A 57,671-nucleotide genomic window follows, 5' to 3' on the forward strand; every position below is an offset into this window, starting at 1 on the left:
GACTATATCCATGGGGTTATTAAAGCGACCAGCGTCAATCACGGTGGACGCAGCAACGGCTACACGGTACCGAATCCTAGGGCGCAAGCAGCCGTGATCGTAGATGCTTTGGCCAAGGCAAAGGTTCATCCTGAGGATATCGGCTACCTGGAAGCTCATGGCGCGGGTACTCCGCTAGGTGATCCTATTGAGATTCAGGGACTTACCCAGGCCTTTGAAAAGCATACAAACAAGAAGCAATATTGTGCGATAGGCTCCGTGAAGTCCAATATCGGTCATCTGGAAGCGGCTGCAGGTTTAGCTGGTCTGACGAAGGTTCTTTTGCAACTTAAGCATAAGAAGCTAGTGCCCACTCTTCATGCGGAAGAGTTAAACCCGGACATAAAATTTGATCAAACACCGTTTATCGTCCAACGCACCCTTGCTTCCTGGGAGCCTGTTGCCAAGGAGCTTGAAGACGGCAAAGTAGTTCAATTACCTCGTTTAGCGGGGATTAGCGCCTTCGGAGCTGGTGGAGCCAACGGACATGTCATAGTTGAAGAACATTTAAACGATCATATTCAGCAGTTTGACCGCTTAACAGAGGAGTGCGAGTTGTTTGTCTTCTCGGGGAACGATGCCTCTTCGCTACAACGGACAGTAGATGCATTTTATGCTGCATTTGCCGCACCGAAGGATGATGTGAATGAGACTCACGTCAACGATGCTCGCCTCGATCAGGCAAAACAGGATTTACTGCATATATTAGGTGAATTGTTTCATACCCCGCAGGAGCTGTTATGTGAGGACTACTGTATCGGGGATTACGTGGCCGACTACTATGATCGGGTCAGGCTGTTTCAAAAGCTGCTTGATCAAGGCTATTCAGAATTGAAACCTGAACACGAGTTGGAGCGAATGACCATTCGTGATCTGATTTTGACATTGGCCCGTTCGGTAAGGGGGAACAGGGAGTCCGAAATAAGCCTTCCGTATCGTCTAAGCGATGTGGCGTATACGCTGCAGACAGGCCGAGAGCCCCTCAAGGAACGGCTGGCTATACTGGCCCATTCCGGTTCAGATTTGATTTCCAAGTTGGGAATGTGGCTTAAGCAACCTGAGGTTCTAGTACATCCTGAGGTATACTGCACTCTTGGTGTTGCATACTTAGCATCCAATCAAGTTCAACGAGAAACGCCAACAAGCCAACGAGACTTGCAGCTTACTAATTCTGATTTACATCAGCTAGCGCAGGCTTGGATCGCCAGACACCCGATTGACTGGAGCAGCCTAAAGAGGAAGGATGCTGTGCGAAAGGTGCCGCTTCCAGGTTATGCGTTCCACCCAGAACGCTACTGGGTAAAGCATCCAGCAAAATCGACCTCTGTTGGGACAGAACAACACCTGCTACATCCATTAATTGGGCGTAATGTTTCTACGTTGGAACAAACGTTATTTTCAACCATATTTACCGGTCAAGAATTCTTTTTGAATGATCACATTCTACTGGATAGTAAAGTACTTCCGGGCATGGCGTATCTGGAAGCAGCAAGATATGCCGCATCGCAGGCAGCCGGTAGTTCCGTTACTAGTATTCGGAATATGATGTGGAGCCGAGTATTTAAGCTTGAATCAACTCCAATAACGATGTTGGCTGAGCTGTCGCAAGACGTCAAGGGCATATTATGCGAATTTAGCTCAGGTGATCCAAACCAGCGTACGATTCATGGCTCTTGCCTGATTTCTACGGGAGCCGCAGAGGCTGTGCCTGCACAATCTATCGAGCAGCTGCAATCCAGGATGAGTGGTTATTTAGACGGAACAGACATGTATCGTTATTATCAAGCAGGAGGACTTGATTACGGGCCTGCTTTCCGAATGGTTCAGTCGGTGCGATATAACGACAAAGAAGCATTGGCAAGCCTGAGCTTACCAGCTTCGCTAGAAAGCAGCTTCGATGAATTTGTCTTCCATCCATCCATGCTGGACGCGGCATTTCAGGGTGGAATCTGCATTCAATCGGACGATGAGCTGTCTCAGACGCGCACGCATATCCCTTTCTTTTTGGAGGAAGCGATTGTGTATCAACGGCTGGAACGCGAATGCTATGCCCACATTACTCTGGCGCCACGTGGCGGTCAGGAAGCAAATGCGGATACAAGCATACGTAAACTGAACTGCCGATTGTTGTCCAAAGGCGGCGACGTTCTTGTGGAACTGAAAGGATTTACGGCACGTGCGGCTCAGTTGGAGCAGCCCGGGAATCACCTAAATAACGCAAAACCATCCGTTCCTTCAACACAGAATACACCGTCATCTGTGAGTTACTATAGACCGGTCTGGGAGCTTGCGCCTATTGCAAATAACCAAAACGCAGCTAAGGAATCGGATGTTATCGTTGTATTTGACTCTACCGTAAACCGGCTGGAGCAATTGATGAGAAAAGCAGCCCCGGCCCGAGTTGTGCTGGTAGTAGAGGGAGAAGAGTATGCTCGTACAGGAGACCACAGTTACTCTTTAAGGTTAAATCAGCCTGGGGACTACATACAGCTCCTAAGTAATTTGGCAGAGCGCGGAACGATTCCAACGCATATCATTATGGCTTGGACAGCTCGGAAAGCAGCCCCTCTGGAAGATATGTTCCTTAGCGGGGAGATCCGTGATAGGGTTCATTCCGAGTTGAATTATAGCGCAATAGCAATGCTCCACTTGCTTACGGCATGGAAAAAGGTGTTGGATAAGAAACAAGTGGCGCTGCTTGCCTGTGAACCGATCACCGATGGGCTGGAGCGGGTGTTATCGAGCACAGTTCGCGGATTTGCCCATTCGCTGAAGCTTCATCTGCCAACGGTTCATATGAAGTCCGTTCAACTGCCAATCCTGATGATTGAAGAGCAGCCGGAACGACTAATTAGCGAATTGTATGAAACGCAAGGGAGCAAGCAAATTAAGCTTCTTACGGACTCGAACGAACGCTACGAACGCCGATATCTGGCAATGGATATGCCCACCCCGGAAAGCTCGCTTCTTCGAACGGGGGGGACCTATTTGATTACTGGAGGGATGGGCGGAATCGGGAAAATCGTCGCTCGTCATCTTGTGCGAAACTACAAAGCCAATGTTGTCCTGCTCGGAAGGTCGCCGTTAAATGAGGAACACCGCGCCTTTCTGAAGGACTTGCAAAGCAGTGGTTGCAAGGCCAGCTATTTCTCTTGCGATTTAACAAACGAAATCGAATTGCAGAGCGCACAGCAGCAGTGGATGCAAGAATTCGGTTCGATTGAGGGGGTCATTCATGCTGCGGGCATCATGAGTCAAAAGGATTTTCTTAACAAAACAGAAGATGAACTGCATTCGATTATGGATCCGAAGATCGCAGGAACGATTGCATTAGACCGAGTCACGCAAAAGGAGCCGCTACGCTTCTTTCTTTCGTTCTCTTCCACCGCATCCATGTTGGGGGATTACGGAAGATGTGATTACTCCGCCGCCAACAATGCTCTGGACGAATTTACCGCGTTTAGAGAAATGCGGCGTATGAAGGGTTTAGCTTCAGGTGCCAGTTATGTAATTAACTGGCCGGTCTGGGAGGACGGCGGGATGCATCTCGGAAGCCGAATATCGGAAAGTCAAATGCTGCAAGCCCAAGGTCTGCAATATTTGACAACAAGGGATGCGCTGGATGCGATGGAAGCTATACTGAGTCAAGCAAGCAGTCAGGTGTCTGTGTTTTCTGGCGATCCAGATAGAATTCGCATGTGGTTATCGACAGCTGTCGATGTTGAAGCAACAGCTAAAACAACGGGTGCCCAAAATGCAACACAGGCTAAACCGACTGCTGATGAAGTTCAATCAGTCGGAATGAATTCCTCCGAAACCATTAGCTATCCTGACATTGTAGAGCGGGTTAAGGCTTTAATATCTCAGATGGTGCAGGTGGAGAAGAGTAGGCTGGATGCCGATGAGAAGCTAGATGCTTATGGATTTAATTCCGTGACCATTACGGAACTATGCAGCATCATTAACGACGAGTTCGATCTTGATTTGAACCCGACAATTTTCTTCGAATATTCTACTATTGGTTCGCTATCCGGATATATTGGAAGGCTAAGCAAAGCGGAGGCAGAAGTAGAAGTTGATATTCACGTCTGCTCTACGGACGAAGAATCAGCCGAAGCTGAAACCTTGAAGATTACTCAGAATATCTTCTTGGTTGAGAAGCAGATGATCGATTCGAACGATGCGCTGACAAGGTATATGCAGCAATGTACTCAATGGTATCAGGATGATGAGTTCCAGTTGCCGGAGAATATGCTGACGCTTGCTCCGGAAGAGATCGTCGATCCGCCAAGCAAGCAGTCACTTCTGCATTTTATGGTGAAAATTGGAGATTTAAGGGTCGAGCTCTTATCGATCGGCAAGGGTCCGAAGTTATTGATTATTCCCGGATTCGGTATATCCGGCATGAGCTTAATCCATCAGCTCACTGATATGGCACAGCACTTTCAATTGCTAATTATTCACTTGCCAGGTTCAGGATTAAGTGACGGAATGCCTGATTTACTCTATCCTCCTACAGTAGCGGGGACGATCAAGGATGTGCTGGATGCAGTTAATGTGAATGACTCTATTCATGTTATGGCCTTCTCTTTCGGCGGGCTGATTGCACAAGAGCTGGTCAAGCAATATCCACAGCGATTCCGTACGTTGACCTTAGGCTGCAGCTTTACACGTACCGATTCGGCAGATACTTCAGAGCAATCATTGGAAGAGAAATTCAGGTCTGATTTCAGCCATATGGAAAATGCAGATCAATATTATGAACTTTACTTAGCGAGCAAATGCGTGAATAAGTCATCGTTTGATTACTTGCCTAAAGCGAGCTTAACGACTTATACCACCATTCCGGGCATTCGTGACATTTCACTTCCTACTTTAGTGATTTCAGGACAGCTCGATGCCGTAGTCGATTGTGAAGAATCGGAAATCATTGCTGAGCATATCCCTCGATCAGTGCATGTTCGATTCCCTCAAGGAGGCCATTGTGTGAACATAACGAACCCGTCCGAATTTAATCGAATTGTTCAATTATTCATTGAGCATGACGGCCTGGTTCCTCTTCGGAAGTGGAACGAGTTACAGGAAATTCATGAAATTAATATTTGCAGAAATTTCGAGATTAACAATCAAATCTCAAGCGAGGGTTCAGTCGGATGATAAGTAGTTTGTCTGATGCGACGGTATGGAAACTATATTTGACACGAGGGAAACAGGTCTATAAGGCAGCTCTTGGCTTCTAATCGAAAAATCACGAAGATTTCCCCCTCAGCGAGCTCGTCCTTCATCCCTCGGAGCTGGATCATTTGCATAGGATGACCTATGAAAAAAGACAGCAAAGCTACCTACTCGGAAGGTATGCGGCCAAAGCAGCGATTCACGTACTTGAGCCTTCATTTGCCATGCGGGATATTCTTATCTCGCATGGTGTATTTCAACAACCGATTGCGAATCATCACCTTGCACATCAAATTTATATCTCGATCTCACACCGTAAAGAACTTGCGACGGCTGTAGCGTTTGAAGAGGCTCATCCGATGGGGGCGATCAGAAATTTATTTAGAAGTAAACGAAGTTAACCCTTCTTAAGGATGGGCGGAAAGGAATGAAAGCGGCTTGAGGTTTAGAAGCGTGCCCTCGTACGAGTTGCATGTATTAAAGGTTGCAAACGGTTTTTTTAGTAATTACATATATATGATCGTTGACCGGAAAACAAGGTACGCCGCGATCATTGACCCTGCCTGGGAGTGGGAAAAGATCACCTCCTGGATAATAGACAAGCGTGCGAAAATTCAAGCCGTCTTGTTAACCCATACGCATTACGATCATATTCATCTGGTGGAATCAGTGATTCAAGCTTTTGATGCACAGGTTTACGTATCGAGGCAGGAAGTCGAAGCTTATCAATTTTCGAGTCAAAATCTCCAACTGTTAGAAGCTTGGGATCATATTCGTATCGGCGATACAAAGATAGAGGTTTTACTCACACCAGGCCATACCGCAGGTAGCGTATGCTTTCTTTTACAGGACGCGCTTATTTCCGGCGATACCTTATTTGCTGAAGGTTGTGGTATGTGTAACTTCCCTGGCGGAGATGCGGAGCAGATGTTTAATAGCTTGCAGATGCTTAAGCGTTTGGTGCCTCCTTATGTGAGGGTTTATCCGGGACACTCTTATGGCGAGGAGCCTGGGCAATTTTTCGAAGCTGTCATGGAACGCAATATTTATTTGCAATTGGACAAGAAGGAGCATTTTATTTCGTTTCGGATGCGTAAGAACCAAGTATTTAGAAATCCGCAATAGGAGGAGTACTACTGTGAGAGCGTATGTTTTTCCCGGACAAGGTTCACAGGTAAAAGGAATGGGCCGTGGCTTATTTCAACGCTATCGGGAGTTGACCGCTCGGGCCGATGAAATACTAGGCTATTCATTAGAAAAGCTATGTATAGAGGATCAAGGAGGTCGCCTTAACCAAACTCAATATACACAGCCTGCATTGTATGCAGTGAGTGTTCTAAGCTACTTGCAGCAAATTGAGCAGGCTGGTAAGGAACCAGATGCGGTAGCAGGACATAGCCTTGGGGAGTATGCAGCATTGTATGCTTCCGGGGCCTTTGACTTTGAAACCGGACTGAAACTCGTCATGTACCGAGGAAATCTAATGTCAAAGATTAATGGCGGCGGTATGGCGGCCATTATCGGTCTGACAAGTGAGCAGGTGCAGCAGGTTCTTGACGACCGCTATCTATCCGCTATTGATATTGCCAACTACAATGCCCCTCGGCAAATTGTCATCTCAGGGCCTAAGGAGGCGATTGAACAGGCGCGGATTTATTTTGAAGCGGCTGGCGCTTCAATGTACGTTATCATACAGGTGAGTGGCGCCTTTCACTCCAGGTACATGGAGCAGTGCCAAGTACAATTTTCTCGATATTTAGAAGAATTCAACTTTAATCGCTTAAGAATACCCGTAATTGCCAATTTAACCGGGCTGCCCTATGTCCAGAAAGACTTAAAGTCAAACCTAGTTGGACAGTTGACCGCTCCGGTTCAATGGACGGATTCGATTCGCTTTTTGCTTGCAAATGAGGCTCAATTGGAAGAAGTTGGCCCCGGGAATGTATTAACCCGTTTAATTCAGAACATTACAAGGGAAGCTGAACCCATGGATTTGACCGGGAAGATCGGGCTGTTGAGCGCTGTTGATTCATTCCCTGAACCAGTGTCATGCGTAAGTGCCGACCCGCCCGAATATAGGCAATATGTCCATCATGAGCCAAGACAATTTACTGCGACCATGCTTGGCTGCGAGCAGTTCAAGCAAGATTACAATGTCAAGTATGCCTATGTGACTGGAGCGATGTACAGAGGAATTGCTTCAAAAGAACTTGTCATTCGCATGGGAAAGGCAGGTATGCTTAGTTTCTTTGGTGCTGGTGGCCTTTCTATTCAAACCGTAGAATCCGAGATTCAGTGTATTCAGCGGGAATTGGATACAGAGCAGCCTTACGGGATGAATATGCTCCATCATCCGCATCATCCTGAGAAGGAAGAAGAACTAGTGGAACTGTATCTTAAATATGGGATACGCAATATTGAAGCGGCGGCATTTATGGGGGTCACTCCGTCACTAATCAAGTACCGAGCACGTGGTTTAAAGCGGCGGGAGGATGGAAGCATAGAAATTTCCAACCGTATAATGGCTAAGCTATCACGACCTGAGGTTGCCGAGGCCTTTTTGAAGCCCGCCGACGAGAAGCTCGTACATCGGCTAGTGGAGGAAGGGCAAATAACTCCCAACCAAGCGGATTTATTGCGCTATATTCCAATGGCTGATGATATTTGCGTAGAATGCGATTCCGGCGGTCATACGGATATGGGCGTAGCTTACGTGTTGTTTCCAGCTCTAAGAAATCTAAAAGAAGAAATGCAAAAGAAATACAACTATTCTAAAAAAATTAGAGTAGGGACTGCGGGAGGAATCGGTACCCCCGAGGCGGCGGCAGCTGCTTTTATGATGGGGGCTGATTTTATCCTCACAGGCTCCATTAACCAATGCACGGTTGAAGCGGGAACAAGCGATTTGGTGAAGCAGATGTTAAACGGAATGAATGTACAGGATACCGACTATGCTCCGGCGGGGGATATGTTTGAATTGGGCGCTAAGGTACAGGTTCTGAAGAAAGGGGTGTTTTTCCCCGTACGGGCCAACAAACTGCATGATATTTATAAGTTTATTGCTTCTGTGGATGTTTTGGACGATCATTTAAGGAAACAACTTGAAGAGAAGTATTTCAAACGAAGTCTAGATCAAGTTTATGAGGATGTAAAGAAACATTCCCCTCTTGCTGAGATCGAGAAGGCTGAGCGCAATCCTAAACATAAAATGGTTCTCATGTTCAAATCATACTTTGCAAGCAGTACGAAGGCAGCTTTGTCAGGCGCTGAAACAGAAAAGGTCAATTACCAAATTCATTGTGGCCCCGCGCTTGGTGCGTTTAATCAATGGATGAAGGGAACACCCTGGGAGCATTGGGAAAATCGGCATGTCGATGAAATAGGCGAACTGATTATGGAGGAAACTACGCAGTTATTGAGAGAGAGGCTATCTGAATGGTTCTTGTAATTTCGCTAGCAAACAGCAACAGCTACCTGACAAAATGTATTTAAAAAAAGTTCTCCAGTGCTATTGTTGTTAAGTAGAAATAGTAAAAATAGAAATTAAAATTAATATTAATCTAATTAATCATTAATTTGATTAATATTAATTAGCTCTAGTGTAATAGTAATCAGCGATATCAACAAAGATTAAGAACGGGCCAAAAATTCAAAATAGAAGAAGTAATGTACAAAGCGCTTTCCCTCTTTGGGTTAGCGCTTTTTTTTTCTTAAAAAGTCAATGGTTATCCTTTAACTCGTTTACAAGGGTTCGTTTCCGAGCTCTAAAGTTTTGTCTTCATAAACTTGCAGGGTCGCCCTTCACTAACTACGGCTACTGGAGAATAATTGGTTTTATCGTAGGGATCCCAAGGAGCGCTAAGAAAGATTCCACTGGAGAGGATCGGTATAAACAGTATGACGAGAAGATTCGTGAGGAGCATCGTTTTTTGCTGGTACTTTGGATATAGCTGGCAGGGTCGTCGTAAACGAAAAACAAAACGGATGCAATAACAAATAAATATAAACGGACACAAAACAATAAAATTATATGTATTTTTGTTGACTTTTATGGTAATTTAGCTTTAGGATGTGATAAACCTCACTTTTTTAAGGAGCTTGGTTTGAATGAACAACTATATTGCCGTTGATATCGGCGCGTCGAGTGGACGGCTTGTGAAGGGAACGCTGCACAAGGACAGTGAGCAAATCCAATTGCAAGAAATTCATCGCTTCAGCAATTCCTTTACCGAGAAAAAGGAGCACCATTACTGGGACGTAGATTATTTGTTCATGGAAATCGTAAAAGGTTTGCAGAAGGCTAAAAAGGAGGGGGTGGATGCCTGTACGCTGGGTATTGATACATGGGCAGTCGATTATGTACTGCTTGACGAGAATGAAAAGCGCATTCACGAAGTGTACGCTTACCGGGATGGCAGGACAAAGGGGGCACCTGATGAGCTGCATCAAAAGATCAGCAGATCAGAGGTTTATAGCAAGACCGGGATTCAAGAGCAGCCTTTCAATACGCTTTATCAGCTATATGTGCATGACAGCAATCAGCTCTCACAGGCAGACAAAATCGTGTTGGTGCCGGATTATCTTTACTATCGGTTGAGCGGTAAACTCATGAATGAAGTAACAAATGCATCTACGATGCAGCTCTTAAATCTGGATGCTAGAGAGTTTGATGAGGAGCTGCTAGAACTGCTAGATTTGCGCCGGGGTCAGTTTGCCGAATTAACCGAGCCCGGCGTGAAGCTTGGCAGGATTTTGCCTGAGCTGCAGCGTAAGTATGGTCTGCCTGACTGCGAGCTTATCGTTATTCCGACACATGACACGGCTTCGGCGGTCGCGGGGGTTCCAGTACAGACGAGCAGCCCCTGGGCGTATATCAGCAGCGGGACATGGTCTTTACTCGGAGTAGAGCGGCTATCTCCACTGAACACGTCCGAGGCTATGGATGCGAATTACACCAACGAATGGGGCGCATACGGCACATATCGTTTTCTTAAGAACATTATGGGGCTCTGGATGATCCAGGAGGTGCGCAGAGAAACGCAGGAGGACATCAGCTTTGCCGAGCTTGTAGAACTAGCCTTACGGGAAGAGTCTTTTCGGTATTTGGTTCACTGCAATGATAACCGATTCTTAAACCCTTCAAGCATGAGCCGGGAGATTCAAAATTACTGCCTGGAGACAGGGCAGCCGTCCCCGGATTCGGCTGGCAAGCTGGCCCGCTGCATCTTCGACAGTTTAGCGCTGACGTATAAGGACAGCATCCTGGAGCTGCAAAAATTGACGGATCAGTCCATCGAAACGCTGCATATCGTCGGCGGGGGCGCTAATAATGAGCTTCTTTGCCAGCTTACTGCGGATGTTGCTCAGGTGGAGGTGCTAGCCGGGCCAACCGAAGCTACGGCCCTCGGAAATATCGTCGTCCAGATCATCGGCTCGGGGCAGCTGAACGGACTGGAAGAGGCTCGGCGATTTGTCGGCAATTCTTTTCACATAAAGAAGTACAAACCTCAGCTCATCCAAGGCATTGACGACATTGCTTCGCGCTGGGAACAAATCAAAGCAAAAGCAAACCAATCGATATAAAAATAACATTCGGAGGTAATTGTTATGGTACAAAATTTATGGGAATCATCCAAGGCATCCCATCTTCAAGGAGGTCTAGATCAGCTTGTATACCGCTCGAACCTAATCGGATCGGATCGCCGGGTTTGCAACTGGGGAGGCGGCAATACTTCCAGCAAAACCATCATTCAAGATTTTAGAGGCCGGGATATTGAGGTCATGTACGTCAAAGGAAGCGGTTCGGATCTGGCTACAATGAAGCAAGGAAATTTTACCGGCCTGCGCATGGAAGACATCCAGCCGCTGTTCGAGCGTGAGGAAATGTCCGACGAGGATATGGTTGCCTATTTAGCAAATTGCATGGTGGATGCGAAGCATCCGCGAGCTTCCATAGAGACGCTGCTGCATGCGTTCTTGCCGTTTAATCACGTTGACCATACGCATCCGGATGCCATTATCAGTTTGTGCTGCGCGGACAACGGGAAAGAAATCGCTAAGGAAATTTTCGGGGATCGCTTCGTTTGGGTGCCTTATATCAGACCTGGATTCACCTTATCCAAAATGATTGCCCAAGGCGTACTCGATAATCCGCAAGTGGAGCTGGTGCTCATGGAGAAGCATGGGCTGGTTACTTGGGGAAATACATCCGAAGCCTGCTACGCCAAGACGATCGAAATCATTAATGAAGCCGAACACTATATTGAGGCTCACGTAAATGAGACAGCCTTGTTCGGCGGCATGCTCCATCAGCCGCTCCCTAGCGAAGAACGGAAGAGCATCGTCGCGAAATTAATGCCTTCGATTCGGGGGGCGGTGAGCGACGGCAAGAAAATGATTCTCACCTTTGACGATGAGGAGGATGTGTTAACCTTCGTTGGGGGCAAGAATTCGGCTCAGCTCTCCCAGGTTGGGGCAGCCTGCCCGGATCACCTTGTACACACGAAGGTTGTTCCACTCTTCATCGATTGGACGCCGGATGCCAGTGACATCGAAGGACTCCGCGGGAAATTAATCGAAGGGATTGCCGACTACAAGCAGCAGTACAAAGCTTATTTTGATCGCAACAAAAATGAAGGCGACGTCATGTTCGAAGCCGCACCACGCGTCATTCTCATTCCTGGCATCGGCATGATCAACACGGGGAAAAGCTGGAGCAATTCCAAGGTGAGTGCGGCTCTCTATCATCGGGCTATTGCGGTTATGCGCGGGGCAACGGCGCTCGGTCAATTCGTCTCGCTCAGCGAGAACGAATCGTACAACGTGGAATACTGGCCGCTGGAGCTGTATAAGCTTTCCCTGGCTCCTGCAGAAGCTGAATTTTCGCGCAAAGTCGCTTTTATTACGGGTGGGGCAGGCGGAATCGGCAGTGCGACGGCACGTCGTCTCGTGAGCGAAGGAGCACATGTGGTGCTGGCGGATTTGAATCTGGAGGGAGCGCAGCAGGTTGCCGCTGAAATTAATAAGAAGTACGGAGAACATATCGCTTTGGCTGTTAAAATGGATGTGACGAACGAGGATATGGTTCGCGCCGCATACGAGCAAGCCGCCTTACATTATGGAGGCGTAGACGTTATCGTTAACAATGCGGGGCTGGCGACGTCTAGTCCCTTTGAGGAGACCTCGCTCCAGGAATGGAATCTGAACATGAATGTGCTTGGGACGGGATACTTCCTTGTGGCTAGAGAAGCCTTTAAGCTGATGAAGGAGCAGGCGCTTGGCGGCAGCATGGTGTTTGTAGGCTCGAAAAACTCTGTATACGCAGGAAAAAACGCGGCGGCCTACAGCTCGGTGAAGGCGCTGGAAGCGCATTTGGCTCGCTGCATTGCGGCTGAAGGAGGGGAGTTGGGAATCCGCGTGAATACGATTTTACCGGATGCGATCCTTCAAGGCTCGGCGATCTGGAATTCAAACTGGCGTAATGAACGCGCGGCGGCTTACGGGATTGAGCCCGATCAGCTGGAGGAGCACTATCGTAAGCGTACGACGCTGCTTGTTAATATATATCCGCACGACGTAGCGGAGGGAATAGCCTTCTTCGCTTCCTCCAAAGCGGAGAAGACAACCGGCTGCATGCTGACGATCGACGGCGGCGTTCCTGCTGCGTTTACCCGCTAATCATTAAAAAAGGAATTTGCAAGTAAATAGCATTGCAAGTAAATAGCATGCGAATTGCATAAAGAGGAGGGCTTGTCTATGTCAGATAAAGCGTATATGTTATTTGAAGAGCAGCAGAAGCAGCGAGGAATTGATTTGGAGCATGTGAAGGCAAAACTGACGCAGCTCAAGATCGAGACACCATCATGGGGCTACGGGGATTCGGGAACGCGCTTTAAAGTATTCCAAAAGGTTGGCGTTCCGCGGAACCCCTTTGAGAAGTTCGAAGATGCCGCGGTGGTTCATCGTTTGACCGGACTATGTCCCTCCGTGGCGATTCATATCCCTTGGGATCATGTCGATGATTACGGGAAGCTGAGATCGCATGCCGAAAGCCTTGGCCTATCCATCGGAGCGGTCAATCCGAATTTATTCCAGGATGATGATTATATGCTGGGCAGCGTGACGAACAGTGATCCGTCCATTCGCCGTAAGGCGACGAATCATCTGCTCGAATGCGTAGATATTGCTAAAGAGACGGGCTCGCGCGATTTAAGCCTTTGGTTTGCGGACGGCACGAACTACCCGGGCCAAGGCGATATTCGCAAACGCAAGCATTGGATGCTGGAGGCCTTGACTGAGATGTATCGGGCAATGACGCCGGAGATGCGTATGCTGATTGAATATAAAGCGTTTGAGCCGGCGTTTTATCATACGGATATTGCCGATTGGGGCATGGCCTACAATTATGCGCAGAAGCTCGGCCCGCAAGCCGAGGTGCTCGTTGATACGGGTCATCATCTGCCCGGAGCCAATATCGAGCATATCGTCGCATATCTGATCGACGAGAAGCGGCTCGGCGGTTTTCATTTTAATAGCTATAAATATGCGGATGACGATTTAATCGTGGGTTCGATGAATCCTTATGAATTATTTCTCATTTTCTATCAAATCGTGCTTGCTGCAAACGACGCCGACGAATCGATCCGCGGCACAGTGGAGAAGATCGCCTTCATGATCGACCAATCCCATAACATCGAGCAGAAAATCCCGGCCATGATTCGCTCTGTGCTGAATGTACAGACCCAATATGCCAAAGCACTGCTGATCAATCACGAAGAGGTTGCGCAAGCCGCGGAGCGCGGGGATGTACTGGGTGCAGAAGATGCGGTGCGGCGAGCGTTCGAGTTCGATATTACCCCGCTGCTGCAAGCCGTGCGCGAGGAGGAAGGGCTGCCGATTGATCCGATGAAGGCTTATCAAGCTTCCAGTTATGGAACTGAGATTTTAGCCCGGGGGAAAGGCGGGGCAAGCTGGTAATAAGTTGTCTTCTAATAGAAAGTTCTAGAATCATGCGACTAATAGAGATAGTCGATAAAGAGACGAAGAGATGGAGTGAAGCAGGAAATGCTGGTAGCAGAACGCTATGAATTTATCGTACAGATGATCAATGAAAAGGGAAGCATGCGCGTGTCCGAGCTTAGCGAGTTATGCCGCGTGACTGAGGAGACGATCCGCCGCGATCTCGATCGCTTGGAGCAAGCGGGCCGAATTCGCCGCTCTCATGGCGGGGCTGTGACCATCAAGCCCAAGGGAGATGCGCCAGAAATTCCGTATGCGGAGCGTGAAATTATGCATCCCGAGCAGAAAATGCGGATTGCGGCTGAAGCTGTCAAGCGGATTCAGCCGCAAGAGCGCATCCTGCTGGATGCGAGTACAACGGCCTGGTATATGGCGTCCAAGCTTCCCGACATTCCGCTTACCGTGCTGACCAATTCAATACGCGTCGCTACAGAGCTTAGCAATAAGGAGAAAATTGAAGTGATCTCCACAGGCGGTCTGCTGGCGAGTCGATCCTTATCGTTCGTGGGCCCGCTCGCTGAGCGCTCGCTTGAATCCTACTTTGTAGATAAAATGTTCCTTTCCTGCAAAGGGGTTCATCTTGAGCGTGGGGTCAGTGAGTCCAATGAACTGCAAGCACGCATTAAGCAAAAGATGGTGGCGATCGCAGATCAAGTGATTCTGCTAGCCGATGCCAGCAAATTCGGACAACAGAGCTTCACCCATGTCATGAGCCTCGAACAGGTGAGTGCGATCATTACGGATGATGGCATTGCGGAAGAGACGCTGGCTGCCTTATCTGACCGATCCATTTCCGTAACGGTTGTTTGATAGCTGTTATTGATATTCAGTCCGCTCCAGGAAGAGAGGTTTGCCATGAAAGTATCCTTATTTATTACTTGCTTGAGCGATGTCATATATCCGCAGGTCGGTGAAGCGATCGTTCGCATACTTGCGCGGTACGGGGTACAGGTTGATTTTCCCAAAACGCAAACATGCTGCGGCCAGCCTTCCTATAATAGCGGCTATTGGGAGGAAACGCGAACTGCCGCCCGGACATTGCTGCTGGCTTTTGAAGACAGCGATTTCGTTGTATCTCCGTCGGGCTCCTGCACCTACATGATTCATCATTACAGCGAGCTGTTTAAAGATGAACCGGAATGGCTGGGCAAAGCGCAGCGTCTGCAGGAGAAGACATACGAGTTTACGCAGTTCCTTGTTCAAGTACTGGGGATCACCGATGTCGGCGCCAGTTTCCCGCATAAGGTCACTTATCATCCTTCGTGCCACGGCAGCAGGCTGCTCGGGGTAAAGGAAGAACCCATGCAGCTCCTCAGCAATGTGAAGGATTTGCAGTTCGTGCCGCTTCCATTTGCCGAGGATTGCTGTGGGTTCGGGGGCATGTTCGCGATCAAGATGTCGGACATCTCCGGCGCTATGGTCACCGAGAAGGTCGATCACGTGAAGGAGAGCGAGGCAGAGGTGCTAGTCGGGCTGGATATGGCGTGTCTGATGAACATTGCTGGGAACTTACGTTATCGCAATGAGCCGGTTCGGGTAATGCATTTGGCCGAGCTACTCTATGAAGGGATGCGGGTGACATGAGTGCGATGAATCCGATGGCTGTCGATGTGAAAGCGAGAGCTGAATTGGCCTTGAACGATGACTTTCTGCGCAAGGCGGTGCGTTTTACGACGGAGCGGCTAAGAAACGGCAAGCTGAATGCCGCCGAAGAGCTGAACAACTGGGAGGCGTGGCGCGAGAGAGGCCGTGAAATCCGCCTGCATACGATAGCCCACTTGGACTATTATTTGAATTTATTCGTAGAAAACGCCCGGTCGAACGGGGTGCATATCCACTTTGCGGACAACGCTGCCGAGGCCGTGGATATTTCCTTGAGGATCGCAAAGCGCAAGCAGGCGAACACCGTCGTGAAATCAAAATCAATGGTCACGGAGGAGCTCCACTTAAACGAGGCGTTAGCGGGGGAAGGCATCGAAGCCATCGAGACGGATCTGGGCGAATATATTATTCAGCTGGCGGGAGAAGGACCTTCCCATATCGTTATTCCGGCCATTCATAAGAACCGATATCAGATTGCTGAGCTGCTATCCAAAGAAGCCGGTGAGCCTTTGGCAGCCGACACGACGGTGCTTGCGGGATTCGTGCGCAAGAAGCTTCGCGAAAAGTTTTTGGAAGCCGATATCGGCATTACCGGATGCAACTTTGCGATTGCCGAGACGGGCTCCATGGTGCTCTTCGAGAATGAAGGCAATGCGCGCATGGTGTCTACGGTGCCAAAGACGCAAATTACGTTTATGGGCATGGAACGGATTATCCCTTCCTTCGCGGATTTGGAAGTGATGGCTACCTTGCTGCCTCGCTCGGCTACCGGACAGAAGCTGACGATGTATATGTCAGGCATAACGGGGCCGCGCAAGCCGCAGGATGCGGATGGCCCCGATGAAATGCATATTATTATCGTCGATAACGGGCGTTCCTTGCAGCTTGGCGATCCTGAATTTCAGGAGCTGCTCAACTGTATTCGCTGTGGCGCTTGCCTTAATGCCTGCCCCGTATATCGGCATATTGGCGGCCATGCTTACGGCGGCACGTACAGCGGTCCGATTGGCGCTGTTCTGACTCCCGCCCTCAATGGCAACGTCAACGAGTGGAACGACATTGCTAGTGCATCAAGCTTATGCGGGGCTTGCTATGAAGCCTGTCCCGTCAAAATCCCCTTGCATGACATGCTTGTCTCCTTACGGCGTCGTAAGGTTGAGCAGGGACAGGGGAATAAGCTGGAAGCCACCGGGATGAAGGGCTTTGCCGCGATCGTCGGCAATTCCAAACGGTTTGCAGCAGCAGTTAGAGTGGCGCAACTCGGGCAAAAAGCTGTCGTCCGTGACGGCGGCATACCATTGAAGCTTGGGCCGCTCAAGGGGTGGAACAGCTACCGTATCGCCCCATCCATTGCCAAACAAACCTTTCGGCAGCGTTGGGATGAGATGGAGCTGAAAGAATTCAGTGGATTAGGATCAAGCGGTTTCTTTGATGCGGGGACAGCGGTGGAAACGAATTCGAACGGGCGGAACGGACGGAAATCCAAAGTAACGGAGGACAATAGCTCATTAAGCGTATTGGATCCAGTGATCCGGGCGCGGATGGAGAAGATCATCCAGCAGCGTCACATGGGAGGGGATCAGACTGAATAGTTTCGAGGAGCAGGATGTTTGGCTGTACAGGATGGAAACGGAGTCGAGGACGAAGCAGGAGAAGTTCATGAACCGGATTGCATCCCGCTTGAAGCGTTCGCGGATATTTGAGCCTCCAGAGCAGCCATTCCGAGGGGCTCCGGATTTCTGGCAAAGCTATCAGTGGAATGACGAAGAACGCATCGAACGATTTACGCAAAACTTTGTCAGCGTTGGCGGCCATGTTGCTCATCTGGCTACGATGGAGGAGGTTAGTGCTTTTATCGTAGACAAAGCTCGCGAGCTTCAGGCGAAATACCTCGTCAGACAAAACGAGTCTGATTTAGAGCAGCTTCATCTGGAAACGAAGCTCATGGACGCGAAGGTTGCCGTATGGAATTCAGACGAATCAGGGGCAGCTTACTGGAAGGAGCGCTCGGCGGAAGCTGACATCGGAATCGTCATGGCTGATTATGCTGTCGCCTATACGGGGTCCGTTGTCGTCTTGTCGTCCCCGCACAAAGGACGTTCAGTAAGCTTGCTCCCAACGGTTCTGATGATTGTCGTTCCGGTGGAACGGCTGAAGACGAGGCTGGGAGAGGTCTTACTGCAATTCGACGAGCTTGGTTCCGGCCGATTGCCAGCAGGCATTCATTTCATATCAGGTCCCAGCCGCTCCTCGGATATTGAGAACGATCTAACGATCGGGGTGCATGGCCCGGGAATCGTGTATGCGCTGCTTGTCGGTTGAACGGTGCATGAATCTGGAGAGAAATAAACTGAATATCAGTCTATCAATCGCTAATTTCTGAAACAGAATAGAACAACGTTGACAGAAAATACGACCGCTTTTGTGAGCGGTTTTTTTCTATGCAATTTATCCAGCCCTTGGAAGATAGAAGCAAGCCCCCAAATTTACCCAAGTTAAATTATGGGTAATGTATGTTGAACGATGGAGTTTCCGTTCTATATACCTATTGGAAGCTTGCAGATTCACCCTCGTCTTTAGTTAACTGAATTAATATTTAATCCAATTAACTGTTTATATCGGCTTCGTATATGAGAATACGGAGCGGCTCCGTCCCTGTATTCTCCAGTCCATGGCTCCAATTCCGCTTATTGAGGATCGCGTCGCCAGCCTTCACGGTGCACACCTCGCCATTCACGGTCATTTTGCCGCTGCCCTCTAGGATAATATACAGCTCCTCATTATCCCCATGCTCATGATATCCAATCGAGGTGCCAGGGGGCATGACCGTATAATTAAGAAATCTCAAAGAAGATTCAAAGTCGCTTTCATGATACAGTTTTACGCTGTGCACTTCGCCTTGTCCCGCATGACTGCTCGCTACCTTGTAATCCGCCTCCAAAAAGTTTCTAATCATCATAATAACTCCTCCTTTATTATTCATTTCTCGTCTTATACGCTATAATATCCATAGAAATGAAGGGAGATCAATATGTTTGTCATAATAGGTATTATCGCACTTCTTGTTTACGGCTTGCTGGTATTTTACGTTAGCCGCAGCTGTTGGAGCTGGATGCGGGGAAAAACGCCCGTCTGGTTCAAATATGTATACATAGCTCTCATCGTGGTTTTGTCCATTTCCTTTCTCTTAGGCAGAATAGGAGAGGGACTGGTGATGTTCCAAATCCTCGGTGCGTATTGGATGGCTGTATTTTGCTTACTGCTTCTCGTTCTGCCGATTGTCCATATCAGCTTGTGGCTGCTGCGGCTGACCAAGCTTTCGCGAACTGCGGCCCAAAAAGGGGCAGGGCTGCTCGTCTTGGTCACGCTATTAACGGCTATCGCTTACGGCACCTTTAATGCTTATAGTCCGGTTGTCCGGCAATATCGTGTGGAAATTGCGAAGCCCAATCCGTCTGCCCCGCAAATGAACATCGTTATGGCCGCGGACATGCATTTTGGGCAATTATCAGGGAGACAACATGCGATGCGACTTGTAGAGCAAATTAATTCGCTGAAGCCTGATATCGTATTATTTCCGGGCGATATCGTGGACGACGATCTTCGTCCTTATGAAGAGAAGGGGATCGATGATATTCTAAGCAGTATTTCGGCCCGATATGGTGTCTATGCCACCCTGGGCAACCATGATCGCTACAGCGGGCAAATGGATCACTTTATCGAGGTGATTGAGCAGGGGAACATGACCGTTCTTTATGATGAAGCCATTACGATTGACGATAGCTTCACGCTTATTGGTCGCAAGGATCGGATTGATCGGGAGCGAGCTCCCCTAAACGAGCTTGTTGCAGGGCTAGATGCTTCGAAGCCGCTTCTATTGCTGGATCATCAACCCTATGATTTGGATGTCGCCGAGCGGGAAGGGATCGACCTGATGCTGTCGGGACATACCCACCGCGGACAGATCGCGCCAGCCCATCTCATTACGGGAATGTTATTCGAGAATGATTGGGGATATTTGCAGAAGGGAAGCCTGCATTCTATCGTAACCTCCGGCTTTGGCTTCTGGGGTCCGCCAATCCGGATTGGCAGCCGATCTGAAATCGTCCAAATACAGGTAATCTTCTCGGAATAACAAATATAAAAGCTGCCGGGAATCTCGGCAAGAATATCCTATAGTAAGTTCATGAACTGTAACTTCGCTATCAGCAGCTTCGCCAATTGAGCTCCCTAGGGGTTTATAATGTGGAGCCTTGCCGACGGCGAGGTTTTTTTACTGTGAATGGGTAAAATATAGTAGGCAAAAGATGTGTGGGATTTAGATCGCTGGAAGCAAGGGATTAACAACATGTAAGGCTGATGCATGAACAACTAAGGTTTACTTACTATAAAAAATAAAGTATATTATTAAAAGTGTATATAAAGCGGACAATAATTATCCGCGTTGTATGTATAAGATTAACCAAAGGCGCGTGAAGTATAAATGCATATGAAAACAGGCGTTGAACAATCCGTGTATGCAATTTTTCTACTCAGCCTGCTGCCTGACAGGGCGGTGCTGCCAGGGGAAGCGATCAGTCAGCAATTGGGAGCTTCGGCCAGCTATTTTCAAAAGTTATTGAGGAAATTGGTCAGTGCTGATCTCATTACATCCGTACCCGGTGTTAAGGGCGGCTTCAAGCTGAAAAAGAAACTGGAGGATATCCGGATTTACGATGTGTATCTCGCAATAGAGGGACAACAGACGCTGTATTCCTCAAGCGGAACGTTGAACGATATGCTGGAATTGCAGGAGGAAGATCAATGCTGCTTATTGACCGATTTGATGCAGGAGGCTGAAACGGCCTGGAAGTTGGTTCTGAAGAAGGCCACCCTGGATGATTTAGCTATGGAAATGCAGGAGGAGCGCTTTAAGAATAGACTTGAATGTTTGCAAGCATGGGTACAGGAAAAAATGGTTATATAGCTAGGGAAGCATCACTACATGCGAAGGAAGGGATACTAATGAGCCATCATCATAAAAAAGTTAACGAAGTTTCATATTCTGTACTTGATCTTGTGCCGATCACTAGAGGAGGTTCTCCGACCCAGTCTTTCAAAAATAGCCTGGATTTGGCTCAGCATGCTGAGAAGTGGGGCTACCGGCGGTATTGGCTCGCGGAGCATCATAATATGCCGGGGATCGGCAGTTCGGCGACTTCGGTCGTTATTGGATATATCGCTGGCGGGACAAACACGATCAGGGTTGGTTCGGGAGGGATCATGCTGCCCAACCATTCGCCGCTCGTCATCGCGGAGCAATTTGGTACGCTTGAGGCTATGTACCCCGGCCGTATCGACCTTGGCTTAGGTCGTGCTCCGGGAAGCGATCAGAGTACGATGCTGGCTTTGCGGCGCGATCCGCGAGCGAATGGACATGATTTTCCGGATCAGCTGCAGCAGCTGCGAAACTATTTGGATGAGGATTCACGTCATAATCGCGTGAGAGCCATTCCCGGCGAAGGCCAAGATATTCCAATCTGGCTGCTCGGCTCCAGCGGCTTCAGTTCGGCCTTAGCAGCAAAGCTAGGATTGCCATTTGCGTTCGCCAGCCATTTCGCCCCAGAGCTTACAGTTCCGGCGTTAACGCAGTATAAATCCCAGTTCCAACCTTCCCATGTGCTGGATAAGCCCCTTGCAATGGCAGGGATCAATGTGTTCGCGGCTGACACGACGGAAGAGGCACAGTATCTCGCAACATCATTCCAACAACAGTTCCTTAGCTTGATCCGCAACCACCCTGGACAAATTCCGCCGCCAGTCGAAAGCATGGAGAACATTTGGACGGAGTACGAGAAGGCTTTGGTCATGAAGCAGCTCAAAGCGTCGATTATAGGCAATCCTGATGAGGTGAGGGAGCAGCTTCAAGCGTTCTTGGATAATACGGGAGCGGACGAGATCATTATTAATACGACGATGTATGATCATAAAGCACGTGTTCGTTCTTACGAGCTCGTTGCTGAAATTACTGGTATGAAAAGCTGAGGCGACAAATTGGTTACGTAACAATAATTATGTAAACTTAATGGGCTGTAGCAATGAATAATAGAAATCAATCCCTTTTTATGATTAAACAGAACTGAACGCATTTACTTAATGATATGAATTAATTAATGCGAGTAGGCAGGCTTCCAAAGGTCAGAACCTTGTGGAAGCCTGTTTTGCTGCCAAGAAAAAGGGCTGTTATACACGGTTTCAATAGAATAGACAATTTAAGTTTTGACTTACCAGGAATTCGCATATATAATAGCTAACAGACTTACAATGATAATCATTATCAGTTAGTTGAGGGTTAAGTTATTATTTGAATTCTAGGGGGACATAATGATGCACAGAAGATTATTGAACGTTTTAATGGTTATTGTTGTCATACTAGTTATGGCGGGCTGCGGAGCCAATCAAACAGGCAGTCCAGCAACGAATGGCAGCCCTGCCGGCAATGCAGCCGGCTCTAATACAAGCAGCGAATCGGCGGACGAGCCTATTGTAGTGAAAGACGCTAAAGGCGAATTTAAACTGGATAAGCCAGCACAAAAGATTGTCGTGTTGGAGTGGACATTCACCGAAGATATTATTGCACTTGGTATGCAGCCAGTGGGGAATGCCGATAACGAAAACTATAAACTCTACGTGACTTCCGAAGCGCCGCTCGATGAAAGCGTAACGGATGTAGGTTTACGCGCCGAGCCAAATTTGGAAACGATCGCTGCATTGCAACCGGATTTGATTATTGGAAATACAAGAAGTCACGAAGCGATTTATGAACAATTGCAAGGTATTGCACCGACACTGATTTTCGACTTGTATCCGCAAGAAGGTGAAGGCGATCAATACATGCTCATGGAGGAAACTTTTAAAACAATTGCAGCAGCCGTCGGAAAAACTGCGGAAGCAGATAAAGTTCTTGCGGACTTGGATGCACATTACGCGGATGCAAAAGAGAAGCTAGCTGCAGCAGGAAAAGATGGCTTCAATTACGTGTTGACACAAGCCTATAGCTACCAGAATGCAGCGACGCTGCGACTTTTTACAGATAATTCACTGGCTGTACAAACGCTGGAACGGATTGGAATGAAAAATGACTGGACGCCTGAGAAATTCGAGCATTTTGGATTCAGCTCATCGACAGTTGAGGCGTTGCCGGCAGTTCAGGATACGAATCTGATTTACATCGTTCAGGAAGATGATGATATTTTCTCGAATGAGCTCAAAGATAATTCCGTATGGAATGGCCTAACCTTTGTCAAGGAGAATCGTACCTTCGCATTGGACAGTACAACATGGGTGTTTGGCGGTCCTATCTCCTCCAAAGTGCTGGTGGATGAAGTTGTATCAACGCTAACGAAATGAGTGTTATGATGAAGCAAATCAACAGGAAGCAAGCGAAATTTAGAACGAGCTGGCAGTTAATTGCAATATTTGGGGGCGGCGTAGCCGTCCTCTTCGTTCTGTCTATACTTAGCCTTGGATTCGGGGAGGCTGAGATTCCAGCAGCCATTGTAATGGACGGTTTGCTGAACCGCCGAGATGTGATGGAACATAATTTACTGTGGGATATTCGTATGCCGCGCACGATTATTGGGCTTTTATCCGGTGCTGCACTTGCCGCGGCTGGCGCTCTGCTGCAAACGATTACGAGAAATCCGCTTGCTGCATCAGATACGCTAGGGATTAATGCCGGAGCTTACTTTATGGTGGTTCTCGGCATGGTTGCATTCCCTGCTGTACAACAACAATTCCCATTTCTGCTTGCTGCTGCAGGAGGACTGCTGGCAGCTCTCGCTGCTTATATGCTAAGCGGGGGCAAAGGCGCCACGCCTGTAAGGCTTGCACTGTCAGGCATGATCGTGTCAATGGTGCTTGGCGCATTTACATCGGCCCTACATATTTTTAATAGTACCAAAACGCAAAATTTATTCTTATGGGGCTCGGGTTCTTTGATTCAGTTAAATTGGGACGGTGTACAGTTTTCCTGGCCTTTTATTTTGGCTTTGCTAGCGGGAGCTATGTTCGCAGGTCGGCAATTCGATACGCTGGAGCTTGATGAATCCACCGCCCGTTCACTTGGGCAGCGGGTAGATCTAACACGGGCAATAGGTCTTGGGATGTCCGTATTGATGGCTGCAATCGTAGTAAGTGTGGTCGGACCTATCGGTTTTGTCGGTCTGGTCGCACCACACCTTGTCCGACTTAGCGGTATCCGTAAGCACAGCTTCCTTATCCCCGCAAGCGCACTGTGGGGAGCGATTCTGATTACTGCCGCAGATACGCTTGCACGAATGGTAAGGAGTAGTGTGGGGGAGATGCCGATCGGCGCCGTAATGGCAATCATTGGCGGCCCATGGCTTATTTGGCTGGTTCTCACCAAGGTGAGAAATATATCAGGATCTGGGAGCGGGCAGTCATCGATGAGTATAGGAGGCGCCGCACTGCGCATGCGTTTTGCTCCGACGGCGATAAGCATAGCATTAATTCTCCTTGCTACCATCGTAATAAGCTTATCCTTTGGTGGAACGAGAATACCGTTAAGCGAACTATTGGGCAGCGTTGCAGGCGCCAGCGATTCATCGTATTCCGTCCTGCTTAATTTACGGCTTCCGCGTACGCTAGTTGCTGCTTTAGGGGGGATTGCGCTCGCGATTAGCGGTGTTCTAATTCAAAGCGCTGTTCGAAACCCATTGGCTGATGCTTCTATCATCGGTGTAACCACAGGCGCTGGATTTGGTGCAATGATCGTGCTTGTAGCCTTGCCCACTCTGACGATAGTTGCTCTTCCATTTGCAGCTATGGCGGGTGGAATCATAGCCGCCGCCTTTGTGTTCTCTCTAGCCTGGCGTAAATCCTTAAATCCATCCGTGCTCATTTTGCTTGGGATTGCTGTATCGGCTATTGGGTCTGCGGGCATTCAGGTCATGATTATTAAAGCAAGTCTCTGGAATACAAGTGCCTATATTTGGTTGACGGGTTCGACCTATGGACGAAGCTGGCCTCAGTTTTACACCCTATTTATATTTTTGCTGATCCTTGTTCCGATAGCTTATTATTTGGCACGAAAGTTTGACTTATTGGCATTTGGCGATGAAAGTTCAATTGGGTTTGGTTTGCCGATTCGGGGAACCCGTCTGGCGGCAATGATTCTTGGCGTTTTACTTGCATCGGCAGCCGTTGCCAGCGTAGGGACGATTGGTTTTCTCGGTCTCATGGCACCACATGTTGTACGGATGATGATTGGGCATCATACGAGACGATCTATTATTCTATCTGGACTGCTTGGTGGTTTACTGCTAGTTCTAGCCGACACGATCGGAAGGACGATGATGGCTCCGAAAGAAATTCCGTCTGGTCTGATCATTATGCTGATTGGAGCACCTTATTTCTTGTTTTTGATGTATCGCTCGATGCAGAAGAGAGGGTAGCCTCCTATAAAATCGAAATTCAATCCATGTCAATGGAAAAACAGGATACTTATCAAAGCTGTCGAGAAATCTCGGCAGCTTATTTAATTATAAATTTCTTCTTCAGTCATCATCAGAAAAAGAAATTAAAAAGCAGGGAAAACTATGCTATAATAAGTACGCCAAACACGTATTTTGCGCACTTTTGTTTTAAAACGATTTGTTTCTTTAAAGCTTGCCAGTTTGTCTAGCAAAATCACCGCCAAAATATACTAAAAACAGGAAATCGCATGAATGATAAGAGGGATTGCATTGACTACTAAATATTACATAGAAGAAATTTATTCAGAACCGCTTCAAGCATTTACGATTTGGATGAAGCAATCGGGATACACGGAAGCGACGAGAAAAGAATACCTAAGAGAAATATATGGTTATTTATTCTCTTTAGATGAACTGCCGGTACAGCAAGCGGGGAAATTAAATGTCGTTAGCTTTCTGGTATCTAAACAAAAATCGGCTGGCGACAAGACGAGGAATCGGACGCTATCCGCAATTCGTTCGTTTTATGCGTCCTTGATCGATTTTGAACTGGCTACGAGAAACCCTGCATTAGAGGTCAAGAAATCGAAAACGGAGAAAAATAAAATTCCAGTCTATTTAGAGGAGCAGGAGCTCAAGAAGGTACTCCATTATGTCAACGGTCGTTACAGGGATAGAAATTTAGCTATTTTCCTGTTAATGGGGTACTGCGGCTTGCGGGTGGGCGAGGTTCACCGCATGAATCTGTCTCATTTCAAAAGAGATAAGGGGACGCTAGAAGTGCTAGGCAAAGGGAGGAAATGGAATGAGATTCCGTTGCCTGAGTTAGTCGTAGATTATCTCGCGAAAGTAGAGGAAGGGCGCATTCAGCCTTATAGCGTGAAAGAGGAGGCCTTCTTCGTATCCCAGAAGGGAAGACGACTATCAATTCGTCAAATTCAGAAAATTGCTGCGGAGGTATTTAACGCCTTCAAGCAGGATCATCCGCAGATGTCCGATATGAAATTATCCTGCCACAAGCTAAGACACTCCTTTGCCACGATGCTGCTGAGCAATAATGTTGATATTCGTGTCGTAAAGGAACTGCTCGGTCACGCCTCCATCGAAACGACGATGATCTATACGCATATCAATGATGAGCAAAAGCGCAGCGCCATGACAACAATTGAGGTACCGAAGTTGTGAGAGGGATTCAGCATGAGCACAAGCTATAAAGCTCCAAACGACAAAAATCCCACGCAGCGTGGGATTTTTAAATTCGTCGTATTTTTATTCTTCAACAGGTCTTTTTACTTGGAGAGGAGGGGGGATCAACCAGCCCTTTTCTTTGTTCATTTGAAGAATTCGCAAGCCCAAGGCAGCTTTAGTAAGGTGATATTTGCCAAATAATGCGCCTATATCTTCTCTTATGGATTGCCCCATGACCGAACTGCATGCCGTAAGAGCAAGTGCGTTTTCGGCCGCAATTTTCGCTGCGATCTCGGGATCTGTAAACCTTGCTCCGGCTGGGATATCCTCTAGCTTAACTGGGGGTCTTTCCGGCAATACAGGTGCGGGTGCAATGCCATTATCGGTAAGCAAGGTATCGCATTCTTTAATCTCTAACTTAGCCTGTTCAATCAGAGCTTCGAGGATTTTTTTCAGATCCTGGTCACCAGCATGGTTGAGGAATGCCTGGTAACAAGAAACCGTGCCCTTAGCAACCATGGATGCTTGCCATACGCTGAAGATTTCGCCATAATGCATAGGTTCGTCTTTTGGATTACCGCTTAAAATACCCATGTAGTTATTCTCTCTCCTTTTATTATATTCTCCGTCATTATTTACTTATTGCTTATGATTTATGCTGTCTTACCTGAGATAAAGTAATCTCATCTATAGGTAATTTCCGCCTGGCTCCTACGCGAATTGTTAAAATCTCTAACGGCTAAACGCCAAGCCGCAACGGAGGAGAATTGCAGGTCGTAGCACCGCCTGAAGGATTTCCTTTGCGAACTTGCCTGAACTCCGGAATGAGCATAGCCCAGGTCTCCATGATTTGAATGCGTGAAGTGTTAACTAAAAAACCTCGTGATCCCATTTGCAGGATTACGAGGTTTTTTTCTACGTAGGTTGTCATTTGGTATTATTGCTCAGTAATCTTAATTTCTTTAATCTGAACAGTCTCTGTCGGTGAGCTCGGCTCGCCGGTGAAGGGGTTGGCTTGAACTGGTGTAGCAGCAATATCTTTAACGACATCCATGCCGTCCGTAACTTTGCCAAAAATGGTGTAATTCGGAGAATTATTTAGGCCGACACTATCCTCCCCCGTGCAGATAAAGAATTGGCTGCCATTCGTATTTGGCCCTGCGTTAGCCATGGCTACGATTCCGGGCTCGTACTGATAATTCGTCTGCTCATCTTCGAATCGGTACCCGGGGCCACCAGCACCGGTTCCCTCCGGGTCACCGGTCTGAATCATGAAAGACTCTATGATGCGGTGGAAGATGACGTCATTATAGAAGCCTTGCTTCGACAGAAATACGAAGTTATTGACGGTCTTAGGAGCATCCTTGGCAAAGAGCTCAATAGTAAAGTTTCCCTTCGACGTCGTAAATTCCGCGGTGTACGATTTGCTGGTGTCGATCTCCATAGCAGGAGGGTTGTCCCAACTCATGACTTCTTTCTGCGGCTCAGGTTCGGATTCTGGTTCAACCTGCTCCGCCGTATTTCCAGGCGTTTGATTGTTTGCCGGTTCTTCCTTTGTTTCGCTGTTCTTGCCACAGCCGCTAATTATCAGCATGGCAGAAATCAGCAGAATAAAGGGTACTAACAATTTCTTTTTTCTCATAATTGCTCGTCCAGCTCCTTTTTTACAAATCTTGTTTTATCATACCTACTTTTCGTGGAAAATGCCAGTTTGGCATATTCTCACAAAATGTCTTAATAAACATAGGGAAAAATTCAAATAAAGACATCTGGAATATCTTTACAAAAGCAAGCAACAGCCTCCAAAGCTGCAGCACTGCATCGCATGTTCTTGAAAAAGACAGTATACTAGAAGTAGCCCATCGTTTGGCATGATGCAATAAATGTGAATTTTAAGGAGATACCATGATTAAAACCATTTCAGATATTGCCGCGATCGCAGGAGTGGCCAAGAGTACCGTCTCCCGGTATTTAAACGGAGGATCCGTCAGCCAAGCGACACGGCAGCGCATAGAAAAAGTTATCAAGGAGCATCAGTATGTCCCCAACACATTCGCCCAAAGCTTAAAAGCGAGAAAAACCAATTTTATCGGGACTGTAGTGCCGCGCCTGGATTCATTTGCTTCCTCTCAAACGTTAATGGGGATCGATGAACAGTTGCGGGAAGCAAATTTCCAGATGCTCATTTCTAACACGAGCCAGGATATGAAACGTGAAATCGAAGCCATTTACGATTTTGCCAGACAGAAGGTTTCCGGTATAATTCTACTTGCAGCTCAGGTGCATGAAGACCATTTAAAAGCGGCGGATGAGATCAATATCCCGATTCTACTGCTGGGTCAAGAGAACGCTCATCTTCATAGTTTAATCCACGACGACTACCATGCCGGGTACGAAATGGGAATGCATATTCTGGAAATGGGTCATCGAAATATCGCTTATTTAGGCGTGACAGAGCAGGATATTGCCGTTGGAATTCGGAGAAAAGAAGGGTTTAAAAAGAGCTTGGAGGGTACGGATTGTTCGATTTCCTATTATGAAACGGGCTTTAAAATGACCGATGCAATGGAGACGGCAACCCAACTGCTCGAAGATATCTCGCCCTCGATCATCGTTTGTGCAACCGACAATATTGCTTTAGGAGTCATGAAGGCGGCATATCTCAAGCAAATTGTCATTCCTGAGGAATTGTCCGTCACAGGTTTCGGGGGATATGATGTCACCGAAATCATTCATCCTACTTTGACTACCATTCGATTTTTCTATAAGGAAGCAGGGAAGCTGGCTGCTAATAATATTATTAAGCTTGTGCGGGAGGAGCATATTGATCCCGTGACCATCATGGATTTCGAACTGTTAAAACGAGAAAGCGTTGACAAACGCTAGATCTTTGTATTATAATTCGAAACAAAATAAGGTTCCATAATTCTACGCTTCAAGCCATTGAGTTATGGAACTAATTTTAGAACCGTATTGGAACCGGTTCCTTTTTTTAAAGGTGATTTGGAACCGGTTCTAATGCCTTAAATGACTAATAAACGGAGATTATCAACCATGACATTATCAAGAGAGCAAAAGTACAGGAAATTGGATCAGGCAACGCCTGAAGAGCTGGAACAGCTTAGGGAGCAAGTAGCTCATTGTCCGTGGAGACAATCTTTTCATATTCAACCTCCATACGGACTGTTGAATGATCCCAACGGATTTGCATTCTATGACGGAGAATACCACTTGTTCTATCAGTGGTTTCCGTTAGGGACATTTCATGGTATGAAGTATTGGTATCATACCAAATCCAAAGATCTTGCACGCTGGGAAAATATTGGGATTGGGATTGAGCCCGGCGACCCGCAAGATTCTCATGGAGCCTATTCAGGAAGCGGGATTGTCAAAGACGGTGAGCTATATTTAATGTATACGGGAAATACAAGAAATGAGGCGTGGGTCAGACTTCCTTATCAGAACCTAGCTGTTATGAGTCGCGATGGCAGCATTGCAAAGAGAAGCAAGCCGGTGATCACCGCGGTTCCTGATGGTTATACCGAGCACTTCCGAGATCCAAAGGTTTGGAGAGCTGATGGGAAATATTATTGCGTTATAGGAGCTCAGCGTACGAATGGCACCGGATGTGCCGTTTTGTACCAATCGCAAGACCTGCTTACATGGAGCTTTCTGGGTGAAATCTCTACCCAACTGAATGATTTCGGATATATGTGGGAATGCCCGGATTACTTTGAGCTGGATCAGCAGGGGGTATTGCTATTTTGTCCGCAGGGTTTATCACCTAAAGGTGACAGCTTCCAAAATGTTTATCAATCCGGATATGTGGTCGGTAAGCCGCTTGATGTCCGTACGGGTAGGCTTGATCACGAACCATTCCGGGAGCTGGACAGAGGTTTTGACTTCTATGCTCCCCAAACGACGGCAGCGCCCGACGGGCGGAGAATTCTCGTAGCTTGGATGGGTCTTCCCGATATCGGGTATCCGACAGATCGCCATGGATGGGCGCATTGCTTAACCTTGCCGAGGGAGTTGAAGCTGCGTGACGGGAAGATTATTCAGCGGCCGGTTAAGGAGCTGGAGAAGCTGCGCAAAGATGAGGTAACGGCACAAGCGGTTTTACGAAGCGAAACAAAGAGCTTTACCGGTCTTCAGGGAACCAACTATGAGCTGGTTTGCGAATTTTCCGAGGCGGATGCCGAGCGTTTCGGCATTGAATTTCGTGCCGGGAGCACAGAAAGGACAGCTCTAACGTATGACCGGAACGCCAAGAAGATTATCCTCGATCGCTCCCTATCCGGACAAACCATCGAATCCGAATATGGCAGTGAACGGCGCTGCAGCCTCGACGCAGAGACAATTAAGTTTCAGCTTTTCGTCGATGCATCTTCGGTGGAGATCTTTGTTAATGACGGAGAAGAGGTATTTACGAGTCGTATCTTCCCAAGCGAGGATAGTACGCAAATCCGCTTTTTTGCCCACGGGGGAAGCGCCGCCTGCCGGGCATCCCTGTGGAGGATATAATTTTCTAAATAACAATTCTAATAGATTCAGGATGGTGACAGCGTGGGACAATTATTTGCAATCGGTGAACTACTCATTGATTTTATTCCATTGGAAAAAGGGAGTGCTTTAAAAGACGTGCTCACCTTTGAGCGTGCAGCTGGAGGGGCGCCGGCAAACGTTGCGGCAGCCGTATCCAGGCTAGGCGGAAACGCCGCGATGCTTACAAAGCTGGGAAAGGATGCTTTCGGAGACTATCTGATCGAGCAATTAGCGTCGGCTGGAGTTCATACAGGATTCATCCAACGGACGACAGAGGCCAATACCGGATTGGCATTTGTATCGTTGCAGGAGGATGGGGAAAGGGATTTTTCATTTTACCGCAATCCATCATCCGATTTGCTTCTTTCCGAAGCTGAAATTGAGCCGACCATTTTTCAAACGGATGATATTTTACATTTCGGTTCGGTCGATTTAGTGGAAAGTCCAATGAAACAGGCCCATTTGAAAGCGATTCATAGCGTAGAGAGACAGGGCGGGCTGATTAGCTTTGATCCGAATGTCAGACTTCCTTTATGGACGAGTCCAGATGAGTGCCGGAAGACGATTCAGGCTTTTATTCCAACCGCTCATATATTAAAGATTTCCGAGGATGAGCTTGAATTTATTACGGGCATTCCATCATCGGAGAAAGCGATCGCAGCTTTATTTAAAGGCAATGTTAAAGCTGTCGTCTATACTAGAGGAAAGAATGGTGCGGATTTATATCTTTCGCCGGAGGAGAAATATCAAAGCCAAGGGTTTAACGTGGAAGTGCAGGATACAACCGGGGCTGGAGATGCTTTCGTAGGAGGTCTTCTATATCAGTTATTGGATAAAAAAGCTACGCAAGAGAACGTGACGGGGCTTCTGCGAAGAAATCATCATGAAATTATGCAGTTTGCCAACGCAACCGGGGCTATAACGACGATGAAAAAAGGCGCGATCCCGGCTCTTCCAAATCAAATGGACGTGCAAAGGTTTATACAACAGGAATCGAATGAAGGGATGATTACGGATGTCTGAAAATCGTGATATTGCAAAACAGGTCGTGGAAGCCATAGGCGGCAAGGGAAATATAGCTTCTTTTGCACATTGTGCTACGCGATTAAGGATTATGGTTCATGATCAAGGTTTGATTGATCAGGACCGCGTGGAGAACATAGATAAGGTAAAGGGCGCTTTCTTAAACTCCGGCCAGTACCAGATCATATTTGGAACCGGTACCGTCAACCGTATATATGAAGAGGTGGAGAGGCTCGGGATCACTGGAACAACAAAAGAAGATGTCAAAAGTCAGAGTAAGAAACACGGAAATCCATTTCAAAGAGCAATTCGCACATTCGGAGATGTGTTTGTTCCGATCATTCCCGTGCTGGTGGCTACAGGATTATTTATGGGGCTGCGGGGATTACTTACCCAGCCGCAAATTTTATCACTTTTCGGCATGACCGCGGCTGATATACCGGCTAATTTCCTGTTGTTTACACAAGTATTAACCGACACGGCATTTGCCTTCTTACCAGCACTTGTGGCGTGGTCCGCCTTCCGCGTGTTCGGGGGCAGCCCGGTTCTCGGCATCGTGCTTGGGTTAATGCTGGTCAATCCCGCTTTGCCAAACGCATACAGCGTGGCTAATGGCTCGGCCGAAGCCCTGACAATGCTCGGATTTATCCCTGTCGTCGGATATCAGGGTTCCGTGCTGCCTGCATTTTTCGTGGGACTCCTCGGAGCCAAATTCGAGAAAATGTTGCGAAAGCGCGTGCCTGAAGCATTGGATTTGATTTTGACACCATTTATTACGCTGCTGGTTATGATTACCCTTGGACTATTTGTGATCGGACCGATATTCCATTCCTTCGAAGAATGGGTATTGCATGGAACCACCTTTATATTAGGTCTCCCATTTGGGATCGCGGGCTTAGTTATCGGTTTCTTCAACCAGATTATCGTTGTCACCGGGGTGCATCATATTTTCAACTTCCTGGAGATTCAACTGCTGGAGCAGCTTGGCAATAATCCTTTCAATGCGATAGTTACTTCTGCTATGGCAGCACAAGGCGCTGCGTGTCTAGCGGTTGGCTTGAAGACCAAAAATGTGAAGCTAAAAGCTTTGGCTTTGCCATCCTCATTCTCAGCTTTCTTAGGGATTACCGAGCCGGCGATCTTCGGGGTCAACTTACGTTATATGAAGCCTTTCATCATGGGATTGATAGGCGGAGCCATTGGAGGCTTTCTCGCGTCCATATTCGGTCTTGCAGCGACGGGAATGGCCGTTACCGTCATTCCAGGTACGCTTCTTTACTTGAACAGTCAGCTTCCTCTATATATTCTATGTAATGTGATTGCTATGGCCGTTGCTTTCATACTGACCTGGTTGTTTGGATACAAGGACAAAATGACCGAGGAACTTCAAGCTGCTCCGGCAGCATCTCAAGGTTCGGCCAGTACGCAAGCAGGATCAACGACTTCAGGGGCTGTAACTGAGGCTGTAACTGCGGAAGCTAACAAGACATCTGTAGATGAAGCAGCATTGAGCATGCAAATTCCATCTCCTGTTGCGGGAAAAGTATTGCCTTTGGAAGAGGTACCTGATCCGGCCTTTGCACAAAAGCATATGGGCGATGGATTTGCAATTGAGCCGACGGATGGCAAAGTCGTGGCTCCTTTTGATGGCGTGGTCGCTCACCTTATGGATAAGAGCAAGCACGCAGTAATTCTTGTGCACGAGAACGGCCTGCAGCTGTTGATTCATGTGGGGATCAATACGGTCTCCCTCAAAGGCGCTGGATTTAAAACGCATGTACAAACGGGCGATGCCGTGAAGGCAGGACAGCTGTTAATCGAGTTCGACCTTGATACGATCAGGGATGCAGGATTAACCACGATTACACCGGTTATTGTTCCGGCCGATGCGGAACAAGTAGCAGAAGTGGTTATGAATGAAAACCGACAGCCGGTGACTGCCAATAAGGACGCGGTGATGACCGTCCACTTTAAAACAGATTAAATTACCCATTCAACCAGTGCTGGAAAGCGCTGGTCTTTTCATTTTTGCCTATGATCAAGATTCACAAGTTTGGTATTTATGTATAGAGATTAGCGCATGAGGAGAACTTAGAAGATAACTTTTAGATTTGCGAAAGGGCTGGATGGATTGGATTTTTTTCATAGTAAAGAATCGTTGACAGCGCTTGAATGGATTTTAAGAGGTGTTGTCAGTTTTGTGTTTTTAATCGTGGTAAGTAAGTTGATGGGCCAGCGGTCCATATCACAATTAAGATTTCTTGATTTCATCATCGCTCTGACCCTAGGCAATATTATAGCTCACCCGCTTTCCGATGAGGAATTGGGATTAAAAGGATCTATGATTACCACCATTGTTTTAATCATGTTATATGTTATAGCTACCTGGTTAGGCCTAAAATGGCCTATTTTCAAGCGATATCTGGATCCATCACCAATCACGCTCATTAAAAATGGACAAATTCAATTCCATCATTTATCTAAAGCAAGAATCTCTATTGATTTTTTATTTTCTGAGCTAAGGAAAGAAAAAGTAGAGGATATCCAAAAAGTATCGCTTGCATTATGGGAGCCGGGTGGAACAATATCCGTATTTATGGATACCCAATACCAACCGATTACACCCGCAGATATGAAGCTAGAGACTCAGCCGTTTACTATTACAAGGCCGATCATTATAGAAGGAAAAATCGATATGTCTCTTCTTCAGGAAATGGGAAAAGACCCAGGATGGCTTCACGCAAAAATAGCACCTACGAATGCTAATGTTCGCGATGTAATATTAGCAACCATTACTGGCAGTGAAAACCTGCGTGTCTACGTAGAACCAAGAAAAGACAACACTCGTGATTAAAGCCTGTCTAATAAGAAGCTCATTCTACTCCCATTTTACACAATAAACATAGGTTGATACACAGTCCATACCCACTCTTCCGGATACAATACCGTATCGTGAAAAGAGAGGAGTGGAAACTTATACCGTCCAGAATCCAAACGGTGAAATTCGGGGGAAAATCGTCAAGTAATTACGTACCTGTTGCCAAGATTTTTTTGGTAACAGGTAGTTTCATTTTTATAACAAACATACGCTAATGCAGCACTATGCTGTATAAAATTTAGATTATGGAACAGCATATACATATGCACTTTATTTGATAGGTTGGTGATCTTTATTTATACGAGGAAAAAAAGTTTGTTCCTGCTGCTCATCTTAATATTGATTATGGCAATGGGATGCCAAAAACAAAAAACAGCTTACAAAGAACCCGATTTGCTTCGAGTAAAATCCGTGACTGGCGAAGATACAAAGAAAGTCATCTTCATTATGGCCGATTCGCTTATGGCCGAAGCCATTGATAAAGGCATAGCGCAAAAAGAGCTTCCTGCCTTCGAACACCTGATTAAGCACGGGCAGTATTATAAGGATCTCGTAAGCTCTTTTCCTACAATGTCCGTAACGATTGACAGCTCCTTGCTTACAGGTGCATATCCGGACCGTCATCATATCCCGGGATTGACCTGGTATTCAACAGCGGACAAGAAGCTCATCAGTTATGGGACAGGGCCGATGGAGGTCATTAAGCTTGGCGTTGATCCGGTATTGGCGGATGCATTAATTAACCTTAACGGCAGCCACTTGAACCCTCAACTGCCTACGATTTATGAGGAATTAGCTCAGCTTGGGAAGAAGTCTGGCAGCATTAACGGTTTAATTTACCGCGGTTCTGTTCAGCATACTCTCTCCATTCCACCCTGGATGGATGCCCCAACTTCCTTACCCAAATCAATTCCGGTGAAAGGGCCGGATTATTTAGCGCTAGGTTCCTTGTCCGATCCGCTAGCAGGCATAGAAAATCTTCCTGATGGCTTGACCCGCCGCCTGGGCATAAATAATCAATACTCGATATTAACCGCTAATTATTTAATCAAGGAAAATAAGCTTCCCGATTTTTTGTATGTATATCTACCTGACTTGGATAAAAAGCTGCATAAAAATGGCCCTGACGAGCTGAACGGGGTCAAGAAAACGGACAAGCAGCTGCAAGAATTATTACAAAGCTTCGGCTCGCCGGAAGAAGCATTGAAGAAAGCGATTATTGTCATTATAGGAGATAGCGGGATGACCCAAATCCTGCCCGCGGAGGATAACCCGGTTATCGACCTGCCTTCTTTGCTTAAAGAATATACCGTCTACCGCCAGGGGGAGGCCGTTACGGACGATACGGAAATCGTGCTAGCTGTTAACGAGACTATGGCTTATGTATATAATCTTAAGGCTCACAAGCTTAAAGACATTGCTAAAGTGTTAAGAGCCGAGCCCCGCATAGATTTCATTTCATGGCGAGAAGGGGAATGGATGCATGTTATGGGAGGCGATGCCTCGCAAAAGCTCAAATTTAAAGCTGAAGGGGAGCTCATGGATCCCTACGGGCAAAAATGGACGGTAGAGCAGAAGACGGAAGTATTGGATTTACAAATAAATTCTAAGCACAATACCATTAAATATGGCAAGTATCCGGATGTGCTTCGACGGTTGTATGGGGCGTTTCACTCTCATGATGGAGAATTTTTGGTAGTGACGGCGAAGCCGGGTTACGAATTAGCGGACAAGAATTCGCCGACCCATAAAGGAGGGGGAGGCCACGGTTCTATTGGATATACCGAGTCACTCGTGCCGATGATCGTAAGCGGAACGGAAGCTAAGCCGGAGCAGTTGCGAATCGTTGACCTGAAAGACTACCTGCTGAAGCTTGTGACCCAGCAGCGTGCTAATGATGAAAAAGTGCACTGACACCAAAGCATATCATCATCAAGCCAGACAGCTTGTTAATCAAGGCTAGACGGCGAGTTTTTAGCACACTGACTTTTACGAACGCAACTATCCCAACAAGAAATAACCACCAAATCATAGAACCGATGAACACTCCTCCAACCAGTAAGGGTACACTAGAAGCCGCTTGAGAGAACAGAACCCCAGAAGCTCCGAATATGCTTATAAATAAAACAATCGTCATAGGATTCGAAAGGGTAAGTAGGAATGTAACAATATACGAAGAGATGGGGCTTTGTTTAGTACAAGGCTCCTGGATTTGAACTTGACCTCCAGAGCGCATGAATTTAATGCCGAGATAACAAATGAATACAGCACCTATAGTTAAAATAATTAAATTTTCTTTAGGAAATAGTAATGCTGACTTAAAAAATTAGTGCAAATAAATAAAGGCTGATCCTTTTTATCGGATTAGCCTTTATTTGTTATTCAATCATGCGGTTATAGTGACTTTACCATCCCCCCATCTACGAGAAGCGTCTGTCCTGTCATATAGGAGTTCGATTTACGATGCGACCGTTCTCTGAGCGTTTTAAAAAGGGGGAGGGAGCAGCGAATGAGCCGAATGCGCTCATTAAGTTTTGCTGGAGCGCCTGCTCCCATGCTTCGTTCTCCATATCCTCGAACCTTCTGCTTGGAGGGCCTAATCGGGGTTGATAATTAAAGTGAATATCCTTCAAATTGCTTATATTGCTAGGAAAGAGTACATGCTTTTCAACAGAATCCGTCAATGTGTTGGTTGATATTAATTTAGATGTAATGTAATTTTTTACTAAATTCCTTTTATCTTTAAGATGAGGAATCATTTATTATGCTAAATAAGGAGGAGAAAAAGATGAAAGAAATCATCCCTGTCGCGGAAATTACAAAGTTCAGAAGCAACGTGGAGGAATTCAATCCCTATTCGTGGTATAAACAGAAGCTGCTCCATGAGCCGATCAGTTATCATAAAGAAACGAATACTTGGAATGTATTTAAATATGATGATGTAAAAAGAGTGCTCAGCGATTATGAATATTTTTCGAGCGAACGCAAGCGGACGATTATCGATGTCGGTGCAGATGCGCCGGAAGGCGCCGAAGTAGGGAAGATCGATATTATTGGCGTGGATCCTCCCGAGCATCGGAAACGCCGCGCCCTTTTATCGAGCGCTTTTACGCCTCGTAGCTTGAAACTATGGGAACCGCGCATCCATAAAATTGTCGAAGAGTTAATCGACGAAATTCCACAGGGATCGCCGATAGACATTACGGGCAGCCTGACTGCTCCGCTGCCGATTATTGTGATGTCTGAGCTGCTAGGGGTTCCTTCGGAAAACAGGGAGTTGTTCAAGCAGTGGGTGGATATTCTGTTTATGCCTTCAAGTCAGGATAACCGGGCTGCCGTCAATGAACTAAAGAACAAGGCGGCGAGGGAATATTATTCGTTCTTGCTGCCACTTATCGTAGCCAAACGTTCTAATTTGGAGGATGACATCATTTCGGATTTAATTCAGGTGGACGTGGATGGAGAAAGATTTTCCGATGATGAAATCGTACGTACGTCCATGTTTATTTTAGGTGCCGGTATTGAGACGACGAGTCATTTGCTGGCCAATACCTTTTATGCCTTTTTATACGATAATGATAAAATATACGGGGAGTTGAGGAACGAACCCCACTTGATTCCAAATACGATCGAGGAGATGCTGCGCTATCGTTTCCACATTAGCAAGATGGATCGAACAGTTAGGCAGGACAACGCTGTCTTAGGTGTGGAGCTAAAAAAAGGCGATGTAGTTGTCGCCTGGATGAGTGCAGCTAATATGGACGAAGCGATGTTCGAAAAGCCGTTTGACCTGGACATCCGCCGTCATAACAGCAAAAAACACTTAACCTTCGGGATTGGGCCGCATTTTTGTCTAGGCGCACCTTTGGCACGGTTGGAGGCCACAATTATGCTAGAGCATTTCGTGCAGAGGTTCTCCCGCATTGAGCCGGTTGCGGAATTTCATTTAGAGGAGCATCTTCAGCCTGCGGCTACCGGGCAATCCTTAGTCTATCTACCATTGGTCGCTTATACTTGAACTCGAAAACATGATTTTACTAGCAAAAGGAATATACCAAATACGCGGCAACACGCAAGAAATAAGGAGAGCTAATCATGGCGTTTGATTATCGGGACGACAAGAGAAGTATCCGGTCGAAGGAGCTCTTGAAGGAAGCATTATTCGAGCTGCTATATGAAAAAGAGTGGAGACAAATCACGATCCAGGATCTAACGAAAAAAGCGATGCTTAACCGTTCCACCTTTTATCAGCATTATGAGAACAAGTATGATTTGCTCGGTCGAAATGTTGAGGATTTATTTCATTCCTTAAAAGAAGCCGTGCTGTCCGCTAAAATTGATAACAATAGTGTGGAAACGGTCAGTTACAGTTACCTGTTGGCTTTCTATCAGCATTTGAAGGAGCAGAGCTATTATTTCAAGGTTATTTTGAATCGAGGATATGAGCTGGATATGATGGAGTTGTTCTCCGATATCGTCCAGGAGGCGATAGAACAAATCGTGGATTTGCATTTATCCATTGAGGGCGTACCTTCCGAAATTCAATGGCGCTATAGCATCGCCGCGCATTTTTCGGTAGCGAGCTGGTGGCTTCAGAATGATTTTCCGTATTCGCCAGAGTTTATGGCTGAGGCTGTGTTGAAAATGACCAAGGAAGCAAAATATCACGCCTTGTTATAGAATTAAATTATTCCCAGTTAACAGATATGAATAATTTTACCAATCTTAATAGCAAGCTGATTGATCAACCAAAGGCTCCTGTACTCGATACCGAGAAGATTTCGATCGAGAACCAGGGGTCTTTTCTGTGTTCGCAAATCGAAAGACCGTTACGGATGGGCTAGCGGCTCTGTAGAATCGGACGGAAAAGTTTTACAAACAGTTTAGCAAGCGAGTTATTCTGTATAAGGGGAACCTCATTTGGTTTACATAATATATGTTATGTTTATTTCTAATTGTGACACCACATCAAATTATCTTGTTTACAGGAATGTTATAATTAAAAACACTCATAATATTTGGGTAATTATGAGTGTTTTTGTGTTACAACCTCTTTAATTTTATTTGAGGGACGGAAAAGGATTGTATTTCTTTCTCCCTTTTAGCTTTACCTCCCTACGGCTCAAGCCCCCACACAAGCTGACCGTTCATATACCCGGTAACCTGTTCATGGTTTGCGAACTGACTGCTGGAAGCCTTGAACGAGTAATCGTCAGCCTGGTTGTAATTAGACCAGTCGGTTTTGGAGAAACGTGCTTGGATTTCTGCGCTCTGTCCAGGATTAAGCGTTCCAGCCAAGCTCGTAAAGCCAATCTCCAGAACATAGTCGGCTCCAACAACCGGAGTCGCCAGTTTCACGAAATTGCTGGTTACATTCGCACTCCCGATACTGGCCCAATCGCACCAGAAACTCTGTGTGTTTTCCCCGTCAATCGTGTAGTAATACCGAAGCTTTACATCACTTAACTGAATCGCCGAATCACCTGTGTTGACTACTTTGAATTTGGGGGAAATTCCATTGGTGGAAGTACTCGTGTTGCCGTTAAAAGCTTGAATCGTCAAGTCTCCCGCAGGTGGAGGAACAGTGCTGTCCAGTACATTTACTGTAAGAACAGCGTTATTTCCTCCGCTGAAATGAAAGGTTATCACATGCTGATCCAGCGGCAGCGTGGAAAGATAGGATTTGCTCAGAACGACAGCAGCGCTTGAAGCCGTATAATCCTGGCCGGATTGAAGTGTATAATTTCCATTCGTTATGCTTGCAAGCTGATGTCCGTTTAAGGTAAGGGATACGGTAATATCCTGTTCTAGATTCGTCGCTTTATCATAAACCGCATTCAAGGGCGAAATTCCAGCGCTCGGAGTTGAATCGACAATTTTGACTTTTAATATGGGATCTTGTCCTTGGTTAAAATCAAAAACGATGGAATGCTCGCCAACCGGCAGCCCGGCCAGAAAAGCTTTTTTTAGCGTCAGCGTACTCCCGCTCAAGGTATAATCCTGAGTCACGGTCAATGCATTAGCACCTGCTCGAAGAGCGGTTAATGTATTGCCGTTAAAATTTACGGTTATGGCTTTGTCGCTTTCATTGGAGCCATATTTGTCAAACTCAACGTTTATAGGTGAGATGGACGCGTTTGGAATTGGATTATCAACTTTTAAATCGGGCAGCTCATCCAACGTGATGACATAATCACTTTGATAGAGCGTTTTCAGAGTGGCTGGATAGTTGAAGGCAGTACTCATAAGATGCTCGCCATACCAAGGGCAGAAGTAGAGCCATCCTGACTTTTCTTCCGTCAAATTTTGTAGGCTTGGAACGGTGTCGTTCTCCGTCATGGCCACCATTTTCGTGCCGCCCGTTAAATCAACAAGCTGATAGAAAATCGAAGTAATGGCATCCTCATTGGGTACACCGGACAAACCGTCATAGCGATTGTAGATCGTATTGTATTTATCATAGCCGACTATATCCACCTGATCGTCACCGGGATACCATGCGGGAGATGTGTTATATACGTAGCTGTTGTAGGTCCAGATCAAGTTGTGCAAACCATACGTCTCGGTAAGTTCGGTATAGAGCAGATCCCACAGCTGCTTGTACACCTCCGCTCCTGCTGAAGCCCACCAGAACCAAGCGCCTTCTCCATTTAATCCTCCGTTGCCCTCCGCCTCATGATACGGACGGAAAATAACCGGCACATTGTTATCTTGCAGAATCTGCAGTTGTTCCGCTAAATCCTCAATGGTCATCATCACATACTGATATTCTTTAGTACCGGGAACCACTGCATTGGCTGTATTAAAATTGGTTTCTGTCGGCTTGTAGGTAGCGTCCTTCCAGTCCACAAACTCACCGAGCTGATAATCGGTGAAATTTCGGGGCACATTGATATGCCAACAAGCTGTCGCAATCCCGCCCCGGTTATTTACCCAATCGATCATTCGATCGGTTGTACCGTCTTCCCAACCATACAGCGGGTTATAGTTCATAAAATCGAAGCCGCGGATTGCCGGATACTTCCCGGTTAAATTGTAGATCCAATCAAACTCCAGCTCATAATTGCCGTCATTTCCGCTTCCGTAAATCTCCTGCTGACCAGATATAATATGATTGCCGTATACCTCCGTTAAATAATTCATCAAAGTCTGCGTTTCCGGTGTGGCCGCGGGATCCGTCAGGACAGGCTGCACGTCCAAGGGATCGAGATCGGCATCATCCACGGTGAAGGTGTCAAAATAAGCAAATCCCCAACCGGCCTTCAGTTCAATCGTGTTGCTCCCTTGATTCAGCTTATGGAAGCCAAAATCGAAATTCGACCACTCGGTCGTGTAAGGCAGCATATACGAGCCTTTGGTAACGCCGTTAACTGTTAAATATTGAAGCCTGCCGTCAGGACTTAACTCCTGCATATATCGAGTCAAGATCGTATACATGCCGGTTTCTGGAACAGTTACAGTGAAGGTTATTGTACCGGAATTCTGCATCCAGACAAATCCACTCCCAGAGTAACCGGGCTTCGGTTGTCCGTAAATCTGAGTCACTACTTGAAGATCGGAGGTGAGCTGAGCATTTTCGCTTTCAATCGTGAAAAGTGGGGGGGCTGCATGAATGGGCGCTGTCATCAATCCAAGGAGAAGAGTAAATGCCAGTAACATTGCGCTTGCCTTTTTGAGCAAACTTGTCATGCTTATCTTCCTTTCCATGTAAAATATGAAAACAATCGCACAATCCAACAACAAATGGATGCGCTTTCATAGTAACATATATACCATATTATGTAAATATATCGACAGTGAAAAATTTTGATAAAAATGGAATGAAAAGAAAGGGAGAAGGGTTTCAAGTTCATTCGAAGCTGGAAGCATTGATGACGGAGCAAACGTTAGTGCTAGAAGGGGAGTTGAGCAATGGCGGTTGAAACAAAACAACAACCCAGATTTGCTTATTTCACAGATCTGGATTGTTTTATAGCTTGCGTTTATGACTCAAAAACTTCATTAATAAAATGTGAGATTCAACTATGGTTTGTGTGTTGAAGAGTTTGTATAAAGATTTGCTCAATATGGTTATCGTCTAAGGAATAAAATACGGTTTTACCGACCTTACGGCGTTTTACAATCCTCATATTACGCAGATACCTCAACTGATGAGAAACAGCAGATTGTCCCATACCTAAGAGTACCGTCAAATCATGAACGCACAGCTCTCTTTTTAATAATGCACTAATTAATTTAACACGAGTTGGATCACTAAAAGCTTTAAACCAGTCGGCGAATTGAACAGCTGCCTGATCGTCAATCAGTTCTGCCTTAATTGTGTTTAAATCTGTGTCCGTCCCAGGGCAAGTTGTGTCGCATTCCTCAGCTGAATTTAGAGACTGTGTCATTAAAATCACCTTTCTATAAGAATCTTTACAATTATTATAACAAAAAGAATGGCTTAAACGAAATGATTACAATTAAAAACAGCTGCCTCCATTTATTGTTGACAGCAATGATAATTGAGGAATATACTATATATGAATACATGTTCATGTGTTGTATTTAATGAAGAGGTGAGACAACGATATGGAAACTGGTAATTCTGCGATTAAGCGAAAATTGGTGTTGGAGGGTCTGGACTGCGCGAACTGCGCTTTGAAGATTGAGAATGGTGTCCAGAAGATAGACGGGGTTTCGGCTTGTTCAGTGAATTTTGCAAACAAAACGTTGACCATGGAAATCGCGCCGGATCGTTCGGATGACATTCTTGAGCAGACGAAGAAAAAAATCCGTACACTTGAGCCTGGTATAAAAGTATTGGAATATGGAGCGGCGGGAAGCCAAAAGGGGAGAGTCTCCAAACATAATCATGCCCCTAACCAAGATCACAACCATAGCCATCATCATGGCGACGAGGCTGCGGAGGATGAGCACGGACATACCCATGATCACGGAGCGCAAAGCATCAAAATCATGGTTGTTCGGCTGATCGCAGGTCTTGCCATCGGCGCGGCAGCGTTCGCGTTACCTCTGAGTCGTGAGCTTGAACTGATCCTGTTTATTGCGTCCTATCTCATCGTAGGCGGCGATATTGTTTTCAAGGCGCTGAAGAACATCGTAAGAGGTCAAGTGTTCGACGAATACTTCCTCATGTCTATTGCGACTGTGGGCGCTTTTATGATCGGGGAGTATCCAGAAGGCGTAGCTGTTATGCTCTTTTACCAGGTTGGCGAACTGTTCCAAAGCATTGCCGTCAACCGTTCACGGAAATCCATCAGCGCGCTGATGGATATCAGACCGGATTTTGCCAACTTGAAATCGGGCGACGAGATCAAACGCGTGAGTCCAGAAGAAGTGCAGGTCGGCGATATAATTATTGTGCGGCCCGGTGAGAAGGTACCTCTTGACGGTAAAGTCATCGAGGGGAATTCGGCAATGGATACCTCGGCGTTGACCGGTGAGTCCGTGCCGCGCGAGGTGGCTGCAGGCGATGATGCGCTAAGCGGATTCATCAACAAAAACGGGGTTCTGACAATCGAGGTTTCGAAAGTGTTTGGGGAGTCGACCGTCTCTAAAATTTTGGATCTAGTGGAGAACGCAAGCAGTAAAAAGGCACCCACAGAAAATTTTATTACGAAGTTCGCACGGTACTATACGCCGTTTGTCGTCATTGTCGCCGTATTGCTAGCCGTTTTGCCCCCGCTGCTCTTCAGCGGCGCGACCTTCTCGGATTGGGTATACCGGGCTTTGGTGTTCCTAGTCATTTCGTGCCCTTGCGCCCTAGTAGTTTCAATCCCGCTTGGCTTCTTCGGCGGCATTGGGGCTTCCTCCAGGAACGGTGTCCTTGTTAAGGGCAGCAATTACCTGGAAGCATTGAATGATGTCAAGTACGTCGTATTTGATAAAACAGGAACGCTGACCAAAGGTGCATTTAAAGTGAACGGTATTTATCCGCAAAATGGATGGAGCGAGCAGGAGCTGCTTCGCCAAGCTGCTTTTGCCGAAATGCACTCCACCCATCCGATTGCAGAGTCCATCAGGGAAGCCTATGGACAGGAATTGAATGAAGAACTGCTCTCGGGTTACAACGAAATATCGGGGCACGGTATTCAGGTTATGTTTGAAGGCAAGGAGGTGCTCACCGGGAACGCAAAGCTCATGAATCGAGAAAATGTCGATTTCGCTGCGCCATCTGAGCTGGGCACCATCGTGCATATTGCGATCAACAAACAATACGCTGGCTATTTGGTTATTGCCGACGAGGTCAAAGAGGACTCGGCGCAGGCGATCCATTCACTGAAAAATCTCGGCGTAAAGAAGGTCTTCATGTTGACGGGCGATATCAAGGCCGTGGGTGAAGCGGTCGGTAAAAAGCTGGGGGTGGACGAGGTTCGATCCGAACTGCTGCCGCAGCATAAGGTCGAGGAACTAGAGAAGATCGACCGCCAAAAATCAAGCAAAGAAAAGATCGCGTTCGTTGGCGACGGTATTAACGACACACCGGTTTTGGCCAGAGCCGACGTCGGCGTGGCCATGGGCGGCCTCGGATCCGACGCAGCCATTGAAGCCGCTGATATCGTTATCATGACCGATGAGCCTTCCAAACTGGCTTCCGCGATCCATATTGCGAAGAGAACCCGGCGCATCGTGTGGCAGAACATCATTTTTGCGCTGCTCGTCAAAGCGGTCTTCCTTCTCCTGGGCGCATTCGGAATTGCGACGATGTGGGAAGCGGTGTTCTCGGATGTAGGCGTCACTCTGCTCGCCGTATTGAACGCCATGCGGGTATTGAAGATCAAACCTAATTTGGTTCAAGGGATTTAAGATATGAATAATCACTGGAATAAGTTGATCTATCGGGCGGGGGCTCCGTTTTACGACTTTCTATTTAATGCGGGCCCATTTGCCCGGGCCAGAAAAAAGGTTTTTGCCGATCTAGCCCTCGAACCGGACAAGCGCGTGCTGCTGGTCGGGGTAGGGACGGGGGCCGATTTGCGTTTTTTCTACGGAAAAAGCCTTGAAATCACGGCTGTCGACCTCTCTCCAGCAATGCTTGCACAGGCAAAATCAAAAGTAGGCGAAAACGAGAATGTCCAGTTTTTGGAGATGAATGCGGAGGATCTGCGATTCGCTGACCAGTCTTTCGACCTGGTGATTGCAAGCTTGATATTGTCGGTCGTTCCCGACGAACACAAATGTATGTCGGAGCTAGTTCGCGTTACGAAGGAGCGAGGCAAAATCGTCATTTTCGATAAGTTCAAGGGTGGGGAGGGAAAATTGCCTCTGATTATGCGAATGCTGCGGCCGCTCATAGCCCTATTGGGCACGGATATCGGCCGGAATTACCAGGCGATCCTTAAACCACATCTCGGCCGACTGATCATTCGAGAGGACAGCCCAGCCATGTTGGGAGATATGTATCGCAAAATTGTGCTTGAGCATAAATGAAGTAGCTTTTTTTGAGCCAAGAGTGTGCCTATTGAAGAGGCGCAGTCTTGGCTGTTTTATATTTTAATCTATGTTGTGCGCTAGATCTCAATAAATATTTTCCCAAGAATAAGATCTATAGGGAGATGGGGTCATTATATCAATTTTCAGTTAATTAACCAACTTAAGTAAATATGTGAATTTTTAAAAAGATGTAATTCAGTGGACTTCAAATACTACCTATTGACCTTGTTGCCAATTATTACATACCGTATAATCTCATTATGTGACAATGCGTGCACAGTAAGAAAAAGAACAAATTCAAAAAGATGAGGAAATCAACCATGAGAAAATGGCTTGTATGCACGTTAGTTATCATGCTGAGTTTAGCTACGTTTATCCCCGCTACCTACGCTTCTGAAGTTCGAGTATCTGTGGATGGGCGTGACGTACTGTTCCCGGATGAGAACCCATATGTCGATCAGAGATCCAACCTTACGATGGTTCCACTTGCTTTTGTATCCGACAGGCTCGGAGCTGCTACGAAATGGGACGGAAAATTAAAGCAAATCACAATTTCGCTGAACCGTGACACTGTTATTTTGGTAATTGGCGATCATCATGCACTGGTGAATGGGAAAAGAGTACAGTTTGAAGGGGCGGCAGTGCTCAAAAACGGCCGTACGATGGTTCCGCTGCGTTTTATAAGTGAAGCCCTGCATGCAAATGTGGAGTGGCAGCCCACGCACAAGCTGGTGAGCATTATGAGCTCCGTGGGCAACGTTCCAAAAGGAACATGGATATGGGACACTCATATCATCAAACAGGATCAAGCGAAAATTATAAGCTTCGCAAAAATGAAGGGTGTGACATCGATTTACCTGCAGGTGAATCGAGATATCGATCCAGCGATATATGAGGACTTTATTCGAAAAGCCAAAAGCGAAGGAATTCTAGTGGAAGCACTTGAAGGGCGTCCCGAATGGGTCTATAAGTCTGGGCAGGAGGATATTCGAAAATTCATCGATTGGGTTAAAACCTATAATTCCTCTGTTGGCCCGGAATCAAGCTTTACTGGGCTGCACTTCGATATTGAACCGTATGCGCTTAGCGAATGGACAAAGGGGAATAAGACGATTCTTGAGAGCTGGATGGACAATTTAAGACTGATCGAAAAAGAAACCAAAGGCAGTGGCTTGAAAATTTCGATGGATGTTCCGTATTGGCTAAATACGGTTCATGTGCCCGGGAAGGATTATAGTATGAGCGCATGGCTGCTAGAGAAGTTTGATTGCCTCGTCATTATGAATTATCGGAACCATGCATTAGGCGATAATGGAATTGTAGAAAATGCACAGGCCATGCTGAGAGAAGCCTCTACGCTCAGGAAGGAAATTGTTGTTGCAGTAGAAACGGTTAAAAGCAAAGAGGGGCCTCGGGTCTCATTCTATTCCATGAGCAATGAAGTAATGCAAAAGGAGCTTCAATCAGCCCATAATCAGTTGGCGCGCTACGCTAGCTATGCCGGATTTGCCATTCACGATTTCGAGGGCTGGCAGGAAATGAAATAAGAAGCTGCTAATACTTGGAGAAATGGTTACTTGGTGTCAATGATATGTTGCACTGGAGAATTTATGGAACCTTTCCAATTTGGCGTATGTGCTTGAGCAAGTGGATTCCCTGCGTATCGGATTCTGTTATGACAGCGGGCACCATTACCGCCACTATCCGGGCGATGATTTATTATCCATGTACGGTTCCCGGTTGATGGCACTACATTTACATGATAATAACGGAGTTTATGCCCAACACGGGTTACCCTTTGACGGTACGATTGATTGGTCTACAACCATGAATAAAATTGCGGAAACGGATTATTCAGGCCCAATTGCAATAGAGGGGGGAGACGGGCTTGCTCCGTGTGCGCCTATCCGAAGCCCGACCGTCCCTGTTGCGCTGACCATGGTGGCCGAGTTAATCCGTGTATGCGACGGCGCTTATTTCAATCAATTGCTCAGGGGACGCAAGATATGTCACGCCGATGAGACTGCCTGCCGGCCGGTGTTGTCCCATGTATTCCTTGAACTGACGGATGACCGACTCGGAATGTTCTTTAGCGTTTGCCAAATAGATTTCCACATAAGCGAGGTTCGACCTCGTTACATCAAATCCCGCCAGCACGCGATCAAGATTTTCCAGTGTTTGCCGGGTCTGTGCCTCGATATCGCCTTCGCCAACAAAAGTGCCCTCCGTGTTGTGAGAAAATTGTCCCGAAATGTAGATAGTTCCGTTTACGGAGTAACCCTGGGTGATGCCGTGATCCCAAAGATCGTGATTGTAGCTTTTGACGTTAGTCATTTTTTTCTCTCCTTTACTTAAAGTAAGGTTAGTATAGAATGAAAGCATATAAAAAAATAGTACGCACTTAATTGATAGCTACTACCAGAAAGGATAGTGTAAATATGAGTATGGCTGAATATAAAGGTAAAGTTAAGAATATTCAAGATACACCTTTTGGTTATACACTATCAGTTATTGGTGGTAAATGGAAAATGGTTATTATTTACCTCCTAGCAGAAAACCAACCAGTTCGCTTTAATGAACTAAAAAGACAGATAGGAGCTATTACTTATAAAACATTGAGTTCACAACTTAAAGAATTGGAAGCAGATGGTATGGTGAAACGGAAAGAGTATCCTCAAATTCCTCCTAAAGTCGAGTACAGTCTTACAGATAAAGCGCAGACACTATTACCCATTTTGGAAGAGTTATGTGAATGGGGAGTTAAAAACCATAAACTATAAGCACAATAAAAAACAAGAAGGCATCCAATTACCTTTGATCAATTAACGGACAGCTACAATATGAATGTAATATATCAAAAACCAAGAAATGCACAAAACAATAGTGCTTGTAACATGGATCGACGCGGTTTCCCCTAGACATATTCACAAAACCCGTATTTTGTACATATGTCTACCGATAACTTTCCGCCGGCGTTTTTATGAGTTGACTAATAATAATTTGTTGTTGACTAATGACACAAATTTGGAATCTCCCCCCTGCGCGCTTTTTTGTATAAGCCTTTCACATCGCGCCGTTCGCATTCTGCGTCATTCGATCGATTAGAATAACCCCCGATACTTTAAGGACTTCGATTAAATCAAACTTCTATTTCAAATTCAAAGTGTTATGGCTTCAAATTTTCTTTATACCATTTTCTAAGCTGGTTGATATTTGCCTGATGATAACGGCTATGGTCGGCTATATGCCATATGCCCCAACGAACGGTTGCTTCCTTTTCATTTTCATGCCCAAAAGTCACGATTCGATCCAGGTCCTCATCCGTTAATTGCGCGCAAGTATCCTTCAACATGGTGATGACCGCTTTATAATCGGATATAAGAGTATGCAAAGGTTCTCCCTTAACCATTGGAAGTCTGCCATTCGCATAGATCATCGGGCCATGCTGCACTTTCAAAGAAAAAGGAAGAGGTTGTCCTTTTATCCGATAAACCCAGTTAAGGTCCACATACAAAATATGTTTGATCAACTGTGCCGTACTATTGCTTCTGCCATCGGGCCCCTTATAATCGACTTCTTCTTGCGACATGCCGGCAGTGACAAGCTGTAACCGGTCGCTGTTTTCCTTTACGGCAGAATATAGCATTCCCACAATGGGCGACATATTGATTTCGCCTTTCAAATCGTATCGCATCTTAACGCTTCCCCCTTAATTTAAATGACGAGCAGGTCGTCCTCTTCTCCTCTTCAGAGTACTTCACGAGCAGTATCCCATATTCGTTGTTCGTATCCAGTTTGATCATCCCTGTTGTTCTGTGCATCGGATCAAATATGTGGATGCCCGCGTCCATCGATTTGGATTTGTAGATGACGGAGAAATGATTATATTTGAATAAGCGAAAATGTTTGTACAGATCTGCGATCAATTAAACATAATCTTTTCATATTTCTTCAAATAATCAATTGGAATAGCAAGACCTACAGGGATAGATTGGTCCCCCAGTGATGTAATTGTTGTGGCATACACTACTGCAATAACATTCCCCTTATTGTTAATAACAGGGCTGCCGCTGTTTCCGTTATGAATTGGCGCCTGTATCATGAGCATGGGAAGCTGGCGACTCTCTAATGGGGTTAATCCTAGCACTGTGCCTTCAGTGGCGATTCGGTAGAATGCTAGCGGATTTCCGATGACATGAATAGGATCGCCCTCTTGATACGCTATCTCTGTTTCCAATCGCAGTGTAGGTAGGTTGTTCGCATTGTCTCTAATTTTAAGTATGGAGATATCGATCTCGCTGTCACTTACAATAACATCTGCCAGATAAGTTTTTCCATCCAAAAATTGGATAATACCAGCCTTGTCGTCATCCATGACATGTTGATTCGTAATAATGAGTCCGTTTGGAGAGATATTAAACCCTGTACCTTTCCGACCGCCAGTACTAACATTGACAACGGCTTGCTTATATTGCTGGATCTGTTCATCATGTGATAACTGAGCATCCTTTTTCAAAAACCGTAGTGCCAGTAGATTATAAATCTGTGGTATAAAAGCGACTAGATTACCGAGTAGCAGAATAACCAGCATAACAATAATTGTTTTTTTGATCCATGTTCTTTTGGGTCGGTGATTCAACTCATCCTCTTCAATGTCATCCTCCGGGTTCCAAAATTCTTCTTCCCATTCAAACGGGACATCGGTATCATTTACTAGATCGGGATTATTCAGCTCATCGTTACGGATGGAAAACACCTCCCTGCTAATGAGAAATAGAATCAAAACAATGATTCAACATGATTATACCAAACGTTAACAGACTGTGATCGGAAACAAAAGGATATACAGGTTGCCAAACCTCTTCATTCATGAGATAATTTGAGTTTTGCTAATAAGAATATGATAGTGTCGGAGGCGTAAGTGTGCAACGATATCCTTTCTCCTATGATCCGTCAGAACCGTTCGTCAAGCAGGTCGGCGATTGGGTTGCGGATGTTTTTTATGATGTGTTACCTGAACATGGATTTGATGTCCGTGATGAACAAATATTTATGGCTTACCAATTGGAAAGAGCCTATGCCAATAAGGAAACTATTTTTGCTGAAGCAGGCGTAGGCACGGGAAAAACACTCGTGTATCTGCTTTATGCAGTTAACTATGCCAGATATACACGTAAGCCTGCAGTGATTGCCTGTGCAGATGAGTCGCTCATCGAGCAGCTTGTGAAACAGGAAGGTGATATAGCTAAGCTTGCCCGTTATTTGGATTTACAGATTGATGCGCGGCTCGGTAAATCCCCTGATCAATATCTATGTCTCAAAAAAATAGACGGCGTTCGTCTTCAGGATGAAGATGCGGCGGTTATTGAAGATGTGTATGAAAATCTTCCTGATTTTGTTCATTCCCCAGGAACGATGCAATCTTTTTACCCTTACGGCGATCGTAAGGAATACCCGCATCTGAATGATGAACAGTGGAATAAAATCAACTGGGATTCATTTCAGGACTGTTTTGTATGTGATAAAAGACATCGCTGCGGCATGACCTTATCTCGGGATCATTATCGAAAATCTACAGACCTTATTATCTGTTCCCATGATTACTACATGGAGCATGTATGGACCTATGAGGGAAGAAAAAGAGAAGGTCAGCTCCCCCTCCTCCCGGAACATAGTTCAGTCGTCTTTGACGAAGGACATTTACTCGAATCTGCAGCACAACATGCCCTCAGTTATAAGCTGAAGCATAGTGCATATGAAGAGATTATTACTCGTCTTCTAGATGGAGAGATCCGGGAAACGCTAGCCGAACGAATTGAAGATTCCATTGATCAGAGTCAGCTTGTGTTTACTCTGGTGGCGGAGCAAAGTACAGCGATACCCGGTTCTGAGCGAAAACGAATCCACATTGATGAGAAGCTTCTGAAAGAACTGAATCGCTGGAAAAGTACAATTGAAGCTATTGATGAAGAACTGGTCTTTGAGAGTGGCTTGTATACGCTTGATGAATATAAGCTGCGTATCGTTGAAGAGCATCTGGAGATGATCCAAACTGCCCTTCATCTGTTCCGAGAACCAGATACCTACATTTGCTGGGCGGAAGAAAATGAGGATGGTGCTGCAACACTTGCCATTATGCCGCAAACGGTTAAGGAAGTGCTGGAGGAACGGGTATTCGGACTTCAGATGCCGATTGTATTCTCTTCAGCAACCTTGTCGGTGGATGGATCTTTTGATTACGTAGCAGGAAGTCTCGGAATCAGCGAATTTTTATCTTTTTCTGTGGACTCTCCGTACGATTACGAGAAGCAGATGAAGCTATTAGCACCGAGTGAACTTCTGCAAGATGGAGAGATTCGGAGTGAGGCTGCTGCTGCGAAGAAGCTGGCCCTGTCGGCCAAGCTGATCAAACGTACCGAAGGACGAGCTCTATTGTTATTCAGAACAATGAATGAGCTGCGCGAGTTTAAGCAAGCCGCTTCGCACCATCCATACTTCGCATCCTATACTATGCTATATGAAGGTGACCGTGAGATTAGCAGCCTCATAGCTGAGTTCCAAAATACAGAGGAAAGCGTGCTCTGTGCGGCAAGCCTATGGGAGGGTCTGGATGTGCCGGGACCTTCATTATCCAACGTTATTATTTGGTCACTGCCCTATCCACCGGAAGATCCTGTATTTATGGCTAAACGGGAAGCGGCTGATTCAGCATATGAAGAAGTAGACCTGCCATATATGCTGCTTCGCTTACGGCAAGGATTAGGTAGACTCATTCGCTCATCGACGGATCAAGGGAGTGCAGCCATCTTGGATGCAGAAGTTTTGCTCAATCAGCATGTCAAAGATAGAGTGGTAGCAGTATTGCCGGCTGGAGCTATACTTGAAGTAGAATCGTTTTCCACCGAGTAGATACATTGAACAAGCTCCCGATAGGGTGACGATGAAAAGATCTATCCTTTTCGGCAATCGATACAAGTTCTTGTCCTCAACTGGGGAAAGAACTTGGTATCGATTTAGTGGCTCACATTTATTACTTCATTATCGTTCGGAATTAATTCATATAAGGCACGAACATCACAACCGATGGAATCGGCAATCGATATGGCAATTTTGAGTGACATCACTCTTTTGTTTTCAATAAAGTCGTAAAGTCGCTCCGGTTTAAAAAGTAAGTCTCTTGCCAGCCATTCCGCTGACTTTCCGGATTCCATCAATCGTTCATTCAGTAAGCAACGTCCTAGTTCAAATTTCAAGAAGCGATGACCTCCCGCATAAGATAATACCCAACCTTAAGGGTTGTCCATTGCCAGCATGAATATTCAATATCAGATGCTTGACCTTGTACGTCTCCCAAAGGCATTTTTTCTTGGTTCCGATTCCCGGATGCTTTTCACTACAGCAACAACAGGTTCCATTTCCTCACCCCTTCTCCTTTGATTTCACCGGCCTTTTCCACGATGGTTCCCCAAACCCATAGCTTCGCTTGTGATACGGGATCCACTACCCTTACCAGCTCAAACATGGTCTTTTTGGAGGTCGTGAGAGAACAGTCTTTATTGCGGGATCAATGCCCCTAAAGCCGCCACGTTCTTCCGGCTCCGCCCCTCGTAAAACAGCCACAAAAAAGGCCAATCAGTAGATTCTGGCTAACCTGATAATACGAAGAGCCGTCATATTAGCGACTTCAATAGGATCATGTTCTTGTCCCTCGACAATTTCAATTTTAAAGCGCGAGTTTATACTATTCTTCAATCGTACGAAAAGGCTTTTCCCGATCCATTGTATGTTGACTTCCTTTAAAATCATCGCTATTGACATAGAGTGAACTCTAGACATTAGTATATAAAACAACTTATGATTAGGAGGATTTATAAATGAAAACAATATTTATTACAGGTGCATCTACAGGGTTAGGGAAAGCTACGGCCATGCATTTCGCTGGACAAGGATGGAATGTCACAGCAACTATGCGATCTCCGGAAAAAGAAACCGAACTTATTAAGTATAATAATGTTCTTGTGACTCGTATGGACGTCCAGCAACCAGAAAGCATCCATCGTGCTATAAGTGAAGCCGTAGAACGTTTCGGACAAATAGACGTACTTATAAACAATGCTGGCTATGGAGCAGTGGGGGTTTTTGAAGCAGCTACCGAAAAACAAATTCACAACCAGTTTGACGTAAATGTTTTCGGGTTAATGCGAGTGACGCAAGCCCTATTACCGCATTTTAGAGCAAATCAGAAAGGCATGATTGTAAACATCTCTTCTCAAGGCGGAAGAATCACGTTTCCTCTAACCTCTTTATACCATGCAACTAAGTTTGCCGTGGAGGGCTTCTCCGAATCGCTATCTTATGAACTGGCTTCCCAGAATATTCGGGTTAAATTAATCGAGCCGGGCATTGTAAAAACTCCGTGGTACAGCTCAGCCGAAAGATTGCACAATGAATTGCTGTCAGACTATAATGATTTCACCGAATCTTTCAATAAGGGGTTTGAGAAATTCATCCAGAAGAATGCTCATCTACAGGCCACAGCAGAAATGGTCGCTCAAACCATTTTTAGGGCAGTAACGGACGAAAGTGATCAATTAAGGTATCCCGCTGGCCATGATGCTGAGGAAACATTGAATCTTCGCGAACAATTAAACGACGAAGAGTTTAAAGCGTACGTGCACAGCCAAGTTCTTGATTAAAGGGGAGGCTTTTATTAAATACTCGATTGGCAAGGTTGCAGAGCTAACCGGTCTATCTATTCATACCTTACGCTATTATGAAAAGGAGGGGATCCTCCCCCCTATTAAACGAAACGAATTCGGCACAAGAGTCTTTGACGAGGATGACATGCAGTGGATTGAGTTCACCTGCTGTCTCCGAGACACTGGCATGAACATTGAAGAAATGAAGGCTTTTGCACAATTAACCCTCCAAGGTGATGAAACTATCCCAAAACGTGTCGACCTCCTGAATCGGCAACAGGAGCGGATTTTGAACCAAGTTAATCAATTAATTGCATATTTATCTATGATTGAACACAAGCTTGAAAAGTATAGTGAGTAGTTCTGAAGGAAGTGTTCAATCATTTTGAAGGAAACAATAAACCTGACCGGACAAAGGATAGATGGTAATACCCCTGTCAAGTAGACAGATGAAAAAAGCTAAGCAGCCAGCGCGTGCCGATACTCTATCGGCGCGCGCTGTTTGAGTCTTGCCTGAAAACGTTGGTAGTTATGGAAATAAATATAGTCCTCGACGGCTTGATGAATCTCTCTTTCTAACTTACACTGGTGAAGGTAAATTTTTCTGGATGACGTCCTACACCAATACCAACAATTCAGTCACCATTTTCTTTCCTCCTTGGTGTACTTATGACTTCTCAAGTTCTACTTTTACTTGGACTTAGTTGTATAAAAATATCTTAAACCCTCAGGTATCAAACGGTTGCATAATAATAGGATCATTAATATATCCAAGGATCTTCCCTTCATTTTCGATGGCTATTAGCTGTTTTAAATCAGTCAATTGAACATTTCTAAAAAAACCATTTTGCCAACACACTCCTCTTCCCTCTAAATTAACGGGTATATCACATGAATATAACCATTTACAGATTGTTTCTCATCTGACAAACAAATGAGAAACACCTCATATTTTTCGTCAGATAGTGTAAGTTTTTGCTCTTTACGTACTCCTTGATTTGTTGATCGATGTTTTGCATAACTTGGGCCTAATAATCTCAAAATACCAATATATTAATTTAATTCTGCCTGAAGCAAGCTGTAGATGATGGCTGCAGCCTCCGCTCTGGACGCAGTGCCTTTCGGAGCGAATCTACCATTATCCATACCCTTGATTACTCCTGCAGCTTGCATCGCTGTGGCTGCTTCTCGGGCGTACAATGATATCTGATCGTGATCTTCAAAGACCGTTACTGTATCCGATCCATTCAAGCTTAACCCTGCAGCCAAAGCTGCACGATATGCCAATACAGCCATCTCTTCTCTAGTAACGATATTATCCGCACCGAAGGTTCCGTCTGACCGTCCGTTCACGATTCCGAGCCGGTATGCCGCAGCCACCTTATCTGCGTACCATGCCCCCTGTGGAACATCCTTGAACGATAGTATTGAGTCCGAATTAGAATTCGTTAATTCGAAGGTATTCAATAGCATGGTGAGGAACTCGGCCCGGGTCACTTGAGACGTTGAATGGAACGTTCCATCACCCACTCCGTTTACAATACCCCGTGCTGCTAACGCTTCAATCGCTTCTCTAGCCCAGCCGCCTGTGACATCGCTGAACTGAACATTTCGGAATGCGACCACGAATTTCTGCTTTTTCAGGGGTTTGAACACCATTTGTTCAGTGACAGGATTATAGATCGCGTTATTGACAATTTCAAGCTTACCTGAAGCATTTATCGTATAAAGGATAATCTGACTGGCTCTTTCTCCATTTTGAAGTTTATATTTCAGAGCAACGTGCACATCTCCTATGGTGTCGAATTTGTCAATCTCCTTACCGTCCACCACAATTCTAATTTCGTAGACTTCATCCGCGTTTAGGCTTCTCAGAGAATCAGCATTCTCCAAGTCCGCTAAGTTCGCTTTTCTCAATGAAATCATTGCTTTTTCGGCAGTTGAACCTCCATTTCTGAATATTAGATCTCTCGATACCGAAACATTGGCTTGCCCCAGATCAAGCTCAATTCGATTCAAATCCTCATTCACCTTGATTTCAGCCAGTGGTAGTGTAACATTCACTTGCTCCGCGGAATTCGATAAGAGCACCTCAATGCGAAGAACCCCGTCGGTCATTTCTGCAATGGCATCCTTCACGATCCCGGAATTCAATTCTAGCGTTGCAATTCCGCTTGCCCTTATCACAGGCCTGATAATTATTTTTCCGCTGTCAACCCATCCTGCTGTTTCCGAAGGCACAGGTGTTGGAGTAACTGTCGGAACCGATGCCGATGGGAACGACGGAGGTGCTGATGACCCACCTTCTATAGGATTCCCGGGCTCTGGCAAAGCTGCCTTCACCACCACGGTTGCTGATGCCGTAAAACCGCCGTCTTCCGAGGTCGCCGTAACGACTGCACTTCCTGCTGCCACAGCGGTTACATTACCATTTTGATCGATGCTTGCAACTCCCGAATTGGCAGAAGACCACACAACATTCCGGTTAGATGCATGTTCAGGCAGTACCGTTGCCATTAACTGCTCCTGCTGACCCACGGACAGCTCCAATTTAGCAGCATTCAGTTTGATCCCTGTTGCTCTGCCTGGTAC

The 57,671-nt window shown here is 46.1% G+C and carries 46 protein-coding genes and 2 pseudogenes (2 of these 48 only partly in view); 34 read left to right on the plus strand and 14 right to left on the minus strand.

Annotation, left to right across the window (positions count from 1 at the left end; translation table 11 throughout):
- The 11 genes from CZ379_RS17470 to CZ379_RS17520 form a co-directional block, all read left to right on the plus strand.
- On the plus strand, window positions 1–5,196 hold the 3' portion of the coding sequence (locus CZ379_RS17470; RefSeq protein WP_110932795.1) for an SDR family NAD(P)-dependent oxidoreductase. 5,451 nt of this gene lie to the left of the window's left edge; 5,196 of the gene's 10,647 nt are visible here — the last part of the coding sequence; its start codon lies off the left edge, out of view; it ends in the stop codon at window positions 5,194–5,196.
- Window positions 5,197–5,351: 155 nt separating this feature from the next.
- On the plus strand, window positions 5,352–5,615 hold the full coding sequence (locus CZ379_RS17475) for a hypothetical protein (RefSeq protein WP_199925662.1): 264 nt from the start codon (window positions 5,352–5,354) through the stop codon (window positions 5,613–5,615).
- A gap of 37 nt (window positions 5,616–5,652) precedes the next feature.
- Window positions 5,653–6,339: an MBL fold metallo-hydrolase gene (locus tag CZ379_RS17480; protein WP_234404944.1), complete on the plus strand. Its 687-nt coding sequence runs from the start codon at window positions 5,653–5,655 to the stop codon at window positions 6,337–6,339.
- Between the two features lie 13 nt (window positions 6,340–6,352).
- Window positions 6,353–8,662 carry an ACP S-malonyltransferase gene (gene fabD, locus CZ379_RS17485; protein WP_110932797.1) on the plus strand — a complete coding sequence of 770 codons (2,310 nt, stop codon included), beginning with the start codon at window positions 6,353–6,355 and terminating at the stop codon, window positions 8,660–8,662.
- Between the two features lie 659 nt (window positions 8,663–9,321).
- The gene (gene rhaB / locus CZ379_RS17490) at window positions 9,322–10,797 is read left to right on the plus strand and encodes a rhamnulokinase (RefSeq protein ID WP_110932798.1); all 1,476 of its coding nucleotides are present in this window, start codon (window positions 9,322–9,324) and stop codon (window positions 10,795–10,797) included.
- A 24-nt stretch (window positions 10,798–10,821) separates the two neighbouring features.
- Complete coding sequence (locus CZ379_RS17495) at window positions 10,822–12,891, plus strand: bifunctional aldolase/short-chain dehydrogenase (protein ID WP_110932799.1); 2,070 nt, start codon at window positions 10,822–10,824, stop codon at window positions 12,889–12,891.
- A 78-nt stretch (window positions 12,892–12,969) separates the two neighbouring features.
- Window positions 12,970–14,190, plus strand: a complete 1,221-nt coding sequence (gene rhaI, locus CZ379_RS17500) for an L-rhamnose isomerase (protein ID WP_110932800.1) — start codon at window positions 12,970–12,972, stop codon at window positions 14,188–14,190.
- 87 nt (window positions 14,191–14,277) lie between these two features.
- A complete protein-coding gene (locus CZ379_RS17505) occupies window positions 14,278–15,042 on the plus strand; it encodes a DeoR/GlpR family DNA-binding transcription regulator (RefSeq protein WP_110934430.1) in 765 nt (254 codons plus the stop codon).
- Window positions 15,043–15,087: 45 nt separating this feature from the next.
- On the plus strand, window positions 15,088–15,816 hold the full coding sequence (locus tag CZ379_RS17510; protein ID WP_110932801.1) for a (Fe-S)-binding protein: 729 nt from the start codon (window positions 15,088–15,090) through the stop codon (window positions 15,814–15,816).
- Window positions 15,813–17,426 (plus strand): LutB/LldF family L-lactate oxidation iron-sulfur protein, encoded by a 1,614-nt coding sequence (locus CZ379_RS17515; protein WP_110932802.1) that lies wholly within the window; start codon window positions 15,813–15,815, stop codon window positions 17,424–17,426. Before CZ379_RS17510 ends, CZ379_RS17515 begins: the two co-directional genes overlap by 4 nt.
- Before the next feature lie 67 nt (window positions 17,427–17,493).
- Window positions 17,494–18,156: a LutC/YkgG family protein gene (locus CZ379_RS17520; RefSeq protein WP_234404945.1), complete on the plus strand. Its 663-nt coding sequence runs from the start codon at window positions 17,494–17,496 to the stop codon at window positions 18,154–18,156.
- A 283-nt stretch (window positions 18,157–18,439) separates the two neighbouring features.
- Here the strand turns inward: CZ379_RS17520 and CZ379_RS17525 are convergent, their stop codons facing one another.
- Window positions 18,440–18,793, minus strand: a complete 354-nt coding sequence (locus CZ379_RS17525) for a cupin domain-containing protein (protein ID WP_110932804.1) — start codon at window positions 18,791–18,793, stop codon at window positions 18,440–18,442.
- 72 nt (window positions 18,794–18,865) lie between these two features.
- Between CZ379_RS17525 and CZ379_RS17530 the strand changes: the two genes are divergently transcribed.
- From CZ379_RS17530 to CZ379_RS17555, 6 genes are all read left to right on the plus strand, one after another.
- A complete protein-coding gene (locus CZ379_RS17530; RefSeq protein ID WP_110932805.1) occupies window positions 18,866–19,969 on the plus strand; it encodes a metallophosphoesterase in 1,104 nt (367 codons plus the stop codon).
- 348 nt (window positions 19,970–20,317) lie between these two features.
- Window positions 20,318–20,800, plus strand: coding sequence for an RrF2 family transcriptional regulator (locus CZ379_RS17535; protein ID WP_110932806.1), 483 nt, complete (start codon window positions 20,318–20,320; stop codon window positions 20,798–20,800).
- A 38-nt stretch (window positions 20,801–20,838) separates the two neighbouring features.
- Window positions 20,839–21,858, plus strand: a complete 1,020-nt coding sequence (locus CZ379_RS17540; RefSeq protein WP_110932807.1) for an LLM class flavin-dependent oxidoreductase — start codon at window positions 20,839–20,841, stop codon at window positions 21,856–21,858.
- 342 nt (window positions 21,859–22,200) lie between these two features.
- Entirely contained in the window at window positions 22,201–23,223 is a 1,023-nt protein-coding gene (locus tag CZ379_RS17545) for an ABC transporter substrate-binding protein (protein WP_110932808.1), read from the plus strand.
- Between the two features lie 8 nt (window positions 23,224–23,231).
- On the plus strand, window positions 23,232–25,289 hold the full coding sequence (locus CZ379_RS17550; protein ID WP_110934431.1) for an iron ABC transporter permease: 2,058 nt from the start codon (window positions 23,232–23,234) through the stop codon (window positions 25,287–25,289).
- 291 nt (window positions 25,290–25,580) lie between these two features.
- Entirely contained in the window at window positions 25,581–26,495 is a 915-nt protein-coding gene (locus tag CZ379_RS17555) for a tyrosine-type recombinase/integrase (RefSeq protein WP_110934432.1), read from the plus strand.
- An 84-nt stretch (window positions 26,496–26,579) separates the two neighbouring features.
- On the opposite strand, the gene CZ379_RS17560 is transcribed toward CZ379_RS17555, so the two are convergent.
- The gene (locus CZ379_RS17560) at window positions 26,580–27,092 is read right to left on the minus strand and encodes a DUF3231 family protein (RefSeq protein WP_110932809.1); all 513 of its coding nucleotides are present in this window, start codon (window positions 27,090–27,092) and stop codon (window positions 26,580–26,582) included.
- 101 nt (window positions 27,093–27,193) lie between these two features.
- Between CZ379_RS17560 and CZ379_RS26730 the strand changes: the two are divergent.
- Window positions 27,194–27,360 (plus strand): annotated as a pseudogene (locus CZ379_RS26730) (manganese catalase family protein); the annotation flags it as partial.
- Window positions 27,361–27,435: 75 nt separating this feature from the next.
- Here the strand turns inward: CZ379_RS26730 and CZ379_RS17565 are convergent.
- Complete coding sequence (locus CZ379_RS17565) at window positions 27,436–28,140, minus strand: peptidylprolyl isomerase (protein ID WP_110932810.1); 705 nt, start codon at window positions 28,138–28,140, stop codon at window positions 27,436–27,438.
- A gap of 263 nt (window positions 28,141–28,403) precedes the next feature.
- On the opposite strand from CZ379_RS17565, the gene CZ379_RS17570 reads away from it, so the two are divergent.
- The 6 genes from CZ379_RS17570 (at window position 28,404) to CZ379_RS17595 (ending at window position 36,858) form a co-directional block, all read left to right on the plus strand.
- Window positions 28,404–29,384, plus strand: a complete 981-nt coding sequence (locus tag CZ379_RS17570; RefSeq protein WP_110932811.1) for a LacI family DNA-binding transcriptional regulator — start codon at window positions 28,404–28,406, stop codon at window positions 29,382–29,384.
- A gap of 168 nt (window positions 29,385–29,552) precedes the next feature.
- A complete protein-coding gene (locus CZ379_RS17575; protein WP_110932812.1) occupies window positions 29,553–31,022 on the plus strand; it encodes a glycoside hydrolase family 32 protein in 1,470 nt (489 codons plus the stop codon).
- A gap of 42 nt (window positions 31,023–31,064) precedes the next feature.
- Window positions 31,065–32,066, plus strand: a complete 1,002-nt coding sequence (locus CZ379_RS17580; RefSeq protein WP_110932813.1) for a carbohydrate kinase family protein — start codon at window positions 31,065–31,067, stop codon at window positions 32,064–32,066.
- The gene (locus tag CZ379_RS17585) at window positions 32,059–34,050 is read left to right on the plus strand and encodes a sucrose-specific PTS transporter subunit IIBC (RefSeq protein WP_110932814.1); all 1,992 of its coding nucleotides are present in this window, start codon (window positions 32,059–32,061) and stop codon (window positions 34,048–34,050) included. Before CZ379_RS17580 ends, CZ379_RS17585 begins: the two co-directional genes overlap by 8 nt.
- Window positions 34,051–34,197: 147 nt before the next feature.
- The gene (locus CZ379_RS17590) at window positions 34,198–34,920 is read left to right on the plus strand and encodes a DUF421 domain-containing protein (RefSeq protein WP_110932815.1); all 723 of its coding nucleotides are present in this window, start codon (window positions 34,198–34,200) and stop codon (window positions 34,918–34,920) included.
- A 435-nt stretch (window positions 34,921–35,355) separates the two neighbouring features.
- Window positions 35,356–36,858, plus strand: coding sequence for an alkaline phosphatase family protein (locus tag CZ379_RS17595; RefSeq protein WP_234404946.1), 1,503 nt, complete (start codon window positions 35,356–35,358; stop codon window positions 36,856–36,858).
- On the opposite strand, the gene CZ379_RS27190 is transcribed toward CZ379_RS17595, so the two are convergent.
- Window positions 36,836–37,180 (minus strand): LysE family translocator, encoded by a 345-nt coding sequence (locus tag CZ379_RS27190; protein WP_407668677.1) that lies wholly within the window; start codon window positions 37,178–37,180, stop codon window positions 36,836–36,838. The genes CZ379_RS17595 and CZ379_RS27190 overlap by 23 nt on opposite strands.
- Window positions 37,181–37,732: 552 nt before the next feature.
- On the opposite strand from CZ379_RS27190, the gene CZ379_RS17605 reads away from it, so the two are divergent.
- Both CZ379_RS17605 and CZ379_RS17610 read left to right on the plus strand, forming a co-directional pair.
- The gene (locus CZ379_RS17605; protein WP_110932817.1) at window positions 37,733–38,962 is read left to right on the plus strand and encodes a cytochrome P450; all 1,230 of its coding nucleotides are present in this window, start codon (window positions 37,733–37,735) and stop codon (window positions 38,960–38,962) included.
- Between the two features lie 77 nt (window positions 38,963–39,039).
- Entirely contained in the window at window positions 39,040–39,624 is a 585-nt protein-coding gene (locus tag CZ379_RS17610; protein WP_110932818.1) for a TetR/AcrR family transcriptional regulator, read from the plus strand.
- A gap of 435 nt (window positions 39,625–40,059) precedes the next feature.
- On the opposite strand, the gene CZ379_RS17615 is transcribed toward CZ379_RS17610, so the two are convergent.
- The gene (locus CZ379_RS17615; protein WP_110932819.1) at window positions 40,060–42,633 is read right to left on the minus strand and encodes a glycosyl hydrolase; all 2,574 of its coding nucleotides are present in this window, start codon (window positions 42,631–42,633) and stop codon (window positions 40,060–40,062) included.
- Between the two features lie 329 nt (window positions 42,634–42,962).
- Entirely contained in the window at window positions 42,963–43,334 is a 372-nt protein-coding gene (locus CZ379_RS17620) for an ArsR/SmtB family transcription factor (RefSeq protein WP_110932820.1), read from the minus strand.
- A 181-nt stretch (window positions 43,335–43,515) separates the two neighbouring features.
- Between CZ379_RS17620 and CZ379_RS17625 the strand changes: the two genes are divergently transcribed.
- From CZ379_RS17625 to CZ379_RS26975, 4 genes and pseudogenes are all read left to right on the plus strand, one after another.
- Window positions 43,516–45,753: a heavy metal translocating P-type ATPase gene (locus tag CZ379_RS17625; protein WP_110932821.1), complete on the plus strand. Its 2,238-nt coding sequence runs from the start codon at window positions 43,516–43,518 to the stop codon at window positions 45,751–45,753.
- A gap of 3 nt (window positions 45,754–45,756) precedes the next feature.
- Complete coding sequence (locus CZ379_RS17630; RefSeq protein WP_110932822.1) at window positions 45,757–46,377, plus strand: class I SAM-dependent methyltransferase; 621 nt, start codon at window positions 45,757–45,759, stop codon at window positions 46,375–46,377.
- 323 nt (window positions 46,378–46,700) lie between these two features.
- Entirely contained in the window at window positions 46,701–47,927 is a 1,227-nt protein-coding gene (locus CZ379_RS17635; protein WP_110932823.1) for a copper amine oxidase N-terminal domain-containing protein, read from the plus strand.
- 52 nt (window positions 47,928–47,979) lie between these two features.
- Window positions 47,980–48,246: pseudogene (locus CZ379_RS26975) on the plus strand (sugar phosphate isomerase/epimerase family protein); the annotation flags it as partial.
- Between the two features lie 84 nt (window positions 48,247–48,330).
- On the opposite strand, the gene CZ379_RS17645 reads toward CZ379_RS26975, so the two are convergent.
- Complete coding sequence (locus tag CZ379_RS17645; RefSeq protein WP_110932824.1) at window positions 48,331–48,714, minus strand: RidA family protein; 384 nt, start codon at window positions 48,712–48,714, stop codon at window positions 48,331–48,333.
- Between the two features lie 104 nt (window positions 48,715–48,818).
- Here CZ379_RS17645 and CZ379_RS17650 point away from each other — a divergent pair, with 104 nt between their 5' ends.
- Window positions 48,819–49,160, plus strand: coding sequence for a winged helix-turn-helix transcriptional regulator (locus tag CZ379_RS17650; protein ID WP_110932825.1), 342 nt, complete (start codon window positions 48,819–48,821; stop codon window positions 49,158–49,160).
- A gap of 230 nt (window positions 49,161–49,390) precedes the next feature.
- On the opposite strand, the gene CZ379_RS27195 is transcribed toward CZ379_RS17650, so the two are convergent.
- Genes CZ379_RS27195 through CZ379_RS17670 form a run of 4 tightly spaced genes read right to left on the minus strand, consistent with a single transcriptional unit; the run spans window position 49,391 to window position 51,136 of the window.
- Window positions 49,391–49,498 carry an adenylyl-sulfate kinase gene (locus CZ379_RS27195; protein WP_199925835.1) on the minus strand — a complete coding sequence of 36 codons (108 nt, stop codon included), beginning with the start codon at window positions 49,496–49,498 and terminating at the stop codon, window positions 49,391–49,393.
- A 48-nt stretch (window positions 49,499–49,546) separates the two neighbouring features.
- Window positions 49,547–50,074 (minus strand): DinB family protein, encoded by a 528-nt coding sequence (locus tag CZ379_RS17660; protein WP_110932826.1) that lies wholly within the window; start codon window positions 50,072–50,074, stop codon window positions 49,547–49,549.
- Window position 50,075: 1 nt separating this feature from the next.
- Window positions 50,076–50,306 (minus strand): hypothetical protein, encoded by a 231-nt coding sequence (locus tag CZ379_RS26740; protein WP_110932827.1) that lies wholly within the window; start codon window positions 50,304–50,306, stop codon window positions 50,076–50,078.
- Complete coding sequence (locus CZ379_RS17670; protein WP_110932828.1) at window positions 50,303–51,136, minus strand: S1C family serine protease; 834 nt, start codon at window positions 51,134–51,136, stop codon at window positions 50,303–50,305. The genes CZ379_RS26740 and CZ379_RS17670 overlap by 4 nt, the downstream gene beginning before the upstream one ends.
- Before the next feature lie 167 nt (window positions 51,137–51,303).
- On the opposite strand from CZ379_RS17670, the gene CZ379_RS17675 reads away from it, so the two are divergent.
- Window positions 51,304–53,289, plus strand: a complete 1,986-nt coding sequence (locus CZ379_RS17675) for an ATP-dependent DNA helicase (RefSeq protein WP_110932829.1) — start codon at window positions 51,304–51,306, stop codon at window positions 53,287–53,289.
- A gap of 104 nt (window positions 53,290–53,393) precedes the next feature.
- On the opposite strand, the gene CZ379_RS17680 is transcribed toward CZ379_RS17675, so the two are convergent.
- Window positions 53,394–53,633: a transcriptional regulator gene (locus CZ379_RS17680; RefSeq protein ID WP_110932830.1), complete on the minus strand. Its 240-nt coding sequence runs from the start codon at window positions 53,631–53,633 to the stop codon at window positions 53,394–53,396.
- 621 nt (window positions 53,634–54,254) lie between these two features.
- Between CZ379_RS17680 and CZ379_RS17690 the strand changes: the two genes are divergently transcribed.
- Both CZ379_RS17690 and CZ379_RS17695 read left to right on the plus strand, forming a co-directional pair.
- Complete coding sequence (locus tag CZ379_RS17690; protein WP_110932832.1) at window positions 54,255–55,076, plus strand: SDR family oxidoreductase; 822 nt, start codon at window positions 54,255–54,257, stop codon at window positions 55,074–55,076.
- Window positions 55,069–55,440: a MerR family transcriptional regulator gene (locus CZ379_RS17695; protein WP_110932833.1), complete on the plus strand. Its 372-nt coding sequence runs from the start codon at window positions 55,069–55,071 to the stop codon at window positions 55,438–55,440. Before CZ379_RS17690 ends, CZ379_RS17695 begins: the two co-directional genes overlap by 8 nt.
- A gap of 98 nt (window positions 55,441–55,538) precedes the next feature.
- Here CZ379_RS17695 and CZ379_RS27200 read toward each other — a convergent pair whose 3' ends face one another.
- Both CZ379_RS27200 and CZ379_RS26980 read right to left on the minus strand, forming a co-directional pair.
- Window positions 55,539–55,718, minus strand: coding sequence for an IS3 family transposase (locus tag CZ379_RS27200; protein WP_110934434.1), 180 nt, complete (start codon window positions 55,716–55,718; stop codon window positions 55,539–55,541).
- Window positions 55,719–56,132: 414 nt separating this feature from the next.
- A protein-coding gene (locus tag CZ379_RS26980) for an S-layer homology domain-containing protein (RefSeq protein WP_324616515.1) crosses the window boundary here: on the minus strand, window positions 56,133–57,671 show its 3' portion. It continues 765 nt past the right edge of the window; 1,539 of the gene's 2,304 nt are visible here — the last part of the coding sequence; the start codon falls outside the window, past its right edge; the stop codon is at window positions 56,133–56,135.

The sequence above is a fragment of the Paenibacillus bouchesdurhonensis genome, assembly GCF_900155685.1.
Taxonomy (GTDB): domain Bacteria; phylum Bacillota; class Bacilli; order Paenibacillales; family Paenibacillaceae; genus Fontibacillus; species Fontibacillus bouchesdurhonensis.

Bases quoted from the DNA above. Each gene is read 5' to 3' on its own strand.
- CZ379_RS17475 (WP_199925662.1), top strand. From the start codon at position 5,352: ATGACCTATGAAAAAAGACAGCAAAGCTACCTACTCGGAAGGTATGCG.
- rhaB (WP_110932798.1), top strand. From the start codon at position 9,322: ATGAACAACTATATTGCCGTTGATATCGGCGCGTCGAGTGGACGGCTT.
- CZ379_RS17495 (WP_110932799.1), top strand. From the start codon at position 10,822: ATGGTACAAAATTTATGGGAATCATCCAAGGCATCCCATCTTCAAGGA.
- rhaI (WP_110932800.1), top strand. From the start codon at position 12,970: ATGTCAGATAAAGCGTATATGTTATTTGAAGAGCAGCAGAAGCAGCGA.
- CZ379_RS17505 (WP_110934430.1), top strand. From the start codon at position 14,278: ATGCTGGTAGCAGAACGCTATGAATTTATCGTACAGATGATCAATGAA.
- CZ379_RS17510 (WP_110932801.1), top strand. From the start codon at position 15,088: ATGAAAGTATCCTTATTTATTACTTGCTTGAGCGATGTCATATATCCG.
- CZ379_RS17515 (WP_110932802.1), top strand. From the start codon at position 15,813: ATGAGTGCGATGAATCCGATGGCTGTCGATGTGAAAGCGAGAGCTGAA.
- CZ379_RS17520 (WP_234404945.1), top strand. From the start codon at position 17,494: ATGAACCGGATTGCATCCCGCTTGAAGCGTTCGCGGATATTTGAGCCT.
- CZ379_RS17525 (WP_110932804.1), bottom strand. From the start codon at position 18,793: ATGATGATTAGAAACTTTTTGGAGGCGGATTACAAGGTAGCGAGCAGT.
- CZ379_RS17530 (WP_110932805.1), top strand. From the start codon at position 18,866: ATGTTTGTCATAATAGGTATTATCGCACTTCTTGTTTACGGCTTGCTG.
- CZ379_RS17535 (WP_110932806.1), top strand. From the start codon at position 20,318: ATGCATATGAAAACAGGCGTTGAACAATCCGTGTATGCAATTTTTCTA.
- CZ379_RS17540 (WP_110932807.1), top strand. From the start codon at position 20,839: ATGAGCCATCATCATAAAAAAGTTAACGAAGTTTCATATTCTGTACTT.
- CZ379_RS17545 (WP_110932808.1), top strand. From the start codon at position 22,201: ATGCACAGAAGATTATTGAACGTTTTAATGGTTATTGTTGTCATACTA.
- CZ379_RS17550 (WP_110934431.1), top strand. From the start codon at position 23,232: ATGAAGCAAATCAACAGGAAGCAAGCGAAATTTAGAACGAGCTGGCAG.
- CZ379_RS17560 (WP_110932809.1), bottom strand. From the start codon at position 27,092: ATGGGTATTTTAAGCGGTAATCCAAAAGACGAACCTATGCATTATGGC.
- CZ379_RS17565 (WP_110932810.1), bottom strand. From the start codon at position 28,140: ATGAGAAAAAAGAAATTGTTAGTACCCTTTATTCTGCTGATTTCTGCC.
- CZ379_RS17570 (WP_110932811.1), top strand. From the start codon at position 28,404: ATGATTAAAACCATTTCAGATATTGCCGCGATCGCAGGAGTGGCCAAG.
- CZ379_RS17575 (WP_110932812.1), top strand. From the start codon at position 29,553: ATGACATTATCAAGAGAGCAAAAGTACAGGAAATTGGATCAGGCAACG.
- CZ379_RS17585 (WP_110932814.1), top strand. From the start codon at position 32,059: ATGTCTGAAAATCGTGATATTGCAAAACAGGTCGTGGAAGCCATAGGC.
- CZ379_RS27190 (WP_407668677.1), bottom strand. From the start codon at position 37,180: ATGCGCTCTGGAGGTCAAGTTCAAATCCAGGAGCCTTGTACTAAACAA.
- CZ379_RS17605 (WP_110932817.1), top strand. From the start codon at position 37,733: ATGAAAGAAATCATCCCTGTCGCGGAAATTACAAAGTTCAGAAGCAAC.
- CZ379_RS17610 (WP_110932818.1), top strand. From the start codon at position 39,040: ATGGCGTTTGATTATCGGGACGACAAGAGAAGTATCCGGTCGAAGGAG.
- CZ379_RS17615 (WP_110932819.1), bottom strand. From the start codon at position 42,633: ATGACAAGTTTGCTCAAAAAGGCAAGCGCAATGTTACTGGCATTTACT.
- CZ379_RS17620 (WP_110932820.1), bottom strand. From the start codon at position 43,334: ATGACACAGTCTCTAAATTCAGCTGAGGAATGCGACACAACTTGCCCT.
- CZ379_RS17625 (WP_110932821.1), top strand. From the start codon at position 43,516: ATGGAAACTGGTAATTCTGCGATTAAGCGAAAATTGGTGTTGGAGGGT.
- CZ379_RS17630 (WP_110932822.1), top strand. From the start codon at position 45,757: ATGAATAATCACTGGAATAAGTTGATCTATCGGGCGGGGGCTCCGTTT.
- CZ379_RS17635 (WP_110932823.1), top strand. From the start codon at position 46,701: ATGAGAAAATGGCTTGTATGCACGTTAGTTATCATGCTGAGTTTAGCT.
- CZ379_RS17645 (WP_110932824.1), bottom strand. From the start codon at position 48,714: ATGACTAACGTCAAAAGCTACAATCACGATCTTTGGGATCACGGCATC.
- CZ379_RS17650 (WP_110932825.1), top strand. From the start codon at position 48,819: ATGAGTATGGCTGAATATAAAGGTAAAGTTAAGAATATTCAAGATACA.
- CZ379_RS17660 (WP_110932826.1), bottom strand. From the start codon at position 50,074: ATGCGATACGATTTGAAAGGCGAAATCAATATGTCGCCCATTGTGGGA.
- CZ379_RS17690 (WP_110932832.1), top strand. From the start codon at position 54,255: ATGAAAACAATATTTATTACAGGTGCATCTACAGGGTTAGGGAAAGCT.